Here is a 41,889-nt window from a genome sequence, read left to right on the forward strand (position 1 = left end):
GGTTCACGCTAAAGCGCGATGAACCTTTTTTTATGGCGACGAGCGCTTAGTTGCTGGTATCCAGCTCCGGGAAGCTCTTCACCAGGTCGTCGATGGCTTTCATCTGCGCCAGGAACGGCTCCAGCTTGTCCAACGGCAGCGCGGACGGGCCGTCGCACTTGGCGTTTTTCGGATCCGGGTGCGCTTCGAGGAACAGGCCGGCCAGGCCAACCGCCATACCGGCGCGCGCCAGCTCGGCCACCTGAGCGCGGCGGCCGCCGGACGCGGCGCCGAACGGATCGCGGGTCTGCAGCGCGTGGGTCACGTCGAAGATCACCGGATGGCCGCCGGTCACGTTTTTCATCACGTTGATGCCCAGCATGTCGACCACCAGGTTGTCATAGCCAAAGTTGCTGCCGCGATCGCACAGGATCACCTGGTCGTTGCCGCCTTCTTTGAACTTGTCGACGATGTTGCCCATCTGCCCCGGGCTGACGAACTGCGGCTTCTTGACGTTGATCACCGCGCCGGTTTTCGCCATCGCTTCCACCAGATCGGTCTGACGCGCCAGGAAGGCCGGCAGCTGGATCACGTCAACCACTTCGGAAACCGGCTGCGCCTGCGCCGCTTCATGCACGTCGGTGATGATTTTCACGCCGAAGGTTTTTTTCAGCTCTTCGAAGATCTTCATCCCTTCTTCCAGGCCCGGACCGCGGTACGAGTGGATGGAGGAACGGTTGGCCTTGTCGAAAGAGGCTTTGAATACGTAAGGGATGCCCAGTTTTTGCGTCACGGTGACGTAGTGTTCGCAGATGCTCATCGCCAGATCGCGCGATTCCAGCACGTTCATACCGCCAAACAGCACAAACGGCAGATCGTTTGCTACGTCGATATCGCCAATGCTAACCACTTTCTGTTTCATGCTTTCGCCTTTGTTAAGGTTGTAACCGTCGCCTTGCAAACTGCACGGAGTCATTGAATTAATGCAGCGTCACCTGTTTCGGCTCAATCGAGTGGATCTGTACTTTGATCACTTCGCTGACCGGGTCTTCAGGACACTGCTCGACAAAATAGTTGAGGTCGGAAATCGCGATATGGTTGCACTCCAGCTGGGCGTAAATCAGCCCGCGGTCGCGGATCTCGTACGGGTCTTCCGGATCGAAGCACAGCACCGTTTCGCTGGTGCGCAGCGCCATTTCCAGCTGTTTTTCTTCCATCAGGGCGGCCTTCAGCGTATCGAGCATCTTGCGCACCACCATGATGTTCTCCGACTCGTCGAGATCGTCGTCTTCCAGCTCGGCGCCCAGCCCCAGGTTGCCCTTGATCCACACTTCCAGCTGGTGCTCGCTCAGGGTTTCGCCGTTCAGCGGGTTGATCAGCCACAGCTCTTCGTCCAGCCAGTCGGCGCGCAGGATCAGCTGAGTGGGGAAAATCACCGGCAGCAGCGGCAGATCCAGCGCGTTGGCAATATGCAGGAAGATAGTGCCCAGCGAGACCGGCGTCCCCTGCCGCGCTTCCAGCACCTTGTCCAGCCAGATGGCGTCCGACAGGCGGTACACGCCGCTGGCGCCGCCGAATCCCCAGGTCTTGTAAAACAGTTCGATGAGCGCATCCAGTTGCTGCTCCTGAGTGATATCGACCGGCACCGCCGCGCGCGCTTCGTCCACCAGCTGTTGCAGCTTGCGCTCCACGTCAGCAACCGGGAAATCGCGCCGCACCGACTGCGACACCAGGATCACCCCTTCGCTCAGCGGCGAGGCGTTAAATTCAAAATCAGCAATGCTACTCATAGGTATCCCATCAAAAACGGTATTTTCGTCGTGGCAAGTTTAATTATCAGGTACAGGCAGCCCAACGCCAGCACGAACGCCACGGTTCGCAGCCGCTGACTTTTGGTCTTCTTGCCCAATGCGACGTAGCCAAGCAGGATATAGATAATAACGCCAAACAGCTTCTCGGTCAGCCATGAGTCCATACCCAGCAGCGGATAAAACCCGAACATCACCACCAGCGCGATGCCGCTGACGAACAACAGCGTGTCGTTCAGGTGCGGCGCTACCTTGACCCAGCGGCGGCCCATGATCGGCGAGCGGCGCCATTGCCAAAAAAAACGCAGCACAAACAAGGTAATACTGATGGCGACCGTCAGCAAATGGAAATGTTTCAACGCGGTGTATGCAGTCATGATGCTCCCTTAAATGGCTCGGGCGTCGTTATTATGAGAGGCGCTTATCCCGGCCATTGGCCGAGCGTCACGCGGTCGTTGTCGCCATAATCACGGTGGGTGGCGACAGCGTAAAATCCGGCGGCCTGCAGCAGCGCGCGCACGCTCTCGCCCTGCTGCCAGCCGTGTTCCAACAGCAGCCAGCCCTGGGGCTGCAAATGGTGCGGCGCCTGGCGCACGATGGCGGCCAGATCCGCCAACCCATGATCGGCGGCGACCAGCGCGCTGCCGGGCTCGAAGCGCACGTCGCCCTGCGACAAATGCGGATCGGCGGCGTCGATATAGGGCGGATTGCTGGCGATCAGCGCGAAGCGTTGCCCCGCCACCGGCGCAAACCAGCTGCCCTGTAGAAATCGGACGTTGTCGATCTTCAGCTTGTGCGCATTGTGCTGCGCCAGCGCGACCGCCTCCGGCTGCACATCGACGCCGATGGCCGAACAATCGGGGCGCTCGCCGGCCAGCGCCAGCGCGATGGCGCCGGTACCGGTGCCGAGATCGAGGAAGTGGCAGGGTTGTGGCGGCAGGCGCGCCAGCGCCAGCTCCACCAGGCATTCGGTATCCGGGCGTGGGATCAGCGTTGCGGGCGAAACCGACAGCGGCAGCGACCAAAATTCGCGCTCGCCCACCAGGTAGGCCACCGGCTCACCGCGTTCGCGGCGCGCCAGCAGCGTCTCCAGCTGCTGTTGCTGCGCTGGCGTCAGCTGAGTTTCCCCGAACGCCATCAGGAAGGTTCTGGCCTTGCCGGTCACGAAACCCAACAGGATTTCCGCGTCGCGCCGGGCGCTGTCGCTGTGGGTCAAACGCGCGGCGGCGGCTTTCAGCCAGTGTTGATAGTCCATCACTCTTGCTCGGCGGACAGCGCAGCCAGCTGATCGGCCTGATACTCCTGCACGATCGGCTGGATCAGCATGTCCAGTTTGCCTTCCATCACTTCGTCCAGGCGGCAGAGCGTCAGGTTGATGCGGTGGTCGGTCACCCGCCCCTGCGGGAAGTTGTAGGTGCGGTTACGGTCGGAACGGTCGCCGCTGCCCAGCAGGTTGCGGCGAGTGGACGCCTCGGCCTGCTGGCGCTTGGCCATCTCGGCGGCGCGAATGCGCGCGCCCAGCACCGACATCGCCTTGGCTTTGTTTTTGTGCTGTGAACGCTCGTCCTGGCACTCCACCACGATGCCGGTCGGCAGGTGGGTGATGCGGATTGCCGAGTCGGGGGTGTTAACGTGCTGGCCACCGGCGCCGGAGGAGCGGAAGGTGTCGATTTTCAGGTCGCTCGGGTTGATGTCCGGCAGCTCGGCCTCCGGCACTTCCGGCATCACCGCCACGGTGCAGGCGGAGGTGTGGATGCGCCCCTGGGATTCGGTTTCCGGCACGCGCTGCACGCGGTGGCCGCCGGATTCAAACTTCAGTTGGCCGTACACGCCGTCGCCGGAAACTTTGGCGATCACTTCTTTGAAACCGCCGTGTTCGCCTTCGTTGGCGCTCATCACCTCGACGCGCCAGCGGCGGCTTTCCGCATAGCGGCTGTACATGCGGAACAGATCGCCGGCGAAGATCGCCGCCTCATCACCGCCGGTGCCGGCGCGCACTTCGAGGAAGCAGCTGCGCTCATCGTCCGGATCTTTCGGCAGCAGCAACACCTGCAGCTGCTGCTCCAGCTCTTCGCTGGCCGCCCGCGCCTGTTTCAGCTCTTCCTGCGCCATCTCGCGCATTTCCGGATCGTCCAGCATCATTTCCGCCGTCTCCAGATCCTCCTGCACCTGACGCCATTCCAGGAAGCAGCGGCTGACGTCGGTCAGCTGCGCGTATTCTCGCGACAGCGCGCGGAACCGGTCTTGGTCGGCGATAACGCCGGCATCGCCGAGCAGCGCCTGCACTTCTTCATGGCGCTCTTGTAACGCTTCCAGTTTGGCAACAATAGAAGGCTTCATGCGTGGTAATAAACCCTGTTAATAGAGAAAACTAATGCTGATCCAGCCCAAGGCTGTCGCGTAATAACTGCAACCGCTCCACGTCGCCGTCGCCGGCGGCCTGCTGGAGGGATTTGGTGGGGGCATGAATAAGACGGTTGGTCAGTTTATGGGCCAGCTCGTGAATAACCTGCTCCACGTTGGCGCCTTGCGCGATGGCGGCCAGCGCTTTGGCCTCCATCTCTGCGCGAATTTGGTCGGCCTGCGAACGGTAGTCGCGGATGGTTTCCACCGCGCCCTGCGAGCGCAGCCAGGCCATGAAGTTGGTGCTTTCCTGCTGCACGATCGACTCCGCCTGCACCGCCGCCGCTTTGCGCTGCGCCAGATTGCTTTGAATGATGGCGTGCAGATCGTCCACGCTGTAGAGATAGGCGTTGGCCAGTTTGCCGACTTCCGGTTCGATGTCGCGCGGTACGGCGATATCCACCAGCAGCATCGGCTGGTTGCGGCGCGCCTTCAGCGCGCGCTCCACCATCCCCTTACCGATGATCGGCAGCGGGCTGGCGGTGGAACTGATGATGATGTCGGCGTCCGCCAGGCGTTCGTCGATCTCCGGCAAGGTGATCACCTCCGCGCCGACCTCGTCCGCCAGCAGCTGGGCGCGCTCGCGGGTGCGGTTGGCGATGATCATGTGCCGCACTTTGTGTTCGCGCAGGTGGCGCGCCACCAGTTCGATGGTTTCACCGGCGCCCACCAGCAAGACGTTGAGATCGGCCAACGATTCGAAGATCTGGCGCGCCAGGGTACAGGCGGCAAAAGCCACGGAGACCGCGCTGGCGCCGATGTCGGTTTCGGTACGCACGCGCTTGGCAACGGAGAAGGATTTCTGGAACAGACGCTCCAGCTCGCCGGACAGCGACTGGCCGCGTTGCGACTCGGCGAAAGCTTTTTTCACCTGCCCGAGGATCTGCGGTTCGCCCAGCACCAATGAGTCCAACCCGCTGGCCACCCGCATCAAATGGCTGACCGCGTCGTTGCCCTGATGCCAGTACAGGCTTTTCTTCACCTCTTCCGGGCGCAGGTTGTGGTAGGCGCACAGCCAGGCGACCAGCTGCTCGTGCATGTGTTCCTGCTGCTCTACGCTGAGGTACAGCTCGGTGCGGTTGCAGGTGGACAACACGACGCCGCCCTGCACCAACGGTTGTTGGAGCAAGCTGGTCAGCGCCTCATCGATGGACTCTGGCGAGAAGGTCACCCTTTCACGCAGAGAAACCGGAGCGGTTTTGTGATTTATACCTAACGCCAGCAGGGTCATTGCTTCGAGTAATACTTCTGTTGGTACGGGTTCTCGTTGAACGGCATTCTACTTGATGCGCAGGATCAATAAAAGTAACAACCGCATCTTCCGTTCAATCGTTGCCATAGACGGCATCAATCGATGAATAATTAATAAATACAGTGAGATGATTTATTATTTGACGACATAACATACTGAATTTTAGCGCAGGATGCGATCTCCCGCACAGGATTCGGTAAAACCTGCAGGTTATCCGCTTATAATCCGCGCGTTTACCAACCCAGCGTGCCGCAACGGTAGGAGGGATCCAAGATAAAAGAGACCTGCCGGCAAAAAACCTGCTTGGCCTGAAAATAAAAAAATACCGCGCCGGCAAAACACAGAAGCGAAATGATTATCCGCGTCGCAATCTTCATTCGATTATTTCCCGCAACAAAAACCCCCGGCAGCATACCGAGGCAAACATCAACCAAACGCTAACGGCGGTCACCCCGCCGTATCGAAAATTGTTGCCCCCGAACAACGGCACGAAACGATTGTGTTAATCTTAATGACGCCCCAATGCGCGTACCGGGTTGGCATTGCGCCGGTAAAAGCGGCAAGATTCAACGCGATGCAGCAAAAAATTGACGCGCCGCCGCCGCCCCGTTAGCGTGAGCGCTGAATCCGGGTTTCGTCGCGCATGCCCGCAAGGACAAAAGGACAAGAGAAAGTTATGCCAATACGCAAAGTTAGTTTGCTCCGTCTGATCCCGCTGGCCAGCCTGGTGCTGGCCGCCTGTACCACCACCAAGCCGACCGGCCCGGCCACCAGCCCGACTTCTCCCCAGTGGCGCGCCCATGAGCAGGCGGTGCAGCAGCTCAGCACCTATCAGACCCGCGGCTCCTTCGCCTACTTGTCTGATCAGAAAAAAGTCTACGCCCGCTTCTTCTGGCAGCAGTTCTCGCCGGAGCGCTACCGTCTGCTGTTGACCAACCCGCTGGGCAGCACGGAAATGGATCTCAACGTGCAGAAAAACGTGGTGCAGCTGACCGACAACCAGGGCAAACGCTACGTCAGCGACAACCCGGAAGAGATGATCCGCAAGCTGACCGGCATGGCGATCCCGCTGAACAACCTGCGCCAGTGGATGCTCGGCCTGCCGGGCGAAGCCAACGATTTTGCGCTGGATGACCAATATCGCCTGAGCAAGCTGACTTACCAGCAAGGCGGCCAAACCTGGAAAGTGGATTACCAGGGCTACAGCAACGAGGTGCAGCCGACGCTGCCGAACCGCCTGGAACTGCAGCAGGGCGAGCAGCGCATCAAGCTGAAAATGGATAACTGGACGCTCAAATGATTCGCCAGTGGCCCTCCCCCGCGAAACTCAACCTGTTTTTGTACATCACCGGCCGTCGTGAAGACGGCTATCACCTGCTGCAGACGCTGTTTCAGTTCTTGGACTACGGCGACACCCTGACCATTGACCCGCGCCAGGACGACCGCATTCATCTGCTGACGCCGGTCGACGGCGTGCCGGACGAACAGAACCTGATCGTGCGCGCCGCCCGCCTGCTGCAGCGCTATTGCGATGAGCGCGGCCTGCAGACCGCACCGCGCGGCGCCGACATCAGCATCGACAAGCGCCTGCCGATGGGCGGCGGCCTGGGCGGCGGCTCCTCCAACGCCGCCACCGTGCTGGTGGCGCTCAACGAACTGTGGCGCTGCGGTCTTGGCGACGACCAACTGGCAGCGCTGGGGCTCAGCCTCGGCGCCGACGTGCCGGTGTTCGTGCGCGGCCACGCCGCCTTCGCCGAAGGCATCGGCGAGTGCCTGCAGCCGGCCGAGCCGCAGGAAAAGTGGTATCTGGTGGCGCATCCCGGCGTCGGCATCCCGACGCCGGTTATCTTCGGTGACCCCGAATTGAAAAGAGACACCCCGGTTCGCTCCTTAAGTGAGCTGTTGCAGGCGCCGTACGCAAATGATTGCGAACCGATCGCAAGAAAACGTTTTCGCGAGGTTGAACAGCTTCTTTCATGGCTGTTAGAATACGCCCCGTCACGCCTGACTGGCACAGGTGCTTGTGTGTTTGCTGAATTCGACACAGAAATCGCCGCCCGTCAGGTGTTAAATCAAGCCCCGGAGTGGTTGTGTGGTTTTGTAGCGCGCGGCGTTAACGTCTCCCCACTACATCGCATTCGTTCCGGGCGGTTTGAGTCGTAGCTCAACGTTTCGCTGCGCAGGGTCATGCACACCTGGCCCTGTTATCCCTGCGCTGCCTGCGGTCTCAATTTTAGTTTTACATACCCGTATGTATATTGCGCCGGCGTCGCCGACTGCCCCTTGGTGATGTCGTATGACAATATCTTCTCTGGACGCAAGCCTGAGGTTCTTCTCGTGCCTGATATGAAGCTTTTTGCTGGTAACGCCACCCCGGAACTAGCACAACGTATTGCCAACCGTTTGTACACCAGCCTTGGTGACGCCGCTGTAGGTCGTTTTAGCGACGGCGAAGTGAGCGTGCAAATCAACGAAAATGTACGCGGCGGTGATATTTTCATCATCCAGTCCACCTGTGCCCCGACCAACGACAACCTGATGGAACTGGTTGTGATGGTCGACGCCCTGCGTCGCGCCTCCGCAGGTCGTATTACCGCCGTTATCCCTTACTTCGGCTATGCCCGCCAGGATCGCCGCGTGCGTTCCGCGCGTGTGCCGATCACCGCCAAGGTGGTTGCCGATTTCCTCTCCAGCGTAGGGGTTGACCGCGTTCTGACGGTGGATCTGCATGCTGAGCAGATTCAAGGCTTCTTCGACGTACCGGTAGACAACGTGTTCGGCAGCCCGATCCTGCTGGAAGACATGCTGCAGCAGAACCTGGAAAACCCGATCGTGGTTTCCCCGGACATCGGCGGCGTAGTGCGTGCCCGCGCCATCGCCAAACTGCTGAACGACACCGACATGGCCATCATCGACAAACGCCGCCCGCGCGCGAACGTGTCTCAGGTGATGCACATCATCGGTGACGTGGCAGGCCGCGACTGCGTGCTGGTCGACGACATGATCGACACCGGCGGTACCTTGTGTAAAGCGGCTGAAGCGTTGAAAGAACGCGGTGCCAAGCGCGTATTCGCCTACGCGACGCACCCGATCTTCTCCGGCAACGCCGTGGACAACATCAAGAACTCGGTGATTGATGAAGTGATCGTCTGCGACACCATTCCGCTGTCGCCGGAAATCAAGGCACTGAAAAACGTTCGCACTCTGACCCTGTCCGGCATGCTGGCTGAAGCCATCCGCCGCATCAGCAACGAAGAGTCGATCTCTGCGATGTTCGAGCATTGATTCGTCGTCTTTCCGGTGCGGCGCCCACCGTGCCGGAAAGATAGCGTGCCCGACAGCAGAAAAAGAAAAACCCGTTGGTGCGTGAGCAACAACGGGTTTTCTACTCGTAGTCCGACATGACTTCAAACCTTAATGCACGGCAGATATTCCCTTGCCCTGCTCTTGCTTCCCTTCTGCTTTTTTAATCAATGCGACGAACGATGTTGGTCGTTACGGCACCGTTTATCAAAGTGTTTTCCCCACCAGTAGCGATCCGCCACCTGCTCGCGGCCGCCGATACGCGCGCCCACCAGCCACAACAGCGCGCCGACGAAGATACTCATGATGGCGCCGTGGGCGAAAAATTGCGGTAAATCGAACTGGGATACTTCAGCAACAATGGAGTATCCGACGCCACCGATCATCACGACCAGGCCCAGCCCCATAAAAAAGTTGCCCATTCTGTCCGCGTTTCTGCGTTTCATATGCCACCTCCATGATTGCCATGTGCCAACCGGGATAACGCTGCAACTTGTTAACCCACTTTGATAAGTTAAGTATAGTCCTTGTGGCGGCAAGGGGATTGCGGAGGCGATCACAAATGGTAAAGAATTATTGACACTTCTTAACACACCGCTGAAAATTAGCGGACAAATTGAATTATTCAGCTAATGAATCATTCGTCTTTCTTACCTAAGGCGACGGCGGAGATCGGATTTTGTCATTCGCCGCCCCGGCAGGTAGACTAAGGCCCTTTCCATTACCCTGATCATAGCGAATCTCCCAGTGAGCAGTATTAAATTGATAGTCGGCCTGGCCAACCCGGGCGCGGAATATGCCCAGACGCGCCACAACGCCGGCGCCTGGTACGTCGATCTGCTGGCCCAGCGCCACAATCAGCAGTTGAAAGAAGAGAGCAAGTTCTTCGGCTACACCGCCCGCTTGAACCTGGCGGGCAACGACGTGCGCCTGCTGGTGCCGACCACATTCATGAATCTGAGCGGCAAAGCGGTGCTGGCGATGGCCAACTTCTACCGCATCGAGCCGAACGAGATTTTGGTGGCGCACGACGAGCTGGATCTGCCGCCCGGCGTGGCCAAAATCAAGCTCGGCGGCGGCAACGGTGGCCACAACGGCCTGAAAGACATCCAGAACAAGTTCGGCAACAACCCGAACTTTTACCGCCTGCGTATCGGTATCGGCCATCCGGGCGACAAGAACAAGGTGGTGGGCTTCGTGCTCGGCAAGCCGCCGGCCAGCGAGCAGAAGATGATTGACGAAGCGATCGACGAGTCGCTGCGCTGCACCGAGATGCTGATGAAGGACGGGCTGGAAAAAACCGTTCAGCGCCTGCACAGCTTCAAGGCGCAGGCCTGAACCTTGCCGCAGCGGGCGCCCTGCCCGCTGCCTGCATCTAGCCGCGCGGGTTGAAGGTCTCCTCGCTCACGCGGCGGTCATCGGCGGTGAAGCCCTCTTCCGCCACGTAATACTGCGGATCGTCCAGCTCATGGCTGCAGAACGGCCCGGCGCGCTTGAGCAAGCGCACGCAGTCACCGCTCAGGTGGCGCAGACGAATGCTTTTTCCCGCCGCCAGATAACGCGCCGTCAGCTTATCGATCGCCTCTACGCCGCTGGAATCCATCACCCGGGTGCCGGCAAAATCCAGCACCACATTCTGCGGATCGCTCTGCGGATCGAACAGCTCGGCGAAACCGGCAGCGGAGCCGAAGAACAGCGGGCCATCCAGTTGATACACCGCCACGTCGCCCGTCACCTGCCGCTGGCGCACGCGGATGCGCGCCTGCTGCCAGGCGAACACCAGCGCCGAGATAATCACCCCGCTGATCACCGCCACCGCCAGATCGGTAAAGATGGTGATCAGCGTGACGGCGAGCATCACCAGCGCGTCCGCCTTCGGCATGCGGCGCAAACGGCGCAGCGAGCTCCACTCGAAGGTGTTGTAACACACTACCAGCATCACCCCGGCCAGCGCCGCCACCGGCAGCAGGCCGATATAGCGCGACAGGCTGACCACGAACAGAATCAACAGAATGGCGCCCACCGTGCCGGAAATGCGCCCGCGCCCGCCCGAGGTGAAGTTGATGATCGACTGGCCGATCATCGCGCAGCCGGCGAAGCAGCCGAACAGGCCGCATACCGCATTACCGGCGCCCTGCGCGATGCTCTCGCGGTTGCCGTTCCCCTTCTTGCCGCCCATTTCCTCCAGCACCGTCATGGTCAGCAGCGATTCAATCAAACCGACCAGGGCGATCACCACCGCATAGGGCAGCACTACCCGCACCATCTCCAGGGTGAACGGCGCCGTCGGCAGGCTGAAGTGCGGCAGCGCGCCGGAAATGTCCGCCAGATCGCCCACCCGCAGCGTGTGCAGATTGAGGCCAATCGCCAACGCCGAAACCACCAGCAGCGCCGCCAGCGAAGACGGAATGGCTTTGGTCAGGCGCGGGAACAGCACCACCACCGCAATCGCCAGCGCCACCAGGCCGTACATCAGCGGCCCCTGCCCGGCGATCATCTTCAGCTGCGCCAGCATGATGACGATCGCCAGGCCGTTGACGAAGCCGTGGATCGCCGGCAGCGGCACCAGACGAATGAACTTGCCCAGCCGGAAGGCGCCAATCAGGATTTGAATCCCCCCGGCGAACAGCGTGGCCCACAGCACGTAGCCCATGCCGTACTGCGCCGCCAGGCTCATCAGCACCACCACAATGGAGCCGGCGGCGCCGGAAACCATGCCCGGCTTGCCGCCGAACAGTGCCGTGACCAGGCCGATGATAAACGCGGTATGCAAACCGACGATCGGCGAAAGACCGGCGACCAGCGAAAAGCCGACCGCCTCGGGGATCATCGAAACCGCCACCACAAAGCCCGCCAGGACTTCATTTTTAACGTCCGCGATCCTGACGTTACTCAGGTTAAACATGCATTATTCACTTATGACAGATGACATCATCTCCCCGCGTAGCGGGTATGGGGTACCGCAAGGGGCGGCAGACTGGAGGCGGGCACAGCTCAGGGTGGCGTAGGCAAGAAATACATCCGGCGCGTTTCCTGTCGGTTAATCGGAACGGCCAGTATGGGTAAATGTGATCCAAATCTCAAATAAAAACCGGCCGCCCGCGCTGGGTTCGCCCCGGCCAAGCAAGTCTGATCGAGATAAACGCCCATTACGTGTATAATGGCGGCATTATTTTGCCCTTTATGCAGTCGATTAAACCTAACCGGCTGATAGTTAAGATATTTAAGGTGATTATAACATGGGATTCAAATGCGGTATCGTCGGCCTGCCTAACGTAGGCAAATCCACCCTGTTCAACGCGTTGACCAAAGCGGGCATTGAAGCAGCCAACTTCCCGTTCTGCACCATTGAACCGAACACCGGTGTGGTGCCGATGCCCGATCCGCGTCTGGATAAGCTGGCCGAGATCGTCAAGCCACAGCGCATTCTGCCAACCACCATGGAATTCGTCGACATCGCCGGCCTGGTGAAAGGCGCGTCTAAAGGTGAAGGTCTGGGCAACCAGTTCCTGACCAACATCCGCGAAACCGAAGCCATCGGCCACGTGGTGCGCTGCTTCGAGAACGACAACATCATTCACGTCAACAACAAGGTCGATCCGGCCGAAGACATCGACGTCATCAACACCGAGCTGGCGCTGTCTGACCTGGACACCTGCGAGCGCGCCATCCACCGCGTGCAGAAGAAAGCCAAAGGCGGCGACAAAGACGCCAAGGCCGAGCTGGCGGCGCTGGAAAAATGCCTGCCGCACCTGGAAAACGCCGGCATGCTGCGCGCGCTGGATCTGACCGCAGAAGACAAAGCGGCGATCAAATACCTGAGCTTCCTGACCCTGAAGCCAACCATGTACATCGCCAACGTCAACGAAGACGGCTTCGAGAACAACCCGTACCTGGACACCGTGCGTAAAATCGCCGACGCCGAAGGCTCCGTGGTAGTTGCCGTGTGCGCCGCCGTGGAATCCGACATCGCCGAGCTGGAAGACGAAGAGCGCGACGAGTTCATGGCCGAGCTGGGCCTGGAAGAGCCGGGCCTGAACCGCGTGATCCGCGCCGGTTACGAGCTGCTGAACCTGCAGACCTACTTCACCGCCGGCGTGAAAGAAGTGCGCGCCTGGACCATCCCGGTCGGCGCCACCGCCCCGCAGGCGGCCGGCAAGATCCACACCGACTTCGAGAAAGGCTTTATCCGCGCGCAAACCATCGCCTTCGACGACTTCATCACCTACAAGGGTGAACAAGGCGCCAAAGAAGCCGGTAAAATGCGCTCAGAAGGTAAAGACTACATCGTCAAAGACGGCGACGTGATGAACTTCCTGTTCAACGTCTAATCCCTTCCCCGCAGCGTTTCTCTCGGCTGCCGGAAACGTAAAAATCCACGCTTCGGCGTGGATTTTTTTGTCCTGATATCCCCAGACTCAACCCATCACCCCCTCCCACACCGAAGGCCGGTTCTCGCTGCGCCACTTTTCGCCTGCCGTCGTTCCCGGCGCCGGCGGCTTCAAACCGTCAATCGTCCACAGCGAGAACGGCGTTTCGTCCACGTGCAGTTCCCAGCGCAGCCCATGCGCGGCGATGTAGGGTTGCAGGATACGGGTGCAGGCCGCCAGAAATTGCTGCTGCTCCGCATCGTTGTCCATGGCGCGCGCGATATGGTCAATGGTCACCCGCACGAAATCATCGGCCGGTTCGCCGCCGAGATAGGCCGAACCTGGCGGCAACGCGTGGAAGAAGACGTTGACGTAGAAGCGCGGCAAAAAGTCCTGGTACAGGGCGGTGACCTTCTGCGCAAGCGCGCGTTTATCGGCGGTGCTGAAGGCCGGTTCAGGGTGGTAAATCTGCCACAGTGGCATCGCGGTATCTCCTCGGTGAAGGCGTGGGTTTCCGGCCGGCGTTCAGACCATCGGCCACTGTTAAACATAAACTCCGATAATAAGAGTAATAACTCTAATCATTGAAGTGATCAAGCCGAGGCGATAAAATTATCCGCATTACGGCGGCAAACGGAGGCAAGGCAAAGTGAAAGCAAAAGGGTTTGAAGGCATGACGTGCTCGGTGGCCCACGTGCTGTCGGCATTGGGCGATCGCTGGGGCGCAATCCTCATGCGCGATCTGTTGCTGGGGCTCTCGCGCTATGACGATTTGCGCCAGTCGACCGGCATCACCAACAGCACGTTGGCCGATCGGCTCAGGGCACTGGAAGGCAGCGGCCTCATCGAAAAGCGGCAATACCAAACGCGCCCCGATCGCTACGAGTATCTGCCGACGGAGAAGGGAAAAGATCTCGGGCTGCTGGTGATGGCGATGATCCAGATTGGCGACAAATGGAACCTGTCCGAGCTGACCGGGCCGCCGCTGCACGTGGTTGACCGCGCGACCGGCCACCCCGCCACCCTGTGCGTGGTCGATGCCGTGACCGGCGAATCGCTGCCGCCGCAAAACCTGGCGCTGGCCGCCGGGCCCGGCGCCGATGAGATCACGCGATGGCGGCTGGCCGTCGGCAAAACCCGCTAACGGCACGCTACAACAGCGCAATCATCTTCAGCAGTTCGACCCGATTGCGGATGCCGAACTTTTTGCCGGCGTTATTGAGGTGCGAATAAACGGTTTTCGGGTGCAGGTTAAGCCGCCGCGCGGTCAGGCGGATATCTTCGGTGCGGGCGGTTTCACACAGCACCGCCGCCTCGCCAGGCGTGATTGCCGCCGCCCGCTGCCGGTTCACCACGTGTCGTTCGCTCGTCTCCTGGCGGGCCAGCGTTGCGCAGGTCTCTCGCACCACCTGCAGCGCTTCCCGTTTGTGCAAAACCGCATCCGGCTGCGCCGCAGCGATAAACGCCAGGATCAGCGGTGAAGTCTTATCGATGAAGAACAGTAACCGGACACCTTTATATTCACCGCGCGAATATTTAATGAATTCTAAATACGCCTCGAACCGGTAAATCTCCTGAGGAAACTCCATAATAATTAAATCAGGCGCCGGGCTTATATTTTTAATGATATTCATATTGGGTGAGGATAAGGTTATTACCCCGCCGCCCAATAATGTTTTCATGCCCAGCTGGCACAGCGGTGAACCGTCGATATAAATCACTCTCACTTTAATTCTCCTTATCAGCATGGACGCATGCTTCCACACCTCAGGCGGCTTGTCGCTGCTCTTTTTTGGGGTAATTCTCCTGCAAAGCACACCGATATAAAACATCTTGATAACATGTTTTTCAAATAATCAGGCAGCCGTCAGCACGTTGATTAATACGCAAAAAAGGCATGAATGTTTCAAATTATTTCAATCACAAAAACCGGCGATCCAATAAAATCGCAACGCAATGATATAGATCTATTTTCTATTTTGTATGATATAAGCGAAAATGAAAAAAAATGTAACAACAGGCCTTCTCGTCTTATTTCCTTATTCGAAACACCTATAGGGAAAATTCTTAGTTTGTTAGGATGAAAATCCATGCTTGCCGACGCGTTTAAAAAACAATTGCGCAACATGATTAACCCACAACCGCACGTCAGTAATTTATTACTGTCAGGAAAGCTTTTCTCTAAAGTAAATTAAAGGGCATTTCACATGAATGTTAAATTAGTCGCATTATCCATGCTGGCTCTCTCCGGCGCCTGTGCGGCTGCTTCGTCCAATACGGTGCAATTTAAAGGCGAAGTCAGCACACAAACCTGCTCGGTGAATATTAACGGCAACCAATCCAACCCGGTCGTTCTGCTGCCTACCGTCGCCGCCAGCAAACTCGCCACCAAAGGCGCCACCGCCGGCGACACCACCTTCACCGTCAACGTGACCGGCTGTGCGGCCGCAACCAGCGATACGGCGATCAAAACCGTGCTGGCGGGCAACAACCCAACCACCAACGGCAACCTGGGCAACGCGGGCGATGCGGCCAAAGTGTCCATTCAACTGCTGGACAGCGACGCCACCACGCCGCTGTCGTTCGCCAGCGGTTCGACCGTCACCACGTCGGCGATGACGCTGGCCAAAGACGCCACCTCCACCTCGCAGAACCTGGTGGCCCGCTACTACGCGGAAGACACCGGCGTGGCGGCCGGTTCGGTGATCGCCACCGCACAGTTCGCCATTAGCTACAAATAAGCCGGCGTCAGGCGCCATACCTGTTGATGCCAGCGCCGCCCTTCGCCGGGCGGCGCTGAATGACTCGCTCCCTTTATCGGTTCACGTTTATGCCGCAGATAACCCGCTCCGCCCGCCGATGGGCCGCCCTGTCGCTTTGCCTGATGAGTTTTGCCGCTACCCACGCGTCGGCCAGCGTGACGCTGCTCGGCAACCGCGTGATCTACCCCGCCGAGGCGCGGGAAAAAACGCTGCAGTTCACCAATGACGACGGCACCCCGGCGCTGATGCAGATCTGGCTCGACATCAATAACCCCAAATCCACGCCGGAAAACGCCGATGCGCCCTTTGTCGCCTCGCCGCAAATCTTCCGCATGAATCCGCACAGCGGGCAGATGGTGCGGCTGTCGTTCGTCGGCCAGCCGCTGCCGCGCGATCGCGAATCGCTGTTCTATCTCAACTTCCTGCAGGTGCCCGCCGTGCGCCAGACGGACAGCGACAAGAACAAACTGCTGCTGGTAGTCACCAATCGGCTGAAGGTGTTCTATCGCCCCGCCGGGTTGGCCGGCGACGCCAACCACGTCATCGATCGGCTCAGCCTGCGCCAGGCCGGTAACGCGCTGCGCGTCGACAACCCGACCGGCTACTACGCCAACGTCAGCCAGGCCGCGATCCTGAGCGGCGCGAAGCGCATCGCCATCCCGCAGGCGGATCTGATCCCGCCGTTTTCGCAGGCCAGTTGGCCGGTGAACGGGGAGGTGCGGCAGGTCGCACTGCGCGTCATCAATGACTATGGGGTGGAAATCTCACGCACCCTGAACGTCGCGCGGTGAAACCAGACAGGGAGGTTTTCATGTTCGATGTCCGCAAGGCGACGCCGCTGCCCGCGCGCTGGTGTTGCGCGCTGCTGGCGCTGCCGCTGGGCTGCGCCGCCGCCGACGGCTATACCTTCGATCCCGCGCTGCTGCGCGGCAGCGTGCTGAGCAACAGCGCACTGAGCCAGTTCAACCAACAGGACGCCGTTGCCCCCGGCAGCTATCAGATCGATCTGTACCTCAACGGCCAGTTTCTCGAGCGCGACCAAATTCGCTTCGTGCGCGCAGGCAAGCAGGTGTTGCCCTGTTTCGATCGGCCGCAGCTGACGCGCTTCGGGCTGAAAAATCCGCCGGCGGCCGCCGAAGCAGAATGCCTGCTGCCCGGTCGGGATCTCAAGGACATTGCGGTGAACGCGGACATTTCGCGGCTGCGGCTGGATCTCAGCATTCCGCAGGCGCTGTTGAACGGCCAGCCGCGCGGCAGCGTCAATCCCGCCAGCCTGGACAGCGGAGAAACGATGGCCTTCGTCAATTACAACCTCAACCAGTACCACGTCAGTTACCGACAGGGGCAAACCCGCGATCTCGACTCGACCTACGCCAACCTGAACGGCGGGTTCAACCTCGGGCTATGGCGCTACCGCCAGCAGTCCAGCTACCGCTACGATCGCGAGTTCGGCGGCCACCTGGACACCAGCCGCCGCTACGTACAGCGTGCGATCTTGCCCTGGCGCAGCGAAATGCTGTTGGGCGAAGGCTTTACCGACGGGCACTTCTTCTCCGGCCTGGGCTTTCGCGGCATTCAGCTCAGTTCGGACGACCGCATGCTGCCGGATTCGCAGCGCGGCTATGCGCCGGTGGTACGCGGCGTGGCGAAAAGCAACGCGCGCGTGACGGTGCTGCAGGGCAAAAGCACGCTGTATGAAACCACCGTCGCGCCGGGGCCGTTCGCCATCAACGATCTGTACGCCACCAACTACGCCGGCGATCTCACCGTGGTGGTGACGGAAGCCGACGGCAGCGTCAGCACCTTCACCGTGCCGTTCGCTGCGGTGCCGGAATCCATCCGCCCCGGCCAGTCGCGCTACTCCGCGATCGTCGGCCGTTCCCGCTACGTCGGCGACAACGATCTGTTCAGCGAAGTGACCTGGCAGCACGGCCTGACCAACGCCCTGACCTTCAACCTCGGCAACCAGCTGGCGGACGGCTACCAGGCGATGATGCTGGGCGGGGTATACAGCAGCTGGCTGGGCGCCTTCGGCATCGACACCACCTATTCCCACGCCAGCCTGCCGGACGGCGGCGCCTCCGGCTGGATGCTGCACCTCTCTTACAGCCGAACCTTCAGCCCGACGGACACCACCTTATCCATCGCCGGCTACCGCTACTCCACCGAAGGCTTTCGCGATCTCAGCGACGTGCTCGGCGTACGGCGCGCCGCCACTACCGGCCAAAACTGGCAGTCCGACTCCTACCGCCAGCGTTCGCGCTTCGAGGTCGCCGTCAATCAGGGGATGGGGGCGTTCGGCAGCCTGACGATGTCCGGCTCGACTCAGGACTACCGCGATCAGCGCGGCCGCGACAATCAGCTCCAGCTGGGCTGGGGGAAAACCTTCGGCAACGGCGTGGCGCTTAACCTCTCCGTCACCCGCACCCGCAGCCTGGGCTACAGCAACGGCGACTACCGCGGCTACGGGCCGTTGGATAACGTCTACAGCGCGCCGCTGGCGCAAAACGCGCAGACCGTCACCGCCCTGTCGCTGAGCTTCCCGCTCGGCCGTTCGTCATCCGCCCCCAGCGTCTCGCTGTTGGCCAACCACAGCCAGGGACAGGGCGGCAACTATCAGGCTGCGCTGTCGGGCAGCGTCGGCGACGAACAGCCGGTCAGCTACGGCCTGAACTTCACCACCGACGACGATCGCCAACAAAGCATCTGGGGCGGCAACCTGCAAACCCGTCTGCCTTACGCCAACGTCACCGGCTCATTCTCCACCGCGCGCCAGTACCGACAAGGCTCCCTGTCGTTGCAGGGGGCGGTGGTGGCTCACCGCGGCGGCGTAACATTAGGGCCGTATGTCGGCGACACCTTCGCCCTGATTGAGGCGCCCGGCGCCAGCGGCGCACGGGTGATGGACGGCCAGGGCGCGCGCGTCGATCGCTTCGGCTACGCCCTGGCGCCGTCGCTGGTGCCCTATCACTACAACACCGTCGCGCTGAACCCCGAGGGCATGAACGACAAAGCGGAACTGGAAGACGGCCAGCGGCGCGTCGCTCCTTATGCCGGTGCCACGGTGCGCCTGCACTTCAACACCGTGCGCGGCCAGGCGCTGCTGATCACCGCGCAGCGGCCCGATAACGCACCGATCCCGATGGGCGCCAACGTCCTTGACGCGGCAGGCAACAGCGTGGGCATGGTCGGCCAGGCCAATCAGGTGTATCTGCGCAGCGATAAGCGTACCGGGGAACTGACGCTGAACTGGGGCGACGCCCCCGGCCAGCAGTGCACGCTGCATTACCGCCTGTCTGCCGGGGAAGACGGCCCGATTCAACGGCTCAGCGCCCCGTGCCGCTAGCCCGTTAAACTTATTTTCAGGAGAGACGATGAAACGCATTTTTTACCCGATCGCCGCCCTGGCGCTGCTCGCCCTGTCGCTGTTCGGCGCGCCCACCGCGCTGGCGCAATGCACCCGGGTCGCCCCCTGGATCGATTCCGGTTGCGATCCCTGCGGGGTGGGCACGGCGCTGGGCAGGGTTAACCTGACCAGCACTTACCTACAGCCCGTCGGCACGCCGCTCGGCGCCAGCGTGTTCGACCTCACCTCCGGCACGCGCTATCCGGATCCCAACAAGGTGCTGTATGAATGCGACGCCGGCGATGCGGGGCAGATCTATGAAGTCTTCGCCACCAACGGCGACGATCGCGTCGGCGGCTATTACGATCTGGGCGCCCAGGACGGCAACCCCAACTACTACGCCACCTACTTCCCCTACGTCGGCATCCGCCTGACCCATCTGGATTCCGGCAAGGTTTTTACCCGCTACTGGCAGTCGGCGCCGATTACCCGCTACGCCACCGTCGGCAGCAAAATTCAGATTCGGGTGAAAGACTTCAGCGCCATCCGTGCCGATCTGATCCGCATCAGCTCGCTGCCGGGCGCGGGCGCCAGCAACTACTGTGGCTACAGCGCCGGCAACCCGCTGGTGGGCATGGCCTCGACCACCGGCAATTCGAACTATACCTGCACGCAGCCGAACGGCTATGTCACCTTTCAGGGGCCCGGCATCGCCTCGGATCCTATCGGCAGCGACTCCGCCACCAACTACGCCACCTGGGGCACCGGGCGCTGGAACGCGATGGGCATGGGCACCGCACCGATCTCCTCCTTGACCTATACCGCCACCTGCGTGGCGCGCAACGTCACGCCGCTGGTGATCCTGCCGACCATTTCCGTCAGCCAGTTGACCGCCGGGCAAACCTCACAGGCGCAGTTCACCATCAATATCGAATGCGACAACGCCGCCGTGTCCGGCGTCAGCAGCAACAATACCGCCCTCGGCCTGCAGGTGCCGTATGAAAGCTATGTCGCGGCGCAGCAGCTCGGGCTGGTCAGCGCCAACGGCGGCGTGAGCTACCTACTCTCCGGCGGCTACGGCACCGACAGCAGCGTCGCCACCGGCGTGGGCATCGCACTCGCCAACGCCGGCAACGGCGCGCCGATGAACTTCGTCGGCTGGGCGCGCTGCAGCGCCGGGCAATGCCCGCAGGGCAACGACGCCGGCTGGTACCCGGTGCTCAACGGCGCCAGCGGCGGCGGCAGCACTGCGGCGGGGTTTACCCACTACACCACCCAGCTCACCGCCACGCTCGCCCGGCTGCCCGGGCAAACCGTCACCGCCGGCAAAGTGGACGCCAGGGCCTACGTCTGGGTTAAGGTGCAATAATGATGAGAAAGAAATATCTGACGATGGGATGCGCCTTGTTGCTGGCGCTGGCGGCCATGGGGGCGCAGGCAGGCATCATCGCCTCCGCCACCCGGATGATTTTCCGCGAGGGCGACACGGAAAAAACCCTGATGCTGCTCAACACCAACGGCTACCCGATCGTGGCGCAAACCTGGGTTGATAACGGCGACGTCAACGCCGCCCCCGAACTGTCGCACGCGCCGTTTGTTACCCTGCCCAGCGTGTTCGCTCTGCCGCCTTCGGCGCTGAAAGGGCTGCGGATCCTGTTTGCCGGCGCGAACCTGCCCACCGACAGGGAATCGGTGTTTTGGCTTAACCTGTATGAGATCCCACCCAGCCAGCCGATCACGCCGCCGCTGGCGTCGCGCGTGACGCTGGCGATGAACACGCAGATGAAAATCTTCTACCGCCCCAAAGCGCTGCCGGGGAATGCCGAAAACGCAGCCAAGGCCGTCTCGTTCAGGCTGCAAAAAAAGCCGGGCGGCTATCTGCTGCGCTGTCACAACCGGTCGGCGTTTTATCTCTCCTTCGCCCGCATCGCCGTGAAAACCGACAGGCGCGATTACCCGGTACGGCAAGAAAGCGACATGATGACCGCACCGTTCAGCATGCGGGATTATCACCTCGACGGCGTTACGGCGCCGACACTCCCTTCACAGATCACCGTTCAGGCCACCCTCATCAACGACCAGGGCCAGCAGATCGTCAAGTCATACACAGCAAACCCATAACGATAAAAAGCAGCACATTTTTTAAGTACAGGAAATAGGGAAAAATGAGTCTAAGCAGATTCCAGCTACAGTTTCACCTGGAGAAACAGGCCAACAACATCAGGCAGTCACCGGCATTTCACACCGCCATCGTCAAACACGGGGAATTGTTGAAAGAGACCTACAAGAAGCATCCGCTGTTTTACAAAATCATTTTCAGGAACAGCCGGTTCATCATTTGTTCCACCATCCTGTCCATTTACTACCACCAGCCCACCGCCGGGCTGAAAGACATCAAAGCCTTTTTTAAAGGAAAGAACATGATCAGCGAGAACTCCCTGGACTCCTTTCTGTTCTTTTTGCGGGTCGGCCGCCGGCTGGAGGTCAAACCCTGCGAACATGACAAGCGCCAACTGCGCTATAAGCCTACGCCGCACGCGCTGGCGGAAACCCAGGCGTTGATCGCCTCCATGGCGCGGCCCTATCAGGCGCTGGCGCCACAGATGCCCATCGCGACGCTGCTGGCGGCGCCCGACTTTCTGCCCACCTTTTTCGCCGCCTACGGGCAGCTGATGCTCAAGGAGATCTACCTGATCGATCTGGTGCAGCAATCCGGGCTGTTTATCAGCAAGGACGCCGGCCACATGGTGCTGCTGATGCTGCATATCGAAAGCATCCGGCAGAACTCCCCGTTTCTGCTGCTCTCCTCGGCGAAAATCGCCAAGTCATGCTCCGTCTCACGCGCGCACGTCAATCGCATTCTGCAGGCGGCGGAAAAATCGGGCCTGCTGACCACCACCAATAACGTGGTGATCGAACTCAACAGCTCGTTCTTTATCATGGCAGAGCGCTATTTCAGCCTCTATTTCGCGATGGTCGAATTCGGGCTTGAACGGGTTTGGCACACGCCGCAGGCCGCCGAGCCCCGCTGAGCCATTTTACCGCTCCCGCAGCACCTTATCGATCAGCCCCCAGGCCGCCGCTTCGTCGGCGGTCATAAAGCGATCGCGATCCAGCGCCAGCTCCACCGCTTCATCGCTCAGGCCGCAATGTTGGGCGTACAGCCGAATCACTCGCTCTTTGGTGCGCTTCATCTCTTCGGCGTGGATCAAGATGTCGGAGGCCTGCCCCTGAAAGCCGCCCAGCGGCTGGTGCACGTGCAGGCTGGCGTTGGGCAGCGCCATGCGGTGCCCCGGTTCGCCGGCCATCAGCAGGAACGAGCCCATCGAACGCGCGGTGCCCATGCACAGCGTATGCACCGGCGCACGGATGTACTGCATGGTGTCGTAAATCGCCAGCCCGCTGGTGATCGCCCCGCCCGGCGAGTTGATATACAGGTGGATCGGTTTTTCCGGGTTTTCCGCCTCCAGAAACAGCAGCTGGGCGCACAGCATTTCAGCCACGTCGTCATTGACTTCGCCGTTGAGGAACACGATCCGATCGCGCAGCAGGCGCGAATAAATATCAAAGGAACGTTCTCCCCGGCTGGTCTGTTCCACCACCATCGGGACGAGCATCATCTTCTCACGCATCGGTGAACTCCTGGGTTGGCAATAAGGGAAGTGTGTTTAACGCGTCAGGCGGCGCACATCATCGTCGTCGGGCCGTCGTTGGCGGCGTCAAGCTGGTGAATAATCCGCAGCAGGCTGCCACCGCCGGCATCCGGCACAATCTGCAGCGTCACCACGCTTTCGAGGAACGGCGGTTGGTCGTCACGCAGACGGTAGCTCACCGCCTCGCCCGGCGTGGTGGCCAGCGGCTCGGCCTGCGCCAGGTCGCCCGTCGGCAGCCACTGCTCGCGCAGCTCGGGAATGCTGAGCGCCCGCCACACTTTTTCCGGCGGCGCATCGAGCGAATATTCCAACACCAGCCGATCGTGCGGCGGTTCAGCCCGTTTGTTCATTGATCCATGTCCTTCAGTAAGGTTTGCAGCGCGTCGATGCGCGCCGGCCACCAGGCGCGGTACTTCGCCAGCCACTGGGCGATCTGCGCCAGCCCGTCCGGGTCGACCTGATAGTTGACGCAGCGCCCCTGCTTCGCCTCACGCACCAGCCCGGCATTGCGCAGCACCGCCAGGTGTTGCGACATTGCCGACTGGCTGATGGGCAGCCCATCGCGCAACGCGCTGGCGTTCATGCTGCCGGCGGCGAGTTTGTCGAAGATGGTGCGGCGGGTCGGATCGGCCAACGCTTTGAAGATGTCATTTTCGTTCATATAAACACATTAGTATTCACTTATGCATTATGCAAACGCCGGGGCAGGAATTTTTTCCGCGAAGCGAGACTCCGCGCCGGAGCGCGGAGCCGATAGAGGAGAGATTACAGCGGCTTATTGCAAGCGGGCGTGGTCAGCGCGGGTTGCCCGGCCGGCGCCCCTTCCTGCGCTTCCAGCGCGAGACGCGCCAGCGGCATGTCTTCGTGGTAGCGCGCCTCGGCGTTCAGGGTCTTCGAGTAGCGGTTGTACTTCCACCAGGCGTATCCCAGGAACACCACCAACCCGCCGACGTTATAGAACACGATGGTCATGATGCTGGCGCCGGTCGGGAACGTCGAGGCGAAGAAACCGACGGTGAAGATGGCGATCAGCACGCTGACGATGGCGATGCCCTGCAGGCGCGAGCCCATTTTGAAATCGCGCGCCACCCGGTCGTACTTCAGCCGCAAATTCAGGTAGGCCAACATGATGAACAGCGGCGGCAGCATCGAGGCGGCGGCGGTCATGTTGATCAGCGTGTTCATCAAGTCCTGCACGCTGCTGGAACCCAGCGTTGGGATCAGCATCAGCGGGATGACGATGAAGAACTGGATCCAGGCCGCGCGTGTCGGCACGCCGTGCCGGTTCAGACGAATGGTTTTCTCGCCGAAAATGCCCTTCGGGATCTCGGTGAAGAAAATCTTCACCGGCGCCGCCGTCCACATCAACAGCGAGCCGAACATGGCGGTGAAGGAAACAATGCCGACAAAGCGGTTCATCAGCATCGTCGGCAGGCCGAAGTGCGCCGACAGCCCTTCGAACACCTGTACCGTACCGCCGGTAAAGTGCAGATCGGTGCGGTGCACGAAGACGTTGATCAGCAGCGATGACACCGAATACAGCACGCCGATGAACAGCCCGGAAACGATGATCACCTTCACGAAGGCGCGGCTGCCGCCTTTCACATCGTTCACGTACACCGCCACGGACTCCGCCCCGCCCGCCGCCTGGAAGATCCAGGCGGTAATGCCGAGGAACGCCCAGTTGAAGTTCGGCGTCATCGCCTGCACGTTGATCGGGTCGGCCGGCTCGATGCCGCCCAGCACCGCCGCGCCCGCCAGAACGATGTAGGAAAACGTCAGCAGCAGCATCAGCGACGAGGTCACCGAGGTCATCGGCCCCAGCAGTTTTGCGCCGCTGTTGGAGATGTAGGTCGAGAAGGCGAACAGGAAGATGCTGATGATCGCCGTGGTCAGCGGGGTAAACACATAGTCATAGCCCAGGAACGCGTAAGAAGCGTAGGCAATGACGCGCGGCAGCAGCGCGGTGAAAAAGAACAGGTTTACGAACCAATAGGTGTAGGCGGTGATAAACGCCCAGCGCCCGCCGAGCGCGCTTTTCACCCAGGCATAAACGCCGGCCTCGGAGTTGCGGTTGAGCGAGACGAATTCGGCGATGATCAGGCAAAAGGGAATGAAGTAAATGATCGTCGCCACCAGGAATACCGGCGACGAGGCGACTCCGAGCTGAATATTGTTGTTAATCACGTTGTTGAAACTGAACACTGCCGCAAACGTCATCGACAGCAGGCCAAACTTGCCGATGGTGTTTCTGTTCGACGCAGCCATAGAGATTCTCCGAATGGTGTAGGGGACTTCGGTTTGTTGTTATCGATCGGCGAGCGCGCTATTTATTGACGAAATAGCTGTCTTCCACCGTCACTTTTAAAATGACTTTTTTTACCTTGCCGCTTTCTGCGAAGCGGTGAGCCTGGTGGTTTTCGAAGATCACCACGTTGCCTTTTCCGACCCGGTGCCTCTCGCCTTCGCCGCTGAAAAACTCGCGGTCGGTTTCGTCCTGATAGGGCGCCACCGTCGTCAGCGCCCGTTTATCGGCAACCTCGACGGTCTCTTCCCCGTCGAGGTAATAGTGCACGTCGAAGTAACGGCGGTTGCCCTCCAGCCAGCCGTGCCGGCGGCCGGCGCCGAGGCTCAGCCGATACGTCAGCGAGTCGCCGATCGAATGGCACACGTTTGGGCTGATGCGATCGACATTGGCGATCGCCTCCATGCAGCGCAGCCACTTCTTGCCGCTGTGATAAATGCGCTGGAACTCCGCCAGGGATTCGAGAATGATCATGCGTTTTCCTCCGCAGACTGCGGGTGATGGTGAGCGGGCGCGAAGTCATAACCGGCGAGCGCGGCGCCCTGCGTTTGCCGCCCGTCGAACGGCACCAGCGTGAAGCCGTAGCTGAACGGCGCCAGATAGACCCGGTGGGTATCCAGCACTTCGGAACCCCAGGAGTTGGAGCCGAGGCCGAGGATCTGGTCGTCCAGGTTCAGCGTCAGGCAGTCGCTCGGTTCCAGCTCGTTGATGTGTTGGGCCTGGTGCAGCATCTCGGCGCTGTAAGGCCACAGGCTGAAATTGATCGGCCGCCGCGGCTGGATGAAGATCCCCTTGCCCGCCGCGTCCTGCAGGCTCAGCCAGCGCACGTCCTGCCGGTTGCCGTTGTCCTGCGGGAACGGATAGTGTTCGAACAGCGCGTCGGCGCGCTGCCGGTAGTGGCCGATGAGGTTGGCCCGGCAGCTGTCGCGGTAGTTCTCGCCCGGCCCGCGGCCGTAGTATTCCACCTGTTCGAAACGTCGGCTGATGCCGAAATCGAGACCGATTTTCGGGATAATCTGCCGGAAATCGCCGTAAGGCTCACCGGACAGATCCAGGCTGACGTAGCCCTGCGCGGAGATGCGCCAGCGGTAGGTGCAGCGCATGCCGAAGTCGAACACCGGCGGCGCGATCAGGCTGTGCACCTCGAGCAGCAGATCTTCGCCCTGCCATTGCCGGCTGAGGCGGCGGAAATGCTGCTGCATGATGGGGAAATGTTGCGGCAGCCAAATCCCCTCATATTCCTGTTTATGGTTATCGATCACCGGTTTGAAGAAGGTGATGCGCGGCGCGCGCCCCACCACGTCTTCACCGTCTACCCGCCACGACAGCAGTTCGCCGCTCAGCAGCGAGAATGCCAGCTGGAAACGGCCGCCGCTGACGATCAGCTGATGATGTTCCTCGCGGCATTGCAGCGCCGGCGCATCGGCCAGCGGTGGAGCCGGCAGCCGCGTCGCCGCCTGGCGCAGATGCTGATAATGCCCCAGCCGCTGGCCGCTCTCGCTGTAGCGGGTGGCGCTGTCCTTATGCACCGCCACGTCGACCAGCGTTTCCCCCTGCCCCAGCGCCAACACCGGCAGATGCATGTCTTCGCTCTCGCCCGGCTGCAGATGCGGCAGCTTGAATTCGTAACTTGCCACCTGGCGGCCGTCGGTCTTGACGCTGACCTTCAACGTGATGTCCGCCAGCGAGCTGAACCAATAGCGGTTTTTCACCCGCAGCACGTCACCCGCGCCCTCTTCCGCCGTCACCTCCACCGGGCACAGCACCTGCTGGTATTCCCGCAGGCCGGGGCCCGGTCGCTGGTCCGGATAGATCAGGCCGTCCATGCAGAAGTTGTAGTTGTTCGGGTAGTCGCCGTAATCGCCGCCGTACTGGTAGCGCTCGCGCCCCTGCTCGTCGTGGCTCAGCAGCCCGTGATCGCACCACTCCCAGATGTAGTGCCCCTGCAAACTGGCGTGACGGTTGAACACCGACTGGTATTCGAACAGCCCGCCGGGGCCATTGCCCATCGCGTGGGCGTACTCGCACAGGATGCGCGGTTTGGAGTGCGGGTATTCGCCGAAGGCGTTCATCATCGCCACGCGGGAATACATGGTGCTGATCACGTCGGTCACTTCGGCGTCGCGATCTTCTTCATAGTGGATCAGACGGGTCGGATCGAGCGCCTTGCAGCGCCGGGCCATGGCGCGAATGTTGCAGCCGTAGCCGGACTCGTTGCCCAGCGACCAGATGATGATCGACGGGTGGTTTTTCTGCGCCGCCACGTGGCGCTCGATGCGCTCGACGTAGGCCTGTTCCCAACGAGGATCGTCGGTGATGCGGCTCAGATCGCCGACGTTGGCGAAGCCGTGGCTTTCCAAATCGGTCTCCGCCATCACGAACAGGCCATAGAGATCGCACAGCTCGTAAAAGCGCGGATCGTTGGGGTAATGGGCGGTGCGCACCGAGTTGATGTTGTGCTGCTTCATCAGCACGATGTCGCGCTCTACCCGCGCCATATCGACGGCGCGCCCTTTGCGGTGATCGTGATCGTGGCGGTTGACGCCGTGCAGTTTGAGGTAGCGCCCGTTGACGTACATCAGCCCGTCGCGCACCGCGATCTCGCGGAAACCCACCCGCTGCGGCACCACGCCCAGCAGGTTGCCGGCGCCGTCATACAGGCTGAGCAGCAGTTGATACAGATAGGGATTTTCCGCATTCCACTGCTGCGGGCAGCTGACCGGCAGTTCGAAACGGCAGCTCAGCACCTGCTCGATGCGCAGATCGTCGCGCCACTGCTCCGCCACGCAGCGATCGCCGTCGAACAGCTGCGCCTGCAGGCGGCAGCCCTCGGCGGCCTGCGATCCGAGATGATGCAGTTCGGCATCGATCGCCAACTGTGCGTCGCAGTAGCGTTCATCGAAGGTGGTGACCAGCGTCAGGTCGTGAAGGTGAGTGGCGCTCTGGCCGATCAGATAGACGTCGCGGAAGATGCCGGCCATCCACCACATGTCCTGATCTTCGATGTAGGTGGAATCGGCCCACTGCATCACCCGCACCGCCAGCAGGTTCTCGCCCTGCCGCACATAGGGGCTGATGTCGAACTCGGCGCACAGCCGGCTGCCCTTGCTGAAGCCGACATAGTCGCCGTTGACGTACACCTCGAAGTAGGTTTCCACGCCGTCGAATTTGATCAGCACCTGCTGATCTTGCCAGCCGGCGTCGAGCGTAAAGTGGCGCTGATAGGCGCCGGTGGGGTTGTTGGTCGGCACGTAAGGCACGTCGATCGGGAACGGGAAGCCCTCGTCGGTGTACTGCAGGTGGCCGTGCCCTTCCAGCTGCCACATGCCCGGCACCGCCATATCGCCCCAATCGTTCATCGGCTCCCGATAAAACGCCGCCGGCACCTGCGCCGGGTGCTCGAAGAAGCGAAAACGCCAGCGGCCGCTCAGCAGCTGGAAGCGCCGGCTGGCGTTGCGATCGAAGCTCAGCGCATGCTCGGCGTCCGCGTAGCTGAAGAAGCTCGCGCGCGGCGCCAACCGGTGCTCCGACTGTTTATCAATGTTTTCCCAATTATTCACGTCACGTCTCCCGACACCTGTGCAATGCGGAAACGATAGTAAATATTTAGTAAAAACTACAGTTGATATTTACCAAATGACGACGGGATCACAATAAATCTCAAATGCCTTTTTTTATCATGACGTTAATTTGGGGCGCCAACGCGACGCCCCGCCGAGGCGGGGGCCGGTCATGCGACGGTGGTGTCGCGCAGCTGCAGCGAGCTGGGAACGAAGATCGACAGCGGGACGGCGCGCTCATCGCGCAGGCGCTCCGCCAGCAGGTTGACGGCCTGTGCGCCCATGGTTTCCGAAGGGATGCGCACCGTGGACAAGGCGGGGAAAATAAAGCGGGCGGTGGGAATATCGTTGACGCTGATCAGCGCGATCTGCCCCGGCACCTGAATGCCGTGTTCGTGCAGCGCGCGCAGCACACCGATCGCGATCGAATCGGTCGCCACCAGCAGCGCCGGCGGATAGCCATTCTTGCTCTGCAACATCGCTTTGGCGCACTGGTAGCCCGACTGGCTGCTGAAATCACCGTGGTAAATATCCTGCGCTCGCACCACGTTTTGCTGCCGGCCATACTCGACGAACGCCTGCTCGCGCTGGTCGATACCGGCCGGATCGTCGCGCCCGCCGATAAAGCCGATGCGCTGATAGCCGCGGCCGATGAAGTAGTCGATCACCTTGCGGCTGATCTTGTACAGGTCGACATTGACGCAGTCGAACCGCTCATCCTCCACCACGCCGTCGACGAATACGACCGGCGTTTCCTGCTGCCTGAGCTGCTCATACAGCGCGGGCTGTGGCCGGCCGATCACCAGCAGGCCGTCGGCCGCCGGCAGCGCCTTGTCGCCGTTGAAGTCATAACCGGCGCTCAGCGCCACGCCCAGCTTTTCGCACTGCGTTTCGATGCCGTAGCGCATCGCCAGGTAATAGGGATCGTTGATCTCCACGCCCTGCGTATAGGTGAACAGCGCGGCGAAATGCAGGCGTTGCCCGCTTTGCCGTTTGGAAGGCGCGACCTTGTATTCGAGGCGCTCCGCCGCTTCCAGGATCTTCTGGCGGGTTTGCGCCTTCACGCTCAGGGTGGGGTCGTCATTCAACACGCGCGAAACGGTGGCGACGGACACATTAGCGGCTTCAGCAATTTCCTTCAGTGTGGCCATAGAGTCCCAATGCACAGACGAAAAACAGTAGCTTAATCGGATAGCGCCGCGGCGTACAGCGCCGCCCGCCTCCTCTCCTTCCCAGACCGGGCCAGCGCACGCTCATGCCAGCCGTTGCCGGGCGTCTGCAGCGAAAGATACCCATTTCGCCCGCTGTGATCAAGTTAACGCTTTACTGATTTAAGTGTATTTTTTACTAAATATTTTACTAATATACCTGCCGTTTACCGCCCCATGAGGGCGGACTTTTTCTCTTCTCCCAGGGATCCGGGAGCGACCTCGCGTGAGCCGCCGCTCGGCTGACGTTCCGATCCATCCAACACCAGGCTATGCCCCATGAAATCACTAAGCCATCACGCCCTGTTGCCCTTGTTGCTGCTCGTTAATGCGCCCGCCTGGGCGGCGCAGGAACCGGTGGCCCCGGCGGAGCGCAATCAGCTGCCACCGCCGCCGCTACCCGATAGCACCGCGACCGCCCTGCGTTTTTACGGCGAGCTCGGCATCGGCGGCAGCGTCTATTTGAACGGCGAACATCAGCATCAATACAGCGACGGCACCTATATCGAAGGTGGCCTGGAGATCAAACGGGGCCACTGGTTCGGCCTGATTTACGGTGAAGGCTGGACCGTGCAGGCGGACAGCCAGGGCCACGCCTGGACGCCGGACCACAGCTGGGGCGGCTTCGAGGGTGGGTTGAACCGCTTTTACGGCGGTTACCGCACCGACGACGGCACCGAGATGATGCTCAGCGTGCGCAACGATTCGTCGCTCGACGATTTGCAGTGGTGGGGCGACTTCACGCCGGAGTATGGCTACGTGATCCCCAACACCCGCGATCTCAGCTACGCTGCCAAGCTGCAAAACCTGACCGGGCGCTTTCGCTACAGCGTGACGGCGGCCCCGGAAAGCCGCATCGACGAGAGCAAGGCGCTGCTGCACTTCGGTAAATACGACCGCTATTCCGACAAGTATACCTACCGGGCGATGGCCAATGGCTACACCCAGTACGACCTGCAGGAGAATCTGACGCTGCTGACCGGCCTGGAAGTGACCGACGGGCTGGGGCAGCTGTTTCTGCTGGGGCTGCGCGGCAAACACCTGGCCGGCCGCGTCTGGCACCACACCGGCAAAGGCGACAGCGGCGGCCATCCCGGCAGCGAATCGGGCCTGATGCTCAGCGCGATGACGGAAACCGCCAAAGGGCTGTATCTCTCCACCGCCTACAGCTACGCCCGCCACCGGTTTGATCGCGCGGCGGACACCGCCACCTCATACGCCCAGTTTGGCGTCTGGTACGAATACGCCGGCGGCAAACTGGCCACCGCGCTGGACAGCAAATTCTTCATGCGCAACGACAGCACCGGTGCCAGCAACTCGGTGTTTCTGATGCAATATTTCTATTGGTAACCGTTGAGGCTCCTACGATGAACATGACTCCCCTGCCCCCGCTGGCCACTGCCCTCATCCTCGCATGGGCGCTGACGGGCTGTGTGCCGAAAACGCCCGACGCCGACGCCCCGTTGGCCGAGCGCTATAAAAACGTCATCGACCGCCGCGGCGCGCCGCACTTTATGCTCGATTACGATTTCGACGATCACCAGCGCTTCAATCCGTTCTTCGATCTCGGCGCCTGGCACGGCCACCTGTTGCCGAGCGGGCCGGAAGGCATGGGCGGTTTCCCCGGCCCGGCGCTGCTGACCGAAGAGTACATCAACTTTATGGCCAACAATTTCGATCGGCTCAGCGTCTATCGAGACGGTAAACCGGTGCATTTCACCATGACGGCCTACAGCCTGCCCGGCGCCCTGGTGCAGCGGCTCAGCGCGCCGGGCGTGACCGTCAACCTGACGCTGCACTTCGCCGCCGCGCGCACCTCGCTGCTGGAAACCCAAATCCTGACCGACACGCCGCTGGAGCTGGTGTGGGACGGTGAATTGCTGGAGCGCTACGCGGCCAAAGAGCAAAAACCGCAGCCGCCGGCGACCCTCGAGCAGGCGTTTCCGGACTACACGCGCCGCATTGTGCCGACGGCTGACGGCCTGCGCGTCACCTTCGGCAAGGTGCGCGCGCCGTCGCAGCTGATGACCTCGGGCCAGTCCGAGTATCAGATCCACAAATCGCTGCCGCAGCGCACCACGGTCGACGGCCACCGCTTCCGCGCCACGGCGCGCATCGCCGGTTCCACCACCCTGTACACCACCTACTCGCACCTGCTCACCGCCGAAGAGGCACAGCGCGAACAGCTCGCTATCGCCGATATCCTCGCTCACCCGCAGCGCTATATGGCCGCGTCGGCCCAGCGCTGGGAAGGCTATCTCGCCACTGGGCTCAGCAACCCGCACGCCACGCCGGAACAAACCCGCGTGGCGGTCAAAGCGATGGAAACGCTGAACGGCAACTGGCGCGGCGCAGCCGGGGCGATGAAGTTCGACTCGGTCACCCCGTCGGTGACCGGGCGCTGGTTCTCCGGCAACCAAACCTGGCCGTGGGACACCTGGAAACAGGCCTACGCCATGGCGCACTTCAACCCGGACGTGGCCAAGGACAACATTCGCGCAGTGTTCGCCTTCCAGATCCGACCGGGCGACGCCCTGCGCCCGTGGGACGCCGGTTTTCTGCCCGACCTTATCGCCTACAACCCCAGCCCGGAGCGCGGCGGCGACGGCGGCAACTGGAACGAGCGCAACACCAAGCCGAGCCTGGCGGCCTGGGCGGTGATGGAGGTGTATCGCGTCACCGGCGATAAGGGCTGGCTGGCGGAGATGTACCCGAAGCTGGTGGCCTACCATGACTGGTGGCTGCGCAACCGCGATCACAACGGCAACGGCGTGCCGGAATACGGCGCCACCCGCGACAAAGCGCACAATACCCCCGACGGGCGCATGTTGTTTACCGTCAAACGCGGGCAGCGCGAGCAAACGCTGGCCGGCCTCGACAATTACGATCGCATCGTGCGCGAGGGGCAGTACGACAGCATCGAGATCCCGGCGCAGACCGCCGCCTCCTGGGAGTCGGGCCGCGACGATGCGGCGGTATTCGGCTTTATCGATCCGGATCAATTGGCGCGCTACGTGGCGCAGGGCGGCAAACGCGAAGACTGGCAGGTGAAATTCGCCGAAAACCGCGCGCCGGACGGTACGCTGCTCGGCTACTCGCTGCTGCAGGAGTCGGTGGATCAGGCCAGCTATATGTACAGCGACAACCGCTATCTGGCAGAGATGGCCGATATTCTGGGCCGCGGCGCCGAGGCCGCCGCCTTTCGCGCCAAAGCCGACCGGCTGGCGGCCTACATCAACACCTGCATGTTCGACAAGCAGAGCGGTTTCTTCTATGACATCCGCATCGAAAGCCGGCCGTTGGCCAACGGCTGCGCCGGCAAACCGATCGTCGAACGCGGCAAAGGGCCGGAAGGCTGGTCGCCGCTGTTCAACGGCGCCGCCAGCCAGCCGCACGCCGATGCGGTGGTCAGGGTGATGAAGGATCCGCGCGAGTTCAATACCTACGTGCCGCTCGGCACCGCGGCGCTGACCAATCCGGCGTTCGGCGCCGACATCTACTGGCGCGGCCGCGTGTGGGTCGATCAGCTGTATTTCGGCCTCAAGGGCATGGAGCGCTACGGCTATCGCGACGATGCGGTGGCGATGGCGCAGGCCTTCTTCCGCCACGCCGACGGCCTGGTCGCTGACGGGCCGATCCGCGAGAACTACAACCCGCTCACCGGCAAGCAGCAAGGCGCGCCGAACTTCTCCTGGAGCGCGGCGCACCTGTACATGCTGTATAACGACTTCTTCACGCAATAAGCCGCAGCGGCCACCGCCATCGTTGCCCGGCGGTGGCCCGCGTTTATGAGCGGATCGGGATCACCAGCACGTCGATATTCAGCTGGTTGATGGCATTGCGGGTGGAAGAAAACAGGTTGCTCCACAGATCGTGGTGATGGCCGAACACCAGCAGATCGATGTTCTTATCCACGACTGCCGTACGCAGTTCATCGACGAAGCCGCCGCGCCCGATAATCACTTCCGCGATCGGGTAATTGACGTTTTGCGTGGTGGGCTCCAGCTCTTTGCGGATCTTCTCTTCGAACGGCACGCCGTCATAGCTGCGCTCCGAAAAGCCGATCGCCGCGTGGTAGGTGTCGTAGTGAACGTCCACATAGATCAGCGAGAGTTTGGCCTGCAGCGCCTCCGCCAGCAGCGCCCCCTTTTCAACCAGCCGTTTGCCGTCATCGCTTAGATCGGTGGCAATGACAATATGGTGGTAACACATAGCGCCTCCTGTCATGGACTCGGTAGAGCCGAGGCTCCGATATCACGCCGGGGTCATATCGTTATGGTTAATTTTAGTTCAGAAATGGCGCGTATGACGGGTGGCGAAACGGTGGGAAAGCCCCGTTGCCGGGGCTGAAGGCAAAAAATTACCTCTCGCGCTGCGCCTCAAACCAGACGTTGCACAGCGACAGGATCAGCGTGTTGGCGTCTTTCACCAGCACGTTATCGCCGGGCACCCCATCGGTGCCCTGATCGGTGATGCCTTTGATGGCGGTATCCGCGTGCTGAATGGCCACGCGTTCGACCGACGGCGTGCTGATGCCCAGCATCGGGAAATCGATGTAGGAGCTGCTGCCGGAATTGTCCTCGACAAACTCCTGCGCTTCTACGGTGCTGACGGTGGCCCCTTCGCTTTTCAGCGCCGTGCCGTTCCAGCTGAACGCATCCGCTTTGTAGCTGATTTTGCCGCCGATCAGGCTCTGCGCCTGCTGTTGATCCCAGCAGCCGGTGGTCTGGGTCGGCACAATTTTACTGACGCGCCAGTTGCCCAGCAGCTGTTTGGGGATCGGCCCGGTATCGCTCTCCGCCGCCCGAACCTGAGTCGCCGAGACGCAGGCCAACACCACCAGCGGCAGCAGCGCCTTGCTCCAAGTGTTCAATCGCATTGTCTTTTCCTTCGTTTCAGTACCCAGTCTGCCCTCGCGGGCCAACGGCTATCATAATAAGCCCGCCGATTCGCCGTCAAAACAATCCGCACCGCGCCAGGCGGCGGCCGCTCATAGCTAATCGCTATGAGTCATAGTGAATCAGTATTTTGTTTTAGCCCAGCGATTACCTACAGTCACTGCCACTATTCTGCCCGCCAAAATTAGCAGGCAATGTTGACAAGGACCCTGGGAAAATGACATTTACGCTGAAAAACCTCACCCTGGCGCTGGCCGCCGCCGGCACGCTGCTGCTGACCGCCTGTGGCCCGACGGCACAGGACGATCACCACATCAAGGTCGGCATCAGCGCCGGTATCGATCAGTCGCTGTGGGCGGTGGTGCAAAAGGTTGCCAAGCAGAAATACGATCTGGACGTGGAGGTGGTGACCTTCAACGACTACGTGCTGCCGAACGAAGCGCTGAACAACGGCGATCTGGACGTCAACGCCTTCCAGCACAAGCCGTATCTGGACAAGCAGATGCAGGAGCGCGGCTACAAGCTGGCGGCGGTGGGCAACACCTTCGTCTACCCGATCGCCGGCTATTCGAAGAAGATAACCGCACTCAGCCAGCTGCCGGACGGCGCGCAGGTGGCGGTGCCGAACGATCCGACCAACCTGGGCCGCTCGCTGCTGCTGTTGCAAAAACAGGGGCTGATCACCCTGAAAGAGGGCGTCGGCCTGCTGCCGACCGCGCTGGACATCGTCGGCAACCCGAAAAAGCTGAAGATCGTCGAGATTGAAGCGCCGCAGCTGCCGCGCGCGCTGGACGATCAGAAAGTGACGCTGGCGATCATCAACACCAACTATTCCAGCCAGATTGGCCTGTCGCCGGCCAAGGACGGGCTGTTTGTCGAAGACAAAAACTCGCCGTACGTCAACATCTTCGCCAGCCGCATCGACAACAAAGACAGCGAGAAAGTGAAGGATCTGGTCAAGGCCTATCAGACCGACGAAGTGGCGGCCAGCGCCGCCGACCTCTACAAGGGCGACGCCGTCAAAGGCTGGTAACCTTCCCCCGCATGCCCGTGGCGCCCGGCCACGGGTTTTTCATTTCTGCCCCCCGCCGCACCGTTCAATTTTCGCCCACTCAGATCACAAATCAAGCACTGCGTTTTAGGTGAATAAAGCTGCCATGTTGTATACAAGTTTGCGTAAATGTTTTCTATTTGTTTCAAAAAAACCGCTGGGGAAAATAATGAAAAATAGAAAAATCAAAACGTTGCTTGTTACCTGCGCCGTGGCCGGCGCCGCGTTGCTGGCCATCGCCGGCAAAGCGGAAAACGCCGATAAAACCTTCCTCTCCGTCGCCACCGCCTCCACCGGCGGTACCTACTATCCGATGGGCGTCGGGCTGGCCAACGTCTGGAGCAACCGGCTGAAGCACCAGGGGATACAGGTCACCGGCCAATCCTCCGCCGGCTCGATCGAGAATATCGACCTGCTGCAAAAAGACGAGGCGCAGTTGGCGATTTTGCAAAGCCTGATCGCCGTCGAAGCCTATCAGGGCGTGCGTAACTTCGACGGCCGCGCCTACGGCGATCTGCGCTCCATCTCCATGCTGTGGCCCAACGTCGAACACTTCGTGATGCTGGAAAGCCGGGTGAAAGACGGCACGCTGAACGATATCGCCGGCACGTGCTTTTCCGTCGGGCCGCAGGCCAGCGGCACCGAACAGTCGACGATGATCATCCTGCAGGGCGTCAACCTGACCAAGAAGTCGCTGTCGGCGGAATACCTCGGCTACGGCGACACGGTTTCCGCGATGCGCGACGGGCGCCTGGACGGCGGCGCCCTGCCCGCCGGGGTGCCGGCCGCCGCCGTCACCGATATGTATGCCAGCGGCGTGCCGGCACGCATCCTGGAAGTCACCGACGAACAGCTGGCCAGCATCAACGCCATCGCCAACTCCTGGTTCCGCTTCGACATCAAGGCGGAGACCTACCCGCGCCAGCCCAAGGCGGTCGCCACCATCGCACAGCCCAATATTCTGGTGGCCCTCAGCCGGCTCGATGAAAAGCTGGTGTACGACCTGACCAAAACGATGTTCGAGAACCTGCCGGAAGTGCACCAGGTACACAGCTCGGCCAAATACATCTCGCTGGAAAATGCGCTGAAAGGCGTTTCCGTGCCGCTGCACCTCGGCGCCTATCGCTACTACCGCGAAGCCGGCGTCGAGATACCCGATTATCTGATCCCGCCGGAAGCCGCCGCGCTGACCGCCAACCCCTAATCCAGGAGGACGTATGAGCACTCACTCTTCTTCACCGCAGCCCGCCGTCGATCTGGACAAAGAAGCCGGCGCCGGCAACCGGCCGCTGAGCGGCGTCTATTTGCAGCTGGCAACCGTCCTCGCGATCGCCATCTCCGCCTATGCCATCTACGCCAACGCGCTGTCCAACACGCAGGAGTTCTACCGCAACACCACTTTCCTGAGCGGCATTCTGATCCTGGGCTTTATCCTGTTCCCCTTCTCGGCCCGGTATGCCACCCGCAGCTTCAACCGCTGGGACTATCTGTTCATCATCCTGACGCTGGTCAGCTACGGCTATTTCTACGTTAACTACCTCGATCTGCACGTGGTGCGCAAGAGCATCCCCAACGCCACCGACTATGTGATGGCGGCGATCGGTATCGGCGTGCTGTTCGAAGCCGCGCGGCGCACCACCGGCTATTTCATCCCCGGCCTGGCGAGCTTCGCCATTCTCTATGCGCTGTTCGGGCAATACTTCATGGGCATCTTCGGCCACGGGGGCTTCTCGGTAGAACGCCTGCTGTATCGGCTGTTCATGACCGGCGAGGGGATTTTCGGCATCACCCTGTCCACCGCCTCCACGGCCATCGTGGTGTTTATTCTGTTCGGCGCCTTTCTCAGCGTCAGCGGCGCAACCGCGCTGTTCAACGATCTGGCGCTGGCCGCCGCCGGACGCCGCCGCGGCGGCCCGGCCCAGGTGGCGGTGATCTCGTCGGCACTGACCGGCTCGTTGAGCGGCAGCGCGGTGGCCAATGTCGCCACCACCGGCACCTTCACCATTCCGCTGATGAAAAGCATCGGGCTGTCGTCCCGCTTCGCCGGCGCCGTGGAAGCCACCGCCTCCACCGGCGGCATGATCATGCCCCCCATCATGGGCGCGGCGGCGTTTATCATGGCCGGCTTCCTCGGCATCTCGTACACCACCATCGTCATCGCCGCCATCGTGCCGGCGCTGCTCTATTACGCCGCGCTGATCATGGCTATCGATCTGGAAGCCAAGAAACAGGGCCTGAAAGGCATCAACAAGGAGAACATCCCTCAGGTGCGCGCGGTGCTGAAGGCGCGCGGGCTGCTGCTGCTCCCGCTCGTCATCGTCATCGGCACGCTGCTGCTGGGCAAAACGCCGATCTATGCCGGCTTCCTCGGCATCATTGCCATCATCGTCGCCAGCTGGCTCACCCCCGACAGTTCGGTGCGCATGACGCCGAAAAAAATCGCATTGGCCCTGAACGACGCGGCGCGCGGCTCGATTCAGGTCACCATCGCCTGCGCCGCCATCGGCGTGATCATCTGCGTGGTGACCATGACCGGCATCGGCTCGACGCTGGCGTTCAACATCGTCGCCATGACCGACAACACCCTGTGGATGATCCTGCTGGTGGTGATGCTGGTGTGCATCGTGCTCAGCATGGGGCTGCCTTCCACCGCGCTCTACATCGTGGTGGCGGTCACCGTGTCGCCGATCCTGATCAAGGCCGGCGTGCTGCCGCTGGCGGCGCACTTCTTCGTGTTCTGGTTCGGCGCACTGTCCAACATCACGCCGCCGGTGGCGCTGGCCAGCTACACCGCCGCCAGCATCGCCCGTGCCGATCCGATGCAAACCTCGTGGGATGCGGTGCGTCTGGCGCTGCCGGGCTTTATCATTCCGTTCATTCTGGTCTACAACCCGATGCTGCTGATGCAGGGTGACGATCTCAATCCGCTGTCGGTGCTGCATATGGTGATCAGCGCGCTGGTGGGGATCTACGCGCTGTCGATCGCCAGCGCCAATTTCTGGCTGATGAAAACCCACTGGCTGGAGCGGGTGCTGTTTACCGCGGCGGCGATTTTGCTGATCAAACCGGGCCTGATGACCGATCTGGGCGGTGCGGCCCTGATCGCCGGCGCCGCCGCCATGCACCTGCTGCGCTATAAGCAGCGAGCCGCGCTGCCGGGTGGCGCGTCATGATCCGCAAGGTCACGCGCCAGAAAGCCTCTCATCAAGTGCTGGCGCAGCTGAAAGCCGGCATCAGCGACGGCACCTTTCCGGTCGGCGAGAAGCTGCCATCGGAAAATGTGTTGGCGGACGCGTTCGGCGTCAGCCGGGTGCCGGTGCGCGAGGCGCTCGGCGTGCTGGAGGTCAGCGGCATCATCTCCTCACGCCAGGGCGGCGGCCATCGGGTGGAACAGCATTCGCTGCTGAGCAAATACGAACCGCTGGTGATGGAGGTAGCCGACCGCCGCGAGGTGGAAGCGCTGCTGGAAATGCGCGAGGTCATGGAGCAGCAGGCGGCGCGCATGGCCGCCGAGCGCCGTACCGAACAGGAATTGCAGGCGATCGAACAGGCGCACCTCGCCTTTCGTCACTGTACGCTGAACGACGGCCAGATCGGCTATCGGCAGGACTACCTGTTCCACCGCGCCATCATGCAGGCTTCGCATAACCCCTTTTTCGTGCAGATCCTCGATAACATGCACGAGCTGTATCTGGGGGTGCTGGTGTACTCGCTCAGCAAAAACCTAGGGCGGCAGGCCGAGCGCCAGCGGGTGATCGACGAACATGAGCGGGTGTTTATCGCCATTCGCGACGGCGATGCGGCGGCGGCCACCGCCGCCATGCAAAATCATTTGAACAACGTGCGCGGCAAATTACGCCGCCTGGAAAACGAGGAGCAAGAGCCGTGATGTACGACGCGATCGTTATCGGTGCCGGCCTGGTGGGGCTCGGCGTGGTGAATGCGCTGCAGGAAGCGGATCCGCAGCGGCGCATTCTGATCCTGGAAAAAGAGCGCGGCCCGGCGGCGCACCAAAGCGGCCACAACAGCAACGTGGTGCATTCCGGCATTTACTACACGCCCGGCAGCCTGAAAGCGCAGTTGGCAAAACAGGGAAACCGCAGCATGTTCGCCTTCTGCCGCGAACACGACCTGTATCACGACCAATGCGGCAAGGTGATTGTCGCCACCCAGCTAAACGAACTGGATCGGCTGGAGAACATCTATCAGCGCGGGCTGCAAAACGGCCTGCAGGTCACCCGGCTGTCACAGGCGCAGCTGCGGGAGCGCGAACCGCACGTCAATGGCCTTGAAGCGCTGCTGGTGCCCGACGCCGGCATCGTCAACTACGCGGAGGTGGCCGCCAAGCTGGCGGAGATCATTGTGCGGCGCGGCGGCGAGATCGCCTACGGCCATCAGGTTGAGGCCATCCGCGAGCACGCCGGCGGCGTCACCGTCACCGCCGCCGGCGACACCTTCGAAGGGCGAGTGCTGGTCAACTGCGCGGGGCTGTTCAGCGATCGCATCGCCAAACTGGCCGGTTACGAAACCGGCATGAAGATCGTGCCGTTCCGCGGTGAATACTATGTGTTGGACGACGCGAAAAACCACCTGGTCAACCATCTGATCTACCCGGTGCCCAACCCGGATTTCCCTTTCCTCGGCGTGCACTTTACCCGCATGTATAACGGCAAACGCGACGTCGGCCCCAATGCGGTGCTGGCCTTCAAACGCGAAGGCTACCGCAAATGCGACTTCAGCCTGCGCGATCTGAGCGAGGTGCTCGGCTATCGCGGCTTTTGGAAAATCGCCGGCAACTACCTCGGCGAAGGGCTGGCGGAAATGCGCCGTTCGCTGTCGCGCCGCCGCTTTGCCGAGAACGCCCGTCGGCTGATCCCGGCGCTGCAGGAGCAGGATATTCGGCCCGGCCCGGCCGGCGTGCGCGCTCAGGCGCTGACCGCCGACGGCAAGCTGGTGGACGACTTCCATTTCGTGCAGGGGAAACGCTCGCTGCACGTGTGCAATGCCCCTTCTCCGGCGGCGACTGCCTCGCTGGAGATCGGCCGCGAGATCGTGCGCCGCCACCTGTCCGCTTTCTGACGCCCGCTGAGGCCACGGCGCCCGTGGCCTCAGCCGCGCTGGATGGAAACGCCGCCGTCCACCAGCATTGCGGTGCCGGTGACGAACGAGGAAGCGTCAGACGCCAAATACAGCGCCGCCTGCGCGATCTCCTCCGGCATCGCCAATCGCTTCAGCGCGTGCAGCTGGGCCACCTGCGCCAATGCTTCCGGGGTATTGCTCATCTGCCGCCCCATCGCCGTATCGGTGCCCCCCGGCAGCAGCGCGTTCACCCGAATGCCGTGTCCGCCAAACTCCACCGCCAGCGCCTGCGTCAGGCCGATCAGCCCCGATTTGCTGGCCGCATAGGCCGCCGTACCGGGAAACGCCGCGGTATGGCCGACGAACGTGGAGGTGAAGATCACCGACCCCGCGCCGCGCGCCTGCATGGCGGGAATTTGATATTTGGCGCTGTAGTAAGCGCTGGACAGGTTGGTTTCCAGCACATCGCGCCATTCTGACGCGCTGAGCGCCAGCGACGGCCCCAGCGGCCCCAACGTGCCGGCGTTGTTGAAGGCGATATCCAGCCCGCCGAATTCATCGACGGCCGTCGCCGTTAACCGTTCGGCGAAGGCTTCGTCGCGCACGTCGCCCGCCACCGCGAGCGCCCGGCCGCCCTCGCGCCGAATGTCCCCCACCAGTTCAGCCAGCAGCCGCTCGCGCCGGGCGCCCAACACCAGCGCCGCCCCCTGCCGGGCGAACAACAGCGCCGCCGCCCGCCCGATCCCCGAACTGGCGCCGCCGATCACCGCCACCTTGCCGTTCAATGCGTTCATCGCTCATCCTCACGCGGTTTAAAGATCCTCAGTGTGAAGCAAGATCCCGCGCCGCGCTGGCCGCAAACGGACATGTAACTGACGCCAATAAAAAAGGTTCATCGCGCTTTACCGGGGA

At 61.4% G+C, this 41,889-nt stretch carries 40 protein-coding genes; 19 read left to right on the forward strand and 21 right to left on the reverse strand.

Features of this window, described 5'->3' with window-relative positions:
* Positions 1–46 precede the first annotated feature (46 nt).
* From kdsA to HMPREF3138_RS26650, 7 genes are all read right to left on the reverse strand, one after another.
* Positions 47–901 carry a 3-deoxy-8-phosphooctulonate synthase gene (gene kdsA, locus HMPREF3138_RS07050; RefSeq protein WP_038872048.1) on the reverse strand — a complete coding sequence of 285 codons (855 nt, stop codon included), beginning with the start codon at positions 899–901 and terminating at the stop codon, positions 47–49.
* Positions 902–959: 58 nt separating this feature from the next.
* Positions 960–1,769 (reverse strand): invasion regulator SirB1, encoded by an 810-nt coding sequence (sirB1, locus tag HMPREF3138_RS07055; protein ID WP_038872030.1) that lies wholly within the window; start codon positions 1,767–1,769, stop codon positions 960–962.
* On the reverse strand, positions 1,766–2,167 hold the full coding sequence (locus tag HMPREF3138_RS07060; RefSeq protein WP_170310520.1) for a SirB2 family protein: 402 nt from the start codon (positions 2,165–2,167) through the stop codon (positions 1,766–1,768). Before HMPREF3138_RS07060 ends, sirB1 begins: the two co-directional genes overlap by 4 nt.
* A 41-nt stretch (positions 2,168–2,208) precedes the next feature.
* Positions 2,209–3,042 carry a peptide chain release factor N(5)-glutamine methyltransferase gene (prmC, locus tag HMPREF3138_RS07065; protein WP_070558890.1) on the reverse strand — a complete coding sequence of 278 codons (834 nt, stop codon included), beginning with the start codon at positions 3,040–3,042 and terminating at the stop codon, positions 2,209–2,211.
* Entirely contained in the window at positions 3,042–4,127 is a 1,086-nt protein-coding gene (gene prfA, locus HMPREF3138_RS07070) for a peptide chain release factor 1 (RefSeq protein ID WP_070558892.1), read from the reverse strand. The genes prmC and prfA overlap by 1 nt, the downstream gene beginning before the upstream one ends.
* A 31-nt stretch (positions 4,128–4,158) precedes the next feature.
* A complete protein-coding gene (gene hemA, locus HMPREF3138_RS07075; RefSeq protein ID WP_033638164.1) occupies positions 4,159–5,421 on the reverse strand; it encodes a glutamyl-tRNA reductase in 1,263 nt (420 codons plus the stop codon).
* 254 nt (positions 5,422–5,675) lie between these two features.
* Entirely contained in the window at positions 5,676–5,819 is a 144-nt protein-coding gene (locus HMPREF3138_RS26650) for a hypothetical protein (RefSeq protein WP_154292182.1), read from the reverse strand.
* A gap of 299 nt (positions 5,820–6,118) precedes the next feature.
* On the opposite strand from HMPREF3138_RS26650, the gene lolB reads away from it, so the two are divergent.
* The 3 genes from lolB (at position 6,119) to prs (ending at position 8,727) form a co-directional block, all read left to right on the forward strand.
* Complete coding sequence (gene lolB, locus HMPREF3138_RS07080) at positions 6,119–6,742, forward strand: lipoprotein insertase outer membrane protein LolB (RefSeq protein WP_038872018.1); 624 nt, start codon at positions 6,119–6,121, stop codon at positions 6,740–6,742.
* The gene (ispE, locus tag HMPREF3138_RS07085; RefSeq protein ID WP_038872015.1) at positions 6,739–7,605 is read left to right on the forward strand and encodes a 4-(cytidine 5'-diphospho)-2-C-methyl-D-erythritol kinase; all 867 of its coding nucleotides are present in this window, start codon (positions 6,739–6,741) and stop codon (positions 7,603–7,605) included. Before lolB ends, ispE begins: the two co-directional genes overlap by 4 nt.
* Positions 7,606–7,779: 174 nt before the next feature.
* Positions 7,780–8,727, forward strand: coding sequence for a ribose-phosphate diphosphokinase (prs, locus tag HMPREF3138_RS07090; protein WP_004941061.1), 948 nt, complete (start codon positions 7,780–7,782; stop codon positions 8,725–8,727).
* Between the two features lie 185 nt (positions 8,728–8,912).
* On the opposite strand, the gene ychH is transcribed toward prs, so the two are convergent.
* The gene (ychH, locus tag HMPREF3138_RS07095) at positions 8,913–9,191 is read right to left on the reverse strand and encodes a stress-induced protein YchH (RefSeq protein WP_070558894.1); all 279 of its coding nucleotides are present in this window, start codon (positions 9,189–9,191) and stop codon (positions 8,913–8,915) included.
* A 301-nt stretch (positions 9,192–9,492) separates the two neighbouring features.
* Here ychH and pth point away from each other — a divergent pair, with 301 nt between their 5' ends.
* Complete coding sequence (gene pth, locus HMPREF3138_RS07100; protein WP_004941053.1) at positions 9,493–10,083, forward strand: aminoacyl-tRNA hydrolase; 591 nt, start codon at positions 9,493–9,495, stop codon at positions 10,081–10,083.
* A gap of 37 nt (positions 10,084–10,120) precedes the next feature.
* Here the strand turns inward: pth and HMPREF3138_RS07105 are convergent, their stop codons facing one another.
* Entirely contained in the window at positions 10,121–11,650 is a 1,530-nt protein-coding gene (locus HMPREF3138_RS07105; RefSeq protein WP_038872009.1) for a SulP family inorganic anion transporter, read from the reverse strand.
* A 334-nt stretch (positions 11,651–11,984) separates the two neighbouring features.
* On the opposite strand from HMPREF3138_RS07105, the gene ychF reads away from it, so the two are divergent.
* Complete coding sequence (gene ychF / locus HMPREF3138_RS07110) at positions 11,985–13,076, forward strand: redox-regulated ATPase YchF (RefSeq protein ID WP_004941048.1); 1,092 nt, start codon at positions 11,985–11,987, stop codon at positions 13,074–13,076.
* Positions 13,077–13,163: 87 nt separating this feature from the next.
* Here ychF and HMPREF3138_RS07115 read toward each other — a convergent pair whose 3' ends face one another.
* Positions 13,164–13,598, reverse strand: a complete 435-nt coding sequence (locus HMPREF3138_RS07115) for a tautomerase family protein (RefSeq protein ID WP_038872004.1) — start codon at positions 13,596–13,598, stop codon at positions 13,164–13,166.
* A 166-nt stretch (positions 13,599–13,764) separates the two neighbouring features.
* Between HMPREF3138_RS07115 and HMPREF3138_RS07120 the strand changes: the two genes are divergently transcribed.
* A complete protein-coding gene (locus tag HMPREF3138_RS07120) occupies positions 13,765–14,259 on the forward strand; it encodes a winged helix-turn-helix transcriptional regulator (RefSeq protein WP_038872002.1) in 495 nt (164 codons plus the stop codon).
* 7 nt (positions 14,260–14,266) lie between these two features.
* On the opposite strand, the gene HMPREF3138_RS07125 is transcribed toward HMPREF3138_RS07120, so the two are convergent.
* Positions 14,267–14,704 carry a LuxR C-terminal-related transcriptional regulator gene (locus HMPREF3138_RS07125; protein ID WP_225984351.1) on the reverse strand — a complete coding sequence of 146 codons (438 nt, stop codon included), beginning with the start codon at positions 14,702–14,704 and terminating at the stop codon, positions 14,267–14,269.
* A 618-nt stretch (positions 14,705–15,322) separates the two neighbouring features.
* Between HMPREF3138_RS07125 and HMPREF3138_RS07130 the strand changes: the two genes are divergently transcribed.
* From HMPREF3138_RS07130 to HMPREF3138_RS07155, 6 genes are read left to right on the forward strand one after another with little or no spacing between them, the layout of a single operon-like run.
* On the forward strand, positions 15,323–15,856 hold the full coding sequence (locus tag HMPREF3138_RS07130; RefSeq protein ID WP_015377562.1) for a fimbrial protein: 534 nt from the start codon (positions 15,323–15,325) through the stop codon (positions 15,854–15,856).
* A gap of 59 nt (positions 15,857–15,915) precedes the next feature.
* Positions 15,916–16,668, forward strand: coding sequence for a fimbrial biogenesis chaperone (locus HMPREF3138_RS07135; protein ID WP_223182005.1), 753 nt, complete (start codon positions 15,916–15,918; stop codon positions 16,666–16,668).
* 20 nt (positions 16,669–16,688) lie between these two features.
* A complete protein-coding gene (locus HMPREF3138_RS07140; RefSeq protein ID WP_070558896.1) occupies positions 16,689–19,223 on the forward strand; it encodes a fimbria/pilus outer membrane usher protein in 2,535 nt (844 codons plus the stop codon).
* A gap of 28 nt (positions 19,224–19,251) precedes the next feature.
* The gene (locus HMPREF3138_RS07145) at positions 19,252–20,592 is read left to right on the forward strand and encodes a fimbrial protein (protein WP_038871990.1); all 1,341 of its coding nucleotides are present in this window, start codon (positions 19,252–19,254) and stop codon (positions 20,590–20,592) included.
* The gene (locus HMPREF3138_RS07150) at positions 20,592–21,344 is read left to right on the forward strand and encodes a fimbrial biogenesis chaperone (protein ID WP_246828712.1); all 753 of its coding nucleotides are present in this window, start codon (positions 20,592–20,594) and stop codon (positions 21,342–21,344) included. Before HMPREF3138_RS07145 ends, HMPREF3138_RS07150 begins: the two co-directional genes overlap by 1 nt.
* Positions 21,345–21,388: 44 nt before the next feature.
* Positions 21,389–22,255, forward strand: a complete 867-nt coding sequence (locus HMPREF3138_RS07155; RefSeq protein ID WP_038871987.1) for a hypothetical protein — start codon at positions 21,389–21,391, stop codon at positions 22,253–22,255.
* 6 nt (positions 22,256–22,261) lie between these two features.
* On the opposite strand, the gene HMPREF3138_RS07160 is transcribed toward HMPREF3138_RS07155, so the two are convergent.
* The 7 genes from HMPREF3138_RS07160 to ebgR form a co-directional block, all read right to left on the reverse strand.
* Complete coding sequence (locus HMPREF3138_RS07160; RefSeq protein WP_038871984.1) at positions 22,262–22,855, reverse strand: ATP-dependent Clp protease proteolytic subunit; 594 nt, start codon at positions 22,853–22,855, stop codon at positions 22,262–22,264.
* A 44-nt stretch (positions 22,856–22,899) separates the two neighbouring features.
* Positions 22,900–23,226 (reverse strand): SRPBCC family protein, encoded by a 327-nt coding sequence (locus HMPREF3138_RS07165; protein ID WP_038871982.1) that lies wholly within the window; start codon positions 23,224–23,226, stop codon positions 22,900–22,902.
* Positions 23,223–23,537, reverse strand: a complete 315-nt coding sequence (locus HMPREF3138_RS07170; protein WP_038871980.1) for an ArsR/SmtB family transcription factor — start codon at positions 23,535–23,537, stop codon at positions 23,223–23,225. The genes HMPREF3138_RS07165 and HMPREF3138_RS07170 overlap by 4 nt, the downstream gene beginning before the upstream one ends.
* Before the next feature lie 104 nt (positions 23,538–23,641).
* The gene (locus HMPREF3138_RS07175) at positions 23,642–25,144 is read right to left on the reverse strand and encodes an amino acid permease (protein ID WP_038871978.1); all 1,503 of its coding nucleotides are present in this window, start codon (positions 25,142–25,144) and stop codon (positions 23,642–23,644) included.
* A 58-nt stretch (positions 25,145–25,202) separates the two neighbouring features.
* Entirely contained in the window at positions 25,203–25,655 is a 453-nt protein-coding gene (locus HMPREF3138_RS07180; protein WP_038871976.1) for a beta-galactosidase subunit beta, read from the reverse strand.
* Positions 25,652–28,741, reverse strand: coding sequence for a beta-galactosidase subunit alpha (gene ebgA / locus HMPREF3138_RS07185; protein WP_038871974.1), 3,090 nt, complete (start codon positions 28,739–28,741; stop codon positions 25,652–25,654). Before ebgA ends, HMPREF3138_RS07180 begins: the two co-directional genes overlap by 4 nt.
* Positions 28,742–28,911: 170 nt before the next feature.
* The gene (gene ebgR / locus HMPREF3138_RS07190; protein ID WP_038871971.1) at positions 28,912–29,892 is read right to left on the reverse strand and encodes a transcriptional regulator EbgR; all 981 of its coding nucleotides are present in this window, start codon (positions 29,890–29,892) and stop codon (positions 28,912–28,914) included.
* Positions 29,893–30,228: 336 nt separating this feature from the next.
* On the opposite strand from ebgR, the gene ygjJ reads away from it, so the two are divergent.
* Positions 30,229–31,299, forward strand: a complete 1,071-nt coding sequence (gene ygjJ / locus HMPREF3138_RS07195; protein WP_050572083.1) for a protein YgjJ — start codon at positions 30,229–30,231, stop codon at positions 31,297–31,299.
* Between the two features lie 17 nt (positions 31,300–31,316).
* A complete protein-coding gene (ygjK, locus tag HMPREF3138_RS07200) occupies positions 31,317–33,692 on the forward strand; it encodes an alpha-glucosidase (protein WP_038871967.1) in 2,376 nt (791 codons plus the stop codon).
* A gap of 43 nt (positions 33,693–33,735) precedes the next feature.
* Here ygjK and HMPREF3138_RS07205 read toward each other — a convergent pair whose 3' ends face one another.
* Positions 33,736–34,161: a universal stress protein gene (locus HMPREF3138_RS07205; protein ID WP_015377548.1), complete on the reverse strand. Its 426-nt coding sequence runs from the start codon at positions 34,159–34,161 to the stop codon at positions 33,736–33,738.
* A gap of 148 nt (positions 34,162–34,309) precedes the next feature.
* Positions 34,310–34,828, reverse strand: a complete 519-nt coding sequence (locus tag HMPREF3138_RS07210; RefSeq protein ID WP_038872110.1) for a hypothetical protein — start codon at positions 34,826–34,828, stop codon at positions 34,310–34,312.
* Positions 34,829–35,064: 236 nt separating this feature from the next.
* On the opposite strand from HMPREF3138_RS07210, the gene metQ reads away from it, so the two are divergent.
* From metQ to lhgO, 5 genes are all read left to right on the forward strand, one after another.
* Complete coding sequence (gene metQ, locus HMPREF3138_RS07215) at positions 35,065–35,880, forward strand: methionine ABC transporter substrate-binding lipoprotein MetQ (RefSeq protein ID WP_038872107.1); 816 nt, start codon at positions 35,065–35,067, stop codon at positions 35,878–35,880.
* Positions 35,881–36,067: 187 nt separating this feature from the next.
* Positions 36,068–37,102, forward strand: coding sequence for a TAXI family TRAP transporter solute-binding subunit (locus HMPREF3138_RS07220; protein WP_038872103.1), 1,035 nt, complete (start codon positions 36,068–36,070; stop codon positions 37,100–37,102).
* 13 nt (positions 37,103–37,115) lie between these two features.
* The gene (locus HMPREF3138_RS07225; protein ID WP_038872100.1) at positions 37,116–39,071 is read left to right on the forward strand and encodes a TRAP transporter permease; all 1,956 of its coding nucleotides are present in this window, start codon (positions 37,116–37,118) and stop codon (positions 39,069–39,071) included.
* Positions 39,068–39,787 (forward strand): FadR/GntR family transcriptional regulator, encoded by a 720-nt coding sequence (locus HMPREF3138_RS07230; protein WP_038872097.1) that lies wholly within the window; start codon positions 39,068–39,070, stop codon positions 39,785–39,787. Before HMPREF3138_RS07225 ends, HMPREF3138_RS07230 begins: the two co-directional genes overlap by 4 nt.
* Positions 39,787–40,977 carry an L-2-hydroxyglutarate oxidase gene (gene lhgO / locus HMPREF3138_RS07235; RefSeq protein WP_038872094.1) on the forward strand — a complete coding sequence of 397 codons (1,191 nt, stop codon included), beginning with the start codon at positions 39,787–39,789 and terminating at the stop codon, positions 40,975–40,977. The genes HMPREF3138_RS07230 and lhgO overlap by 1 nt, the downstream gene beginning before the upstream one ends.
* 29 nt (positions 40,978–41,006) lie before the next feature.
* Here the strand turns inward: lhgO and HMPREF3138_RS07240 are convergent, their stop codons facing one another.
* Positions 41,007–41,771, reverse strand: coding sequence for an SDR family oxidoreductase (locus HMPREF3138_RS07240; RefSeq protein WP_038872091.1), 765 nt, complete (start codon positions 41,769–41,771; stop codon positions 41,007–41,009).
* Positions 41,772–41,889: the final 118 nt, after the last annotated feature.

The organism is Serratia sp. HMSC15F11 (genome assembly GCF_001808215.1).
In the GTDB taxonomy this organism is placed as follows: domain Bacteria; phylum Pseudomonadota; class Gammaproteobacteria; order Enterobacterales; family Enterobacteriaceae; genus Serratia; species Serratia nevei.

Coding starts and splice junctions, on each gene's coding strand:
- HMPREF3138_RS07155 (WP_038871987.1), top strand. CDS start 21,389: ATGAGTCTAAGCAGATTCCAGCTACAGTTTCACCTGGAGAAACAGGCC.
- HMPREF3138_RS07150 (WP_246828712.1), top strand. CDS start 20,592: ATGATGAGAAAGAAATATCTGACGATGGGATGCGCCTTGTTGCTGGCG.
- HMPREF3138_RS07230 (WP_038872097.1), top strand. CDS start 39,068: ATGATCCGCAAGGTCACGCGCCAGAAAGCCTCTCATCAAGTGCTGGCG.
- HMPREF3138_RS07240 (WP_038872091.1), bottom strand. CDS start 41,771: ATGAACGCATTGAACGGCAAGGTGGCGGTGATCGGCGGCGCCAGTTCG.
- sirB1 (WP_038872030.1), bottom strand. CDS start 1,769: ATGAGTAGCATTGCTGATTTTGAATTTAACGCCTCGCCGCTGAGCGAA.
- HMPREF3138_RS07140 (WP_070558896.1), top strand. CDS start 16,689: ATGTTCGATGTCCGCAAGGCGACGCCGCTGCCCGCGCGCTGGTGTTGC.
- metQ (WP_038872107.1), top strand. CDS start 35,065: ATGACATTTACGCTGAAAAACCTCACCCTGGCGCTGGCCGCCGCCGGC.
- HMPREF3138_RS07145 (WP_038871990.1), top strand. CDS start 19,252: ATGAAACGCATTTTTTACCCGATCGCCGCCCTGGCGCTGCTCGCCCTG.
- ygjK (WP_038871967.1), top strand. CDS start 31,317: ATGAACATGACTCCCCTGCCCCCGCTGGCCACTGCCCTCATCCTCGCA.
- HMPREF3138_RS07130 (WP_015377562.1), top strand. CDS start 15,323: ATGAATGTTAAATTAGTCGCATTATCCATGCTGGCTCTCTCCGGCGCC.
- HMPREF3138_RS07105 (WP_038872009.1), bottom strand. CDS start 11,650: ATGTTTAACCTGAGTAACGTCAGGATCGCGGACGTTAAAAATGAAGTC.
- HMPREF3138_RS07135 (WP_223182005.1), top strand. CDS start 15,916: ATGACTCGCTCCCTTTATCGGTTCACGTTTATGCCGCAGATAACCCGC.
- HMPREF3138_RS07165 (WP_038871982.1), bottom strand. CDS start 23,226: ATGAACAAACGGGCTGAACCGCCGCACGATCGGCTGGTGTTGGAATAT.
- ygjJ (WP_050572083.1), top strand. CDS start 30,229: ATGAAATCACTAAGCCATCACGCCCTGTTGCCCTTGTTGCTGCTCGTT.
- HMPREF3138_RS07115 (WP_038872004.1), bottom strand. CDS start 13,598: ATGCCACTGTGGCAGATTTACCACCCTGAACCGGCCTTCAGCACCGCC.
- ychH (WP_070558894.1), bottom strand. CDS start 9,191: ATGAAACGCAGAAACGCGGACAGAATGGGCAACTTTTTTATGGGGCTG.
- lhgO (WP_038872094.1), top strand. CDS start 39,787: ATGTACGACGCGATCGTTATCGGTGCCGGCCTGGTGGGGCTCGGCGTG.
- hemA (WP_033638164.1), bottom strand. CDS start 5,421: ATGACCCTGCTGGCGTTAGGTATAAATCACAAAACCGCTCCGGTTTCT.
- ychF (WP_004941048.1), top strand. CDS start 11,985: ATGGGATTCAAATGCGGTATCGTCGGCCTGCCTAACGTAGGCAAATCC.
- ispE (WP_038872015.1), top strand. CDS start 6,739: ATGATTCGCCAGTGGCCCTCCCCCGCGAAACTCAACCTGTTTTTGTAC.
- ebgR (WP_038871971.1), bottom strand. CDS start 29,892: ATGGCCACACTGAAGGAAATTGCTGAAGCCGCTAATGTGTCCGTCGCC.
- prfA (WP_070558892.1), bottom strand. CDS start 4,127: ATGAAGCCTTCTATTGTTGCCAAACTGGAAGCGTTACAAGAGCGCCAT.
- HMPREF3138_RS07205 (WP_015377548.1), bottom strand. CDS start 34,161: ATGTGTTACCACCATATTGTCATTGCCACCGATCTAAGCGATGACGGC.
- kdsA (WP_038872048.1), bottom strand. CDS start 901: ATGAAACAGAAAGTGGTTAGCATTGGCGATATCGACGTAGCAAACGAT.
- HMPREF3138_RS07225 (WP_038872100.1), top strand. CDS start 37,116: ATGAGCACTCACTCTTCTTCACCGCAGCCCGCCGTCGATCTGGACAAA.
- HMPREF3138_RS07125 (WP_225984351.1), bottom strand. CDS start 14,704: ATGGAGTTTCCTCAGGAGATTTACCGGTTCGAGGCGTATTTAGAATTC.
- HMPREF3138_RS07180 (WP_038871976.1), bottom strand. CDS start 25,655: ATGATCATTCTCGAATCCCTGGCGGAGTTCCAGCGCATTTATCACAGC.
- prmC (WP_070558890.1), bottom strand. CDS start 3,042: ATGGACTATCAACACTGGCTGAAAGCCGCCGCCGCGCGTTTGACCCAC.
- HMPREF3138_RS07210 (WP_038872110.1), bottom strand. CDS start 34,828: ATGCGATTGAACACTTGGAGCAAGGCGCTGCTGCCGCTGGTGGTGTTG.
- HMPREF3138_RS07175 (WP_038871978.1), bottom strand. CDS start 25,144: ATGGCTGCGTCGAACAGAAACACCATCGGCAAGTTTGGCCTGCTGTCG.
- HMPREF3138_RS07220 (WP_038872103.1), top strand. CDS start 36,068: ATGAAAAATAGAAAAATCAAAACGTTGCTTGTTACCTGCGCCGTGGCC.
- HMPREF3138_RS26650 (WP_154292182.1), bottom strand. CDS start 5,819: ATGAAGATTGCGACGCGGATAATCATTTCGCTTCTGTGTTTTGCCGGC.
- HMPREF3138_RS07170 (WP_038871980.1), bottom strand. CDS start 23,537: ATGAACGAAAATGACATCTTCAAAGCGTTGGCCGATCCGACCCGCCGC.
- lolB (WP_038872018.1), top strand. CDS start 6,119: ATGCCAATACGCAAAGTTAGTTTGCTCCGTCTGATCCCGCTGGCCAGC.
- HMPREF3138_RS07160 (WP_038871984.1), bottom strand. CDS start 22,855: ATGCGTGAGAAGATGATGCTCGTCCCGATGGTGGTGGAACAGACCAGC.